Annotated in this window: 55 protein-coding genes; 28 read left to right on the top strand and 27 right to left on the bottom strand. The window is 53.5% G+C overall.

The window, feature by feature from the left end:
* Positions 1-469: 469 nt before the first annotated feature.
* On the bottom strand, positions 470-922 hold the full coding sequence (locus JHD74_RS16730; RefSeq protein WP_199063124.1) for a hypothetical protein: 453 nt from the start codon (positions 920-922) through the stop codon (positions 470-472).
* Between the two features lie 268 nt (positions 923-1,190).
* Here JHD74_RS16730 and JHD74_RS16735 point away from each other — a divergent pair, with 268 nt between their 5' ends.
* Complete coding sequence (locus tag JHD74_RS16735; RefSeq protein ID WP_199063125.1) at positions 1,191-1,610, top strand: hypothetical protein; 420 nt, start codon at positions 1,191-1,193, stop codon at positions 1,608-1,610.
* Between the two features lie 77 nt (positions 1,611-1,687).
* Here JHD74_RS16735 and JHD74_RS16740 read toward each other — a convergent pair whose 3' ends face one another.
* On the bottom strand, positions 1,688-2,182 hold the full coding sequence (locus tag JHD74_RS16740; RefSeq protein WP_024485698.1) for an Lrp/AsnC family transcriptional regulator: 495 nt from the start codon (positions 2,180-2,182) through the stop codon (positions 1,688-1,690).
* Positions 2,183-2,321: 139 nt separating this feature from the next.
* On the opposite strand from JHD74_RS16740, the gene JHD74_RS16745 reads away from it, so the two are divergent.
* Entirely contained in the window at positions 2,322-3,278 is a 957-nt protein-coding gene (locus tag JHD74_RS16745) for a DMT family transporter (RefSeq protein WP_024528509.1), read from the top strand.
* Positions 3,279-3,339: 61 nt separating this feature from the next.
* Here the strand turns inward: JHD74_RS16745 and JHD74_RS16750 are convergent, their stop codons facing one another.
* The 3 genes from JHD74_RS16750 to JHD74_RS16760 all read right to left on the bottom strand — a co-directional run bounded on the left by JHD74_RS16750 (position 3,340) and on the right by JHD74_RS16760 (position 7,164).
* Entirely contained in the window at positions 3,340-4,665 is a 1,326-nt protein-coding gene (locus JHD74_RS16750) for an MFS transporter (RefSeq protein WP_233169567.1), read from the bottom strand.
* Between the two features lie 148 nt (positions 4,666-4,813).
* Positions 4,814-6,316: a glycine betaine/L-proline transporter ProP gene (gene proP, locus JHD74_RS16755; RefSeq protein ID WP_024528512.1), complete on the bottom strand. Its 1,503-nt coding sequence runs from the start codon at positions 6,314-6,316 to the stop codon at positions 4,814-4,816.
* Between the two features lie 434 nt (positions 6,317-6,750).
* Positions 6,751-7,164: an Exc2 family lipoprotein gene (locus JHD74_RS16760; protein ID WP_074031307.1), complete on the bottom strand. Its 414-nt coding sequence runs from the start codon at positions 7,162-7,164 to the stop codon at positions 6,751-6,753.
* Between the two features lie 144 nt (positions 7,165-7,308).
* Here JHD74_RS16760 and JHD74_RS16765 point away from each other — a divergent pair, with 144 nt between their 5' ends.
* The 3 genes from JHD74_RS16765 to JHD74_RS26890 all read left to right on the top strand — a co-directional run bounded on the left by JHD74_RS16765 (position 7,309) and on the right by JHD74_RS26890 (position 8,438).
* Positions 7,309-7,614, top strand: a complete 306-nt coding sequence (locus JHD74_RS16765; protein ID WP_024528514.1) for a hypothetical protein — start codon at positions 7,309-7,311, stop codon at positions 7,612-7,614.
* A 119-nt stretch (positions 7,615-7,733) separates the two neighbouring features.
* Positions 7,734-8,237 (top strand): YlaC family protein, encoded by a 504-nt coding sequence (locus JHD74_RS16770; RefSeq protein WP_199063126.1) that lies wholly within the window; start codon positions 7,734-7,736, stop codon positions 8,235-8,237.
* 69 nt (positions 8,238-8,306) lie between these two features.
* Positions 8,307-8,438, top strand: a complete 132-nt coding sequence (locus JHD74_RS26890) for a hypothetical protein (RefSeq protein WP_021178340.1) — start codon at positions 8,307-8,309, stop codon at positions 8,436-8,438.
* A gap of 417 nt (positions 8,439-8,855) precedes the next feature.
* On the opposite strand, the gene JHD74_RS16775 is transcribed toward JHD74_RS26890, so the two are convergent.
* The 3 genes from JHD74_RS16775 to mdoC form a co-directional block, all read right to left on the bottom strand.
* Entirely contained in the window at positions 8,856-10,577 is a 1,722-nt protein-coding gene (locus JHD74_RS16775) for a potassium/proton antiporter (protein WP_199063127.1), read from the bottom strand.
* 275 nt (positions 10,578-10,852) lie between these two features.
* Complete coding sequence (locus JHD74_RS16780) at positions 10,853-11,077, bottom strand: hypothetical protein (RefSeq protein ID WP_024528518.1); 225 nt, start codon at positions 11,075-11,077, stop codon at positions 10,853-10,855.
* Positions 11,078-11,400: 323 nt separating this feature from the next.
* Positions 11,401-12,528 carry a glucans biosynthesis protein MdoC gene (mdoC, locus tag JHD74_RS16785; protein WP_199063128.1) on the bottom strand — a complete coding sequence of 376 codons (1,128 nt, stop codon included), beginning with the start codon at positions 12,526-12,528 and terminating at the stop codon, positions 11,401-11,403.
* Positions 12,529-12,781: 253 nt separating this feature from the next.
* Between mdoC and JHD74_RS16790 the strand changes: the two genes are divergently transcribed.
* The 3 genes from JHD74_RS16790 to JHD74_RS16800 all read left to right on the top strand — a co-directional run bounded on the left by JHD74_RS16790 (position 12,782) and on the right by JHD74_RS16800 (position 17,227).
* Positions 12,782-14,350, top strand: a complete 1,569-nt coding sequence (locus tag JHD74_RS16790; protein ID WP_024528520.1) for a glucan biosynthesis protein G — start codon at positions 12,782-12,784, stop codon at positions 14,348-14,350.
* Positions 14,343-16,904, top strand: coding sequence for a glucans biosynthesis glucosyltransferase MdoH (mdoH, locus tag JHD74_RS16795; protein ID WP_199063129.1), 2,562 nt, complete (start codon positions 14,343-14,345; stop codon positions 16,902-16,904). The genes JHD74_RS16790 and mdoH overlap by 8 nt, the downstream gene beginning before the upstream one ends.
* Before the next feature lie 83 nt (positions 16,905-16,987).
* The gene (locus tag JHD74_RS16800) at positions 16,988-17,227 is read left to right on the top strand and encodes a YceK/YidQ family lipoprotein (protein WP_029711076.1); all 240 of its coding nucleotides are present in this window, start codon (positions 16,988-16,990) and stop codon (positions 17,225-17,227) included.
* Positions 17,228-17,230: 3 nt separating this feature from the next.
* On the opposite strand, the gene JHD74_RS16805 is transcribed toward JHD74_RS16800, so the two are convergent.
* Together JHD74_RS16805 and JHD74_RS16810 are read right to left on the bottom strand one after the other, a co-directional pair.
* Positions 17,231-17,779: a GNAT family N-acetyltransferase gene (locus JHD74_RS16805; RefSeq protein ID WP_199063130.1), complete on the bottom strand. Its 549-nt coding sequence runs from the start codon at positions 17,777-17,779 to the stop codon at positions 17,231-17,233.
* A 98-nt stretch (positions 17,780-17,877) separates the two neighbouring features.
* Complete coding sequence (locus JHD74_RS16810; RefSeq protein WP_024485685.1) at positions 17,878-18,252, bottom strand: MysB family protein; 375 nt, start codon at positions 18,250-18,252, stop codon at positions 17,878-17,880.
* 176 nt (positions 18,253-18,428) lie between these two features.
* Here JHD74_RS16810 and leuA point away from each other — a divergent pair, with 176 nt between their 5' ends.
* A complete protein-coding gene (leuA, locus tag JHD74_RS16815; protein WP_199063131.1) occupies positions 18,429-20,096 on the top strand; it encodes a 2-isopropylmalate synthase in 1,668 nt (555 codons plus the stop codon).
* Here the strand turns inward: leuA and JHD74_RS16820 are convergent.
* Positions 20,068-20,868 carry a helix-turn-helix transcriptional regulator gene (locus tag JHD74_RS16820; protein WP_074031311.1) on the bottom strand — a complete coding sequence of 267 codons (801 nt, stop codon included), beginning with the start codon at positions 20,866-20,868 and terminating at the stop codon, positions 20,068-20,070. The two genes, leuA and JHD74_RS16820, sit on opposite strands and share 29 nt — an antisense overlap.
* A gap of 132 nt (positions 20,869-21,000) precedes the next feature.
* On the opposite strand from JHD74_RS16820, the gene JHD74_RS16825 reads away from it, so the two are divergent.
* Complete coding sequence (locus JHD74_RS16825) at positions 21,001-21,399, top strand: VOC family protein (protein WP_074031312.1); 399 nt, start codon at positions 21,001-21,003, stop codon at positions 21,397-21,399.
* 48 nt (positions 21,400-21,447) lie between these two features.
* Here JHD74_RS16825 and JHD74_RS16830 read toward each other — a convergent pair whose 3' ends face one another.
* The 4 genes from JHD74_RS16830 to JHD74_RS16845 all read right to left on the bottom strand — a co-directional run bounded on the left by JHD74_RS16830 (position 21,448) and on the right by JHD74_RS16845 (position 26,166).
* Positions 21,448-23,001, bottom strand: coding sequence for a peptide MFS transporter (locus JHD74_RS16830; RefSeq protein ID WP_024528527.1), 1,554 nt, complete (start codon positions 22,999-23,001; stop codon positions 21,448-21,450).
* A 478-nt stretch (positions 23,002-23,479) separates the two neighbouring features.
* The gene (gene mdtG / locus JHD74_RS16835) at positions 23,480-24,715 is read right to left on the bottom strand and encodes a multidrug efflux MFS transporter MdtG (RefSeq protein ID WP_199063132.1); all 1,236 of its coding nucleotides are present in this window, start codon (positions 24,713-24,715) and stop codon (positions 23,480-23,482) included.
* Positions 24,716-24,901: 186 nt separating this feature from the next.
* Positions 24,902-25,186 carry a YciI family protein gene (locus JHD74_RS16840; RefSeq protein ID WP_199063133.1) on the bottom strand — a complete coding sequence of 95 codons (285 nt, stop codon included), beginning with the start codon at positions 25,184-25,186 and terminating at the stop codon, positions 24,902-24,904.
* Between the two features lie 59 nt (positions 25,187-25,245).
* Positions 25,246-26,166, bottom strand: coding sequence for a Kdo(2)-lipid IV(A) acyltransferase (locus tag JHD74_RS16845; RefSeq protein WP_199063134.1), 921 nt, complete (start codon positions 26,164-26,166; stop codon positions 25,246-25,248).
* Between the two features lie 311 nt (positions 26,167-26,477).
* On the opposite strand from JHD74_RS16845, the gene JHD74_RS16850 reads away from it, so the two are divergent.
* Entirely contained in the window at positions 26,478-26,639 is a 162-nt protein-coding gene (locus tag JHD74_RS16850) for a histidine kinase (RefSeq protein ID WP_199063135.1), read from the top strand.
* Between the two features lie 19 nt (positions 26,640-26,658).
* Here the strand turns inward: JHD74_RS16850 and JHD74_RS16855 are convergent, their stop codons facing one another.
* Positions 26,659-27,756, bottom strand: a complete 1,098-nt coding sequence (locus tag JHD74_RS16855) for an NADH:flavin oxidoreductase/NADH oxidase (protein WP_024528531.1) — start codon at positions 27,754-27,756, stop codon at positions 26,659-26,661.
* Between the two features lie 208 nt (positions 27,757-27,964).
* On the opposite strand from JHD74_RS16855, the gene JHD74_RS16860 reads away from it, so the two are divergent.
* On the top strand, positions 27,965-29,017 hold the full coding sequence (locus JHD74_RS16860) for a rhodanese-related sulfurtransferase (protein ID WP_024528532.1): 1,053 nt from the start codon (positions 27,965-27,967) through the stop codon (positions 29,015-29,017).
* Positions 29,018-29,081: 64 nt separating this feature from the next.
* Here JHD74_RS16860 and JHD74_RS16865 read toward each other — a convergent pair whose 3' ends face one another.
* The gene (locus JHD74_RS16865) at positions 29,082-29,660 is read right to left on the bottom strand and encodes a YceI family protein (protein WP_024528533.1); all 579 of its coding nucleotides are present in this window, start codon (positions 29,658-29,660) and stop codon (positions 29,082-29,084) included.
* Positions 29,661-29,686: 26 nt separating this feature from the next.
* Entirely contained in the window at positions 29,687-30,241 is a 555-nt protein-coding gene (locus JHD74_RS16870; RefSeq protein WP_199063136.1) for a cytochrome b, read from the bottom strand.
* 428 nt (positions 30,242-30,669) lie between these two features.
* Between JHD74_RS16870 and JHD74_RS16875 the strand changes: the two genes are divergently transcribed.
* On the top strand, positions 30,670-31,728 hold the full coding sequence (locus JHD74_RS16875) for an AI-2E family transporter (protein WP_074031316.1): 1,059 nt from the start codon (positions 30,670-30,672) through the stop codon (positions 31,726-31,728).
* A 3-nt stretch (positions 31,729-31,731) separates the two neighbouring features.
* Here the strand turns inward: JHD74_RS16875 and JHD74_RS16880 are convergent, their stop codons facing one another.
* The 7 genes from JHD74_RS16880 to rne form a co-directional block, all read right to left on the bottom strand.
* Positions 31,732-32,373 carry a LuxR C-terminal-related transcriptional regulator gene (locus JHD74_RS16880; protein WP_074031317.1) on the bottom strand — a complete coding sequence of 214 codons (642 nt, stop codon included), beginning with the start codon at positions 32,371-32,373 and terminating at the stop codon, positions 31,732-31,734.
* 215 nt (positions 32,374-32,588) lie between these two features.
* Positions 32,589-33,701, bottom strand: coding sequence for an N-methyl-L-tryptophan oxidase (gene solA, locus JHD74_RS16885; RefSeq protein ID WP_199063137.1), 1,113 nt, complete (start codon positions 33,699-33,701; stop codon positions 32,589-32,591).
* Between the two features lie 145 nt (positions 33,702-33,846).
* A complete protein-coding gene (bssS, locus tag JHD74_RS16890) occupies positions 33,847-34,101 on the bottom strand; it encodes a biofilm formation regulator BssS (protein ID WP_024485935.1) in 255 nt (84 codons plus the stop codon).
* A gap of 197 nt (positions 34,102-34,298) precedes the next feature.
* On the bottom strand, positions 34,299-34,577 hold the full coding sequence (locus JHD74_RS16895; protein ID WP_199063138.1) for a hypothetical protein: 279 nt from the start codon (positions 34,575-34,577) through the stop codon (positions 34,299-34,301).
* Between the two features lie 134 nt (positions 34,578-34,711).
* Complete coding sequence (dinI, locus tag JHD74_RS16900; RefSeq protein WP_021178315.1) at positions 34,712-34,951, bottom strand: DNA damage-inducible protein I; 240 nt, start codon at positions 34,949-34,951, stop codon at positions 34,712-34,714.
* Between the two features lie 74 nt (positions 34,952-35,025).
* Positions 35,026-36,075 carry a dihydroorotase gene (gene pyrC / locus JHD74_RS16905; RefSeq protein WP_024528538.1) on the bottom strand — a complete coding sequence of 350 codons (1,050 nt, stop codon included), beginning with the start codon at positions 36,073-36,075 and terminating at the stop codon, positions 35,026-35,028.
* A 256-nt stretch (positions 36,076-36,331) separates the two neighbouring features.
* Positions 36,332-39,658, bottom strand: coding sequence for a ribonuclease E (rne, locus tag JHD74_RS16910; RefSeq protein ID WP_199063139.1), 3,327 nt, complete (start codon positions 39,656-39,658; stop codon positions 36,332-36,334).
* A 553-nt stretch (positions 39,659-40,211) separates the two neighbouring features.
* Here rne and rluC point away from each other — a divergent pair.
* Positions 40,212-41,180 (top strand): 23S rRNA pseudouridine(955/2504/2580) synthase RluC, encoded by a 969-nt coding sequence (gene rluC / locus JHD74_RS16915; protein ID WP_024485939.1) that lies wholly within the window; start codon positions 40,212-40,214, stop codon positions 41,178-41,180.
* A 2-nt stretch (positions 41,181-41,182) separates the two neighbouring features.
* Here the strand turns inward: rluC and JHD74_RS16920 are convergent, their stop codons facing one another.
* Positions 41,183-41,764, bottom strand: coding sequence for a nucleoside triphosphate pyrophosphatase (locus JHD74_RS16920; RefSeq protein WP_199063140.1), 582 nt, complete (start codon positions 41,762-41,764; stop codon positions 41,183-41,185).
* 141 nt (positions 41,765-41,905) lie between these two features.
* On the opposite strand from JHD74_RS16920, the gene yceD reads away from it, so the two are divergent.
* The 14 genes from yceD (at position 41,906) to ptsG (ending at position 54,187) form a co-directional block, all read left to right on the top strand.
* Positions 41,906-42,427, top strand: coding sequence for a 23S rRNA accumulation protein YceD (gene yceD / locus JHD74_RS16925; protein WP_024485941.1), 522 nt, complete (start codon positions 41,906-41,908; stop codon positions 42,425-42,427).
* Between the two features lie 16 nt (positions 42,428-42,443).
* Complete coding sequence (gene rpmF, locus JHD74_RS16930) at positions 42,444-42,611, top strand: 50S ribosomal protein L32 (protein ID WP_004943042.1); 168 nt, start codon at positions 42,444-42,446, stop codon at positions 42,609-42,611.
* A 12-nt stretch (positions 42,612-42,623) separates the two neighbouring features.
* Positions 42,624-43,658, top strand: coding sequence for a phosphate acyltransferase PlsX (plsX, locus tag JHD74_RS16935; protein ID WP_024528541.1), 1,035 nt, complete (start codon positions 42,624-42,626; stop codon positions 43,656-43,658).
* Positions 43,659-43,664: 6 nt separating this feature from the next.
* Positions 43,665-44,618, top strand: a complete 954-nt coding sequence (locus JHD74_RS16940) for a beta-ketoacyl-ACP synthase III (protein ID WP_024528542.1) — start codon at positions 43,665-43,667, stop codon at positions 44,616-44,618.
* Positions 44,619-44,636: 18 nt separating this feature from the next.
* On the top strand, positions 44,637-45,566 hold the full coding sequence (gene fabD / locus JHD74_RS16945; protein ID WP_199063141.1) for an ACP S-malonyltransferase: 930 nt from the start codon (positions 44,637-44,639) through the stop codon (positions 45,564-45,566).
* Positions 45,567-45,578: 12 nt separating this feature from the next.
* A complete protein-coding gene (fabG, locus tag JHD74_RS16950; RefSeq protein ID WP_199063142.1) occupies positions 45,579-46,313 on the top strand; it encodes a 3-oxoacyl-ACP reductase FabG in 735 nt (244 codons plus the stop codon).
* 154 nt (positions 46,314-46,467) lie between these two features.
* Complete coding sequence (gene acpP, locus JHD74_RS16955) at positions 46,468-46,704, top strand: acyl carrier protein (RefSeq protein ID WP_004719003.1); 237 nt, start codon at positions 46,468-46,470, stop codon at positions 46,702-46,704.
* An 81-nt stretch (positions 46,705-46,785) separates the two neighbouring features.
* Entirely contained in the window at positions 46,786-48,027 is a 1,242-nt protein-coding gene (gene fabF / locus JHD74_RS16960; protein WP_024485943.1) for a beta-ketoacyl-ACP synthase II, read from the top strand.
* Between the two features lie 124 nt (positions 48,028-48,151).
* Positions 48,152-48,949, top strand: a complete 798-nt coding sequence (pabC, locus tag JHD74_RS16965; protein WP_024528546.1) for an aminodeoxychorismate lyase — start codon at positions 48,152-48,154, stop codon at positions 48,947-48,949.
* A 13-nt stretch (positions 48,950-48,962) separates the two neighbouring features.
* Positions 48,963-49,988: an endolytic transglycosylase MltG gene (gene mltG, locus JHD74_RS16970; RefSeq protein ID WP_024528547.1), complete on the top strand. Its 1,026-nt coding sequence runs from the start codon at positions 48,963-48,965 to the stop codon at positions 49,986-49,988.
* A complete protein-coding gene (tmk, locus tag JHD74_RS16975) occupies positions 49,978-50,616 on the top strand; it encodes a dTMP kinase (protein WP_024528548.1) in 639 nt (212 codons plus the stop codon). Before mltG ends, tmk begins: the two co-directional genes overlap by 11 nt.
* Positions 50,616-51,623 carry a DNA polymerase III subunit delta' gene (holB, locus tag JHD74_RS16980; protein ID WP_074031322.1) on the top strand — a complete coding sequence of 336 codons (1,008 nt, stop codon included), beginning with the start codon at positions 50,616-50,618 and terminating at the stop codon, positions 51,621-51,623. The genes tmk and holB overlap by 1 nt, the downstream gene beginning before the upstream one ends.
* A gap of 14 nt (positions 51,624-51,637) precedes the next feature.
* On the top strand, positions 51,638-52,414 hold the full coding sequence (locus JHD74_RS16985) for a metal-dependent hydrolase (protein ID WP_074031323.1): 777 nt from the start codon (positions 51,638-51,640) through the stop codon (positions 52,412-52,414).
* A 339-nt stretch (positions 52,415-52,753) separates the two neighbouring features.
* Positions 52,754-54,187 (top strand): PTS glucose transporter subunit IIBC, encoded by a 1,434-nt coding sequence (gene ptsG, locus JHD74_RS16990; RefSeq protein WP_199063143.1) that lies wholly within the window; start codon positions 52,754-52,756, stop codon positions 54,185-54,187.
* A gap of 133 nt (positions 54,188-54,320) precedes the next feature.
* On the opposite strand, the gene JHD74_RS16995 is transcribed toward ptsG, so the two are convergent.
* Positions 54,321-54,473, bottom strand: a complete 153-nt coding sequence (locus JHD74_RS16995; RefSeq protein ID WP_021178298.1) for a type I toxin-antitoxin system Hok family toxin — start codon at positions 54,471-54,473, stop codon at positions 54,321-54,323.
* Between the last annotated feature and the right edge of the window lie 122 nt (positions 54,474-54,595).

The following is a 54,595-nucleotide window of genomic DNA, read 5'->3' on the forward strand; positions in this document are numbered from 1 at the left end:
CCCCCCCCCCCCCCCCCCCCCCCCCCCCCCCCCCCCCCCCCCCCCCCCCCCCCTTTTTAGATGTGTATAAGAGACAGTGATAATACCCCGAAAAGAGTGATTAATACCTACCTGTTGGGGTGCATTAGCGGGAAGATACCGAGGGTGTTTCGTGTTTCACGCTGGAATGACAAGGCGTATATGATTGGAAATATGCACTCTCCCATCATGGTGTGCTCACGGACGGATGATTGAGGGAGCCAGTCTAAGGCCTGTATCGCAGGCCTTAGGCCGTGGTCGAAGAAATTTTTACTTCGATCTTCTGATCTTGGCAACGCTGGGATTAATTCATCTACTGATGGCTGTACGGGGTCATCTCTCGCCCGGCCAGGAAAGTAAATATAGAATAATCAGAGCAATATGTAATAATTTTGTGCCGCCGAGAGGCGGTTTTTTTGCCGGCGCCTCCTTTCAAGCTGATAGCCGCATTTTATTTGGCGTTAATCACTCCTTTGCTGCCTGCATCATTATCCACCCAGACATCTTCCCCCTTGAGGCGGCGGTCGCCTTGAATGGTATAAGTGACGTGACCGTTCCTGAACACCAGCGCGCCATCAGATTTCTTTGCTTTGACCTGCTTACCGTTGACCAAGACATGATCCTTGGCATCGATACTGATTGTCGCTACCGTGGCACCCGTCAGTGGGAATGTGGCAACCCACTCACCGGTATATGGGCTGGCACTGGTGTCAGCAGCGGGAGCGGCTCCAAAACCGGCCTTGGCATTCTCGGCCTTGGTTTTGTGAATGTCACAGCCTTGGGCCTCGGTCACTTGGGTGCAGCCAGAACGCTCAAGCTGCTGGGCAAATTTTGCGTTGATGGCGTGGGCTGGGGCGATGCCAAGTAGGGTAAGTGTCAGCATAAGAGCTGCATTTTTTGACATTGTAGTTCCTCCTAAAATGAGCCGAGCCAATGCCACTGAAAAGGACTGGGTATTTCGGTGGCTGAGGCGTATATCTAAATCTAGCATTCGTTAGCCCTTACGCGATTCGACAAGTAGCGAGGCATTTTCTCAATCGATGGTCGAATTCAATAACGTAGCGCTATGATTTCTCTATCGTCGATTTATAAATTGAATGGATTCAGCCCGATTTTGTTGCTCGCGGCAACTGGTAAGCTACAAAACTCGGCTATTCAATCAGGAGATGACGATGGAATTTGAAATTGAGATTATTAATCCGGCGAAACACCCAGAACTAGCGGCCCAGCAGGTGGTGATCGAGTTGATCCGCGCTGGGAAAATTGACAACTCCTTTAATGGCGCCAAAGCGTTAAATACTTACCAAAATCTGGTGGAAAAATATAAAGCATTAGCTGCACAGCCCGGTGCTGTTCAGGCTAAGGACAACGCTATAGAGCCCCCTGCCTCGGAGGTTAAGATGGTTACAACACCAAGTAAACCTGCTGTGGTTGCGGCCAAAGCAAAAAGCAATGTTGCCAAGCCCTCCGCAGAGGCAAAAGCGAGAACCAAGGTATCGGCGCCAGCGGTTAAAGAGTCAACCGTTGCTGCAGAAGTCGTCGCCAAGCCAAAGAAAGCCAAACCAAATCCGACTACTGCCAAGAAAAAATAATCCTTCTATGCTCGCGCAACTTACTCAAGATTGGGCGCAGCAGCGCCCCTACGTCTTGAGTCGGTTGGATCAAACGACTATTTCGTAGAGACTATGCTGATACCTTCTGCCGGTAGCGGCAGCGCCGTTTTATAGCGCACCTGCTTGAGGGCAAAGCTGGAGCGGATGTTGGCTACGCCCGGGATCTTGGTCAGATGATCCAGAATAAAACGCTCTAGCGCGCGAATATCGGGTACCAATACCCGCAACAGATAATCGGCATCGCCCGTCATCAGGTAACACTCCATCACTTCTGGGCGCTGATCAATGGCCTGTTCAAAGTTGCTGAGTGCACCTTCAACCTGCTTTTCCAAACTCACCTGAATAAATACGTTCACATGGAGCCCAAGCACAGCCGGTTCCAGCAAGGTCACTTGCCCCCTGATGATGCCCAACTCTTCCATGGCTTTTACACGGTTGAAGCAGGGAGTTGGGGACAGATTGACCGAGCGGGCAAGCTCCGCATTGGTGATCCGCGAGTTCGTCTGCATCGAGTTCAGAATGGCGACGTCTGTGCGATCAAGCTTCTTCATATGAGAAAATTTACCCTTAAAATGTGATTTATGAGGTTAAAGTGACTCATAAAAGCCGATTGTATGAACATAATAAGAGAAAGTTTCCCCGGTTATCCAGATAAAATTAGCATATTGAATGAATGGATGAGAAACCGCTGTGGATACTGAGGGTAAATACTTAACCGGCTCGCCAAACGTGTCGAGCTACGCGCCCGATAGCGTGAAAATTAAAGGCGTCCTGCTGTTGGTTGGGGCCATTGTGATTTGGGGGGCGAACTGGCCGGTGATGAAGGCTGGGCTTTCTCATATGACGCCGATTTGGCTTTCTACTGCCCGATTTGTCAGTGGCGCGCTGTGCCTGTTTGCTCTGCAGATATTGACCAAGAAGCTGCGATTCCCGCCACGCAAGGATTGGCCGTTGGTGGTGAGCGTAGGGCTGTTGCAAATGCTGACATTTACCGTGCTCGGTGCCTTTGCCATGACCGAAGTGCCTGCTGGCCGATCCGCTATCCTAGCCTACACCACGCCGCTCTGGGTCACGCCTATCGCAGTGTTGTTTTTCCGTCAGTCGCTTTCACGTCGGCAATTGATGGGCTCGTTACTCGGTGGTGTAGGGGTCATTGTGTTGTTCAACCCGTTCACGTTTAACTGGGGCGATAAGGTTCTCATCGTAGCGAACCTGATGTTGCTTACGGCCTCTTTTGCCTGGGCTATGTGCATATTGCACCTGCGTTATCATAAAGGGGTGTGCAGCGCGTATGAGCTGGCTCCCTGGCAGATGCTGCTGGCCAGCGTGCCGTTGGCGTTGATGGCTCGGGTTTTCGAAGGGCCGTATACCGGCGATGGTTCTACATCGTTAATCGAAATACTGCTGTTTATGGGGCCGCTGGCGACCGCGTTCTGCTTTGTTGCGGTGAATGCCGCCAGCATGTGGTTGTCGAGCACCAGCATGTCGACGGCGATGCTTGGGGTGCCGGTAATAGGCTTACTGATGTCCGTTATCTTCCTGGGGGAGCAATTGACTCTCACGCTGGGTATTGGCCTGCTGGTCATCATGTCGGGTATTTTTATTGTGACGGTAAAGCCATCGGCAAGTGGCATCAAGACTCCGTAGCGTTATCAGTCTGGCCAAGTTACCTTGGCCTGCTTACATCTGTGAGTTGGGCTTGTTCTAATCATTTCTCGCCAACCTTTCTCTGCTGGGCCGAAAGGGCTACCAACATCAATCCCGTAATCAATGAGATACCAATGATTAATTTCCAGGCATCCGGGTAACCATAGCTTTGTATATACGCCCCCATCAAGATATACGTGGGCATTAAGCCAAGGCTCCGAATGGTGGTGATTATCCCGCTGATGCGCCCACGATGGCTGCGTGGAGAGTTATTGGCTAAATAAATCCCCTCCTTGGTGACGAGCAAGATCTCGCCGATGGTAAGGAAAAACCAGGCAATAAACTGCATGGCAACCAGAGGGGATAGCAGGGTAATGCCATATCCCAATGCTAACGCAAACGCGGAAATGGCCAGACTTTTAATGTCGCAGATGTTGATGGTCATTCTGATAATCAACGGTGTCATCACCACCACCAAAATGCTGGCGAAAGTCATTAACTGGCCAAACAAGACCGGCCCTTGTTGGCCAAAAATATGGCTAAGGTAGAGCGGGGTAGTCATGGTCATTTGGTTTAATGAAAACCACAGCAGCATACATAACACGCCGAATACCAGCAACCGAGGCCTTTGCTTGAACACCTGCCATACAGAAGCCTCTGTGGCTTTTTCCAGTTCGGTGTGTTCCCGATCGTTTGTTGCCCGATTGTCGGCGGGATTAGCGACATAGAATAAAACGATGACTACGCCTATCAGGCCAGCGAGACCATTGCCCCAAAAAATCCAGGCCGTGTAGTTCCAGAAAAGGTAGCCAGCCAGAACCGGACCAACCCCAGAGCCCAGATTGTAGGCAAGATAGCTTAACGACATCACCGCATTGCGATTGGCAGGGGTAGATAGATCGGCGACAAGGGCATTACTTGCCGGGAGGGCTACACCAAAAAAGAAGTAGCTGACAAAAAGCAACGCGGGTAGCAGGCTGTGCCAATCGGTAAAGAAACCACTCACGACCAAGATTATCGAACCGATGATCTCTCCCCAAATCATCATGTTCTTATGGCCGAAACTATCGGACATCTTGCCGCCGACCAGATTCCCCAAAAGATAGAATGCGGTGACTCCCATCGCCAGGCCGCCTGCCATGGTTGTTGAATAGCCTAACTTTTGCGTTAGCAGCAGTACCATGAACGGTATGATGAAATTGCCAAGACCAAGAACAAATCTGGCTAAGGCAATAAAATAGACGTCGTTTGGTAACCCTTGGTACATGGCGACGGGATTGAAAAGTCGGGCGGGCAAGGGCACCCCCTTAATCATTACTGTTGAAGTTAGGGGCGCAAAGCAATGAGGTATCCGAACCTGATAACTGCGGCCTTCCTGAAAAGTCATGGCAAGTTAGCATGTTCGAGGGGGGAAGCAAACAGAGCGAGGCGGCTGGCAAAGTCTTGACCGGCTTCATGCTGCCCCCATTGAGAGTAATAAAAAGGCCAGAGTCGTTACGCTAACGAGCTCTGGCCTGTTTGTTCACCGGGGAGAATTAATCCAGTTTTGGATGCTGGTCGATCAGCGTTTGCTTTTTCTTCTCCAAATCGGCGATTTGCTGGCTGATATCTTCGACTTTCTGCTCGATATTATCGTAAGTTTCCTGCAGCAGCTCTTTGGCTTCTGAGCGGTCAGAGGCGGCTGGAGCAGCACCGCGCAGCGGCTTGTTGGCCGTTTCTTTCATATACAGACCGGTAACCAGACCAATCGCTGCCACCACCATCAGATAATAGGCTGGCATATACAGGTTACCGGTGCTTTCGACCAGCCATGCGGCCAGCGTTGGCGTGACGCCCGCAATCAGTACCGAGATATTGAATGAAATCGCCAGCGCGCTGTAACGGATGTGGGTTGGGAACATCGCAGGCAGAATGGAGGCCATCACCCCGATAAAGGAGTTGAGCAACACGGCCAGTATCAAGAGGCCAACAAAAATCAGGCCGATAACGTTACTGTTGATCAAGATAAAGCTAGGGATGGCCAGCAACAGCAGACCGACGCTACCGCCAATGATGAAAGGTCTACGGCCAATGCGGTCGCTGGTCATGCCGACCAATGGCTGGACGAACAACATACCTAGCATGATGGCAATGATAATCAGCACGCCGTGGTCTTCGGAATAGTGCAGGTTATGCGACAGGTAGCTTGGCATGTAGGTCAGCAGCATGTAGTAGGTCACGTTGGTCGAGATCACGATACCTACGCACACCAGCAGGCTTCTCCAGTGCTTGGTGGCGATCTCTTTGAACGAAGTTTTCGGCGGGTTCTCAATTGCCGCACGGTCGTTCTGTTCCATTTTGTCCATATGCTGCTGGAATGCCGGCGTTTCTTCCAAGGCGTGGCGCAAATACAGGCCAATCACACCCAGTGGTGCTGCCAGGAAGAACGGAATACGCCAGCCCCAGTCGAGGAAGTTGGCCTCACCCACGATGCTGGAGATAAGTACCACCACACCCGCTCCTAATACGAAGCCGGCGATGGAGCCAAAGTCGAGCCAACTGCCCATAAATCCGCGTTTACGGTCTGGTGAATACTCGGCTACAAAAATGGCTGCGCCAGAATACTCCCCGCCGACGGAGAAGCCCTGTGCCAGTTTGGCCAGCAACAGCAGAATAGGGGCCCAGATGCCAATCGAGGCGTGGGACGGGATCAGGCCGATACAGAAGGTACTGATCGCCATAATAATGATGGTGATGGATAACACTTTCTGGCGGCCGAATTTATCGCCCATGGCACCGAAGAAGACGCCGCCCAAAGGACGTACCAGGAAAGGAACCGAGAAGGTGGCCAGAGCGGCAATCATCTGCACGCCGGGCGTGGCGCCAGGGAAGAACACCTGGCCTAGTGCGTAGGCGACAAAGCCGTAAACACCGAAGTCAAACCATTCCATGGCGTTGCCTAACGCGGCGGCGGTAATGGCTTTCTTTAACTTGCTGTCATCAATAATCGTGATGTCATTAATCTGTAGTGGTTTATGCTTTTTTTTTCTTAGCTTCATAAATCATCCCATGCAAAATTGATCGTAGGCGAGTTCGTCGGCCCGCTCATTTTTATTGGTCAAGATATCAGTCAGGCTAATGTCACCTCTGTTTTGCAGATCGTCCTCGTGGTTTTTTTCTGAGAGTCTCATCACAATAAATAGGGTTTTAAACAAAAAATGTCATCCTCAGGATTAGTTTTTCTTGTCATATAGCTTAGCGTTATCTGGAGTTTGAATCAAACCGAGTAAAAAATGTTATGTTTTTCAGTGGCTTTTACGGCAGGATTATCTGAGGGATGGGCCAGTTTTCATCAATAAAGGGTGTTAAAACGTGTTCAGTATGTCTCCGAACACCTGTCTACACTGTCCCCGAACAGTACAGGAATGATACAGGGTTAAGGCCCCCTCACGAATGCAAAATCAGGGGGCGGTGCTGCTAGTAGTTCGTCCGGTTAAGGCTTGCCGTCATAGCCATCCCAGTAAGTGGCGATAGCATTTTCGAGCAGGATCTCACGCTGTTTTTTCGGCGAGTCAGCCGTATAGGATTGATTAAACATCGTCGCCTTTTGCTCCGACTCAGGTAAAAAATCAGGGCTGCGGAACCCATTTACCCTTTGCTGTGCCTGTTCGCGGGTCAGCCCATCCTGGCGATCTTTTTTGCCTATCTGATAAAACTGCTCAAAGAATGGGATGGCGGCTTTCGTCGATTTTGAGATATCGGTGCGTGTATCGGGGCCGAAATGTGCCTCCGCCAACTGGAAGGTGGCATGGCGGGCGTGTCTTTCAACGCTGTTTTGTGAGGTGGTGCAAGCGCAGAGCAATAACGTGGCTAACAACGGGATCGAGCGGTAATGTTTCGATAACATGTGAAGCTCCTTGTTATAGGTATTGAAGGTTCCAGAGGATGTCCCGCTATTCTATCCCAGTAGCAACATATTGAAACCCATCTTGATAGTGCAACCCTTGCTACACTTATTACAGGCAGCGTTGCCTGGTGAGTGGAGGTGGATATGTCTGATACCGAACTGCTTCAAGTGCTTTTGCAGCGTATAGAGGCATTGGAAGCCCGTGAACAGGCACTCACTGCGGCCTCCAATGCCTACCAGGCAATCATCACCACCCTATTAGGTAATATGGATAAAACAGCGTGCGACAAGGTGATCTCAATGATCGATCAGGCACATGAAATCGCCTATGTACGAGCTGCACATCGCTGTGACGAACCGCAGAAACGTAAAATCAAGCAGGCGGATGATGTGGCACAGCGTATGTTTATGGTCGCACAGGGGCAGGGAAGGACATCACAGTCACGCTGATCCTATAACAGTTTGCGGCGAATAATGCAGGAATTGATCTACCTCAATAAACTGTCATTGTGATAGCTTGGGCTGAGATTGGTGATAGTCACGATGCGCTGAGGCATTAAGGTATAGCGATGGATACGATTAAGAACATCCTGGTTACAGAGATAGAGCAGATTAACCGGCGGGAAGGGCGTGACGGCAAGCCGCGTTTCAACAGCGAGTTTGCGCGTACCCACCGTTGGCTGTGTTTTGCCATGTTCGCTGGCTATTTTGCGGTGATCGCGGTGATGTATCCGGTGCCCTATATGGGGCTGTATTCGTTCCTGGGTTTTACTGCCTTTGTGCTGTTTATGTTTGCCATGCTGCTGATTGAAATCAAACCGGTTTACCGTTTTGAGGACATCGGCGTGCTGGATCTGCGAGTTTGTTACAATGGGGAATGGTACTTTACGCGCGCGCTGTCGCCGCATGCCATCCAGGCACTGTTGAACGAACCTACGGTGAGCCCGGTGTTGAAAACCCGTATGCAGGAAATCATCGCCAACAAGGGCGAGATTGATTTCTATGACGTTTACGATCTGGCCTATGCCAAAAGGTTATCCACCCCGTCAGCACCGCAGGCCGTGCTGAGCTGAATAGGTTGCGCGGGTGTCGATGTTGGTTATAATAGTTGTCGGTTATGAGACTATTCTTAGGAAATAGCGATGAGTGATGATATTTTTGATTTTGACATTGATGATGAATTAGCCAAAGCGGAAAAAAACGCGGCGCAGAAGGCCAGGGAAGTTCCTGAAATTCTTGAGGATGAAGAAGACTGCGAAGGCTGCAAAATCTGATTGAATTGCCAAAAAAACCGCTGCGGCGGTTTTTTTATGCCCACCCGCCAGACATTGCCTCAATCCAGCACAAAACCCCAGATCAACAGCCCAGCCACGGTAACGAGGCATAGTGCAGACACGGTCAGCAGCACTTTTCCCAGTAAATCTTTCTCTTGTTGTTTTTGCATCAGGTTACATCATCCAAGTAGTATTCGATGGACCAAATCGGCGATACCCAAATCCAGTAAGGCAACGCTAAAAGCGATGACGGTCAAGGCTGAAAAGAACTTCGCTTTGCTGCTCAAGATCTTATCCGACGGTTGATGTGCCGCAAACGGCCCACCTCAGCGTTGAGGTGGGCATTAATGACAGTCATTAAGAGTTTTCCGGGCCGGATTAGTTCCCGCAACGGCATGGTTAATGGCGTTCAACGGGTTAATCGGTAACGATCTTGACGCCTATTTTGCTGATTTGATTAGCATCCATCTCCGCGATAGTCCAGGTTAAACCATCCCATTCCACCTGATCCCCCACCACGGCTTCTCCCCCGATTAACCGGGTGACGAACTGGCCGAGCGTTTGCTGATCGTCCACGCCCTCTTGCAGATTCAGGCCGTAAACCTGAGAAATATCACTCAGGCGCGCATCGGATTGCAGAATGAAATCACCGAAGAACCGCTCATCCAGCGTAACCGTAGGTGCCTGGCTGAACAGTTTACCCAACGCAGGCAAATCGTGTTCATGGCCAATAACGCACAGGGTATCGCCTGCCAGCAAGCGGGTGCTGCCACTCGGGTGTAACAGTTCTTTGCCACGGAACAGCGCGGCAATGTGCGTTCCCGGCGGCATCTTGAGTTCGCGCAGCGCTGCGCCGACGCACCAGTTTTCAGCGCTTAGCTGATAGACAAACTGCTCCCATTGGTTTTCCTGGTGAACATCCAGCCCCACGCGCGAGATCGGAGCTAATGCTGGTGGCACCACCACCTTGGCCTTTTTGGCGGCAAAGGACAGCGAAGTACCCTGCAACAGCAGTGAAACCAACACCACAAAGAACGCGACGTTAAAGAACAGATTGGCATTGGGTAGCCCGGCCATCATCGGGAATACCGCCAGGATCACCGGCACCGCGCCGCGCAACCCCACCCAGGAGATAAACATCCGTTCGCGCAGGTTGAAGTTGCGAAACGGCAGCAGGCCGATAAACACCGAAATCGGGCGGGCAAACAGGATCATCCACAGCGAGAGCAGCAGGGCAGGGATGGCGATAGGCAACAGGTCGTGCGGGTTAAGCAACAGCCCTAGCACCAGGAACATGCCGATTTGGCTCAGCCAAGCCAGACCGTCGAAGGTTTGCACAATGCCATGGTAGTTACGGATTGGACGGTTACCCAGCAGCAGGCCGCACAGATAGACCGCCAGAATGCCGCTGCCATCCAGAGCGGTAGTCAGGGCAAAGATCAAGATGCCGCCGCTCACCGCCAGCAGCGGATACAACCCTTCCGCCAGCTTGATGTGGTTGATCAGCGTGATCAGCAACCAGCCTCCGCCCAGACCAATCACGATGCCCATACCAAACTGCTGCAAGAGATGGACGATGAACATCCAGCTCAGCGAGGTTTCGCCAGCGGAAATCATGGCAATCAGGGTGATGGTTAAAAACACCGCCATCGGATCGTTGCTGCCGGACTCAATTTCCAGCGTCGCGCTGACACGCTCGTTCAGCCCTTTGCCACCCAGCAGTGAAAACACCGCGGCCGCATCGGTCGATCCAATAATGGCACCGATCAGCAGCCCCTGGATCAAATCGAGGTTAAACAGCCAAGCGGCGGCCAGGCCCGTCAGTCCGGCGGTGATCAGTACGCCGAGGGTGGCCAGTGACAATGCTGGCCACAACGCGACACGAAAGGAGCTGACGCGGGTACGCATACCGCCGTCGAGCAGGATCACTGCCAGAGCCAGGTTACTGACCAGATAGGCGGCGGGATAGTTATCAAAGGCGATACCACCAGGGCCGTCAACACCGGCCAGCATGCCTATCGCCAGGAAGATCACCAGAATGGGAATACCCAGGCGTGAAGAGAAAGAACTGAGCAGAATACTTGCTCCCACCAACACGGCACCGATGATGAACAAGCTATTGATCGTGCTGGCATCCAAAATAATGTTCTCCTGCGAGTTGAGCTGAAAGGGGGCGCCAAAGCAAAGACACCGGGTCATAATAGCCTGTTTTTCCTGTGCAACGCCAAGGCTGATTGCCAAAAAATGATGTCATTATGGCTACTTGCCGCAAAATGTGATGAAAAGAGAGGTGAAATGTGGGTCTTGCGGCTTTTGTGCCTATTTATCAGATCATTGAGGACGGTAGCAAACAGGTTATTGATGAAAAACCATTAACCCCCCAGCAGGAGGCTTAATGGTTTGCAGGCGGGGGGTTAGTGATCGAGTGATTGCAGGGCACGCTTGATTAATTCTGCTGCCAGTTTCCTTTCGGCCTCGGAGATCCCGTCCAGGTTGAGGCTGGAAAGTTCGGTTACCAATACGCTACGATCTTTGCCGCTGATGGAGGAATCCAGTGCGGACAGCAGTCTACCCAAGATTTTCAGTAGTGTGGCGTTTTCTGCTACGGTTTCGGTTGCCGCGGTTGGTTTATCGGTCATTAAAAATCCTCTCTGTCGTGACGGAAGGGAAATGTTACCGGCGCACGCGATGGTGATGCGCCATCCCTTAGGGTTCGTGAGCCCAATCGCTACCGTAAGGCAGGGATGTGGATTTTTTCTTATGCACTGTAGTTATAACAACTCACCGCAATATGCTCCAGCACAACTTTGCATCAACGGCTCGCGATAGGTTGAGCAATAGGTGCGCTGAACACCGATCAATTATAGCTAAGCGGGCGCAGCATGCGGCGCTCCTGCGAAAGGGCCACAGTGAGGAATGTCATGTTTGCAGGGCGCTGCAAGCAACGCCTTTACAACAGAGGCTAGGCTTTGCCAGAGAACAGAAAGCGTAACAGCGGGATACGCTTGTGCAGCTCATATAACAGAAAGGCGCAGGCAAAGACGAACACCAGACCCAGCAGGAAACCCAGCAGATTATTATCGATTAGCGGAGTCATGAAGGCCCCGTATATCAGCGTCAGCGGATGGTGAACCAGATAGATAAACAGTGAAGCGTTGACCAGATAGGTAATGCGAGGCGAATGGAAATCGAGCAGCGCATGGCCAAATGCGAACACCACGTTGGCCATCAGAACCCCGAGCACGGCTTTGATCATGATTTCCAGTTCAAACCCGAAGCTGCTGTGCGCCAACAGTTTCTGGTTGAGCATGTAGGCCACGAACAGTAGCAGCGAGCCCAGTACGGCTGGCCATGAGGGCTTGAGGAACACCGCTTTCAGCCATGGATACTTGAAGGCATAGGCACCCGCAATGAAGAACGGCAGGTAGAACAGGGTTTCCATCACCACGAAGTTGAACAGCCCATTAGACAGTAAATGCGGGGCGGTGATTAAAATAATGCGATGAAACACGCAGTATATAAAGGCATACAATAAAAACCACAATGAGATATTGCTGAGATTGGTCATCTTATTTATTGGCTGCGGTGCCATCGGCGTTTTTATCGCTTTAATTTTTTTAAACAGATAAAAACAGGCGCAGGTCAATAAGCATAAGGTTAATAAAAACCACAGATGGGAGACCAACTCCCAAACCGCCACGTTTATTTTTTGATAGGGGGTAAAATCATCCCAGCCGGTTAATTTATCGGTGTAGTTCTTGAGTAAAAAAAACTGTGGCAGGGTAATCAATGGGATAGAGCTCAATAGCGGGATGGCAACCCGCTCCAGGCGTACCTTCAACCAGCGATGGCTGTCATAGCGTTCATACAGCATGTAGGAGAAGTAGCCGGAGATAATGAAGAACACCTGCATGCGAAAGGCGTGAATAAAGTCGTTCAGCACCGTCAGCGAAAACGACGGGGTCGCGCTGTTTACCGCCCACGAGTGGCTGGAGTAAATCAGAGAAAGATGAAAAGGAATGCCCAGCAGCATCAAATAGGCCCGGATCGAATCCAGGAAAAACTCGCGCTGGTTAGTGCTGTCAGTCATAGGTTACCGCTGGTGGTTGCATCTGGGGGAGTGTAAACCCGCTTAATAAGTCGGCAATGGGCTAATCGCAAACCTAAACCCTACTATAGCGACCGACATTTTTCCATAGCGTCTTGGAGCCCGGCTTGCTACGCTGCACAACTGCTTAAACTCTAAGCCGTAAACATCAACTCACGTTTATCATGTTGTCGGCGAGCTGAATAATCCATTAATATGGATTTTGAATATTTTGAGCACACGAATAGGGGGGGATGTGCTAGTAAATCTATTATCAAAAAAACCACGCGCCACGAGCGTACGTTGGTTAGGTGCTACCGTTTTGTGCACGTTGTTGAGTTCGCAGGCTTGGGCTTTTTCTATCGACGATGTGGCCAAACAGGCGCAGGATCTGGCAGGAAAAGGCTTTGAAGCCCCGAAGAGCAACCTTCCTTCCCAGTTCCGTGAACTGAAGTTCGCGGACTATCAACAGATCCAGTTCAATCACGACAAAGCCGTGTGGAGTAAGCTGAAAACCCCTTTCAAGCTTGAGTTCTACCATCAAGGGATGTACTTCGACACGCCGGTCATCATCAACGAGGTCACGGCCACCGCCGTCAAAGAGATCAAATACAGCCCGGACTTTTTCGACTTTGGTTCCGTCAAGCACGATCCCGATTCGGTGAAGAAACTCGGTTTCGCCGGGTTTAAAGTGCTCTATCCGGTCAACAGTGCGGATAAGAACGACGAAATCATGAGTATGCTGGGCGCGAGCTATTTCCGCGTAGTGGGTAAAGGGCAGGTTTATGGGCTTTCTGCTCGTGGGCTGGCTATCGATACCGCCTTGCCATCTGGCGAAGAGTTCCCGCGTTTTCGCGAGTTCTGGATCGAACGTCCCAAGCAGGGCGACAAGCATCTGGTGATTTATGCCTTGCTGGATTCTCCACGTGCTACCGGCGCTTACCGTTTTGTGGTTTACCCCGGCCGCGATACCACGGTAGATGTCCAATCCAAAGTGTTCCTGCGCGACAAAGTGGGCAAGTTGGGTATGGCACCGTTAACCAGCATGTTCCTGTTCGGGCCGAGCCAGCCTTCGCCAACGCTGAACTACCGTCCGGCGCTGCATGACTCCAACGGTCTGTCGATCCATGCCGGTAACGGCGAGTGGATCTGGCGTCCTCTGAACAATCCTAAGCACCTGTCGGTCAGCACTTACAGCATCGAAAACCCGAAAGGTTTTGGTCTGTTACAGCGTGGCCGCGATTTCCGCGATTATCAGGATCTGGACGATCGTTACGATCTGCGTCCAAGCGCCTGGGTTGAACCGCGCGGCGATTGGGGCAAGGGCAAGGTTGAGCTGGTAGAGATCCCAACCGCGGATGAAACCAACGATAACATCGTGGCGTTCTGGACGCCGGACGTATTGCCTGATGCAAAAACGCCGTTGGCATTGAACTACCGCCTGTACTTCACCCGCGACGAAGAGAAACTGCATTCACAGGATATCGGCTACGTGGGTAAAACCATGCGTTCAACCGGTGATGTGAAGCAGTCAAACCTGATCCGCGAGCCGGACGGCAGCGTGGCGTTCCTGGTTGACTTCGTCGGCCCGGCATTGAAAGCGCTGGATGCCAATACGCCGGTAGCTTCTCAGATCAGCATTGGTGACAACGGCGAAATGGTGGAAAACAGCGTTCGCTACAATCCGGTCACCAAAGGTTGGCGTTTGACGGTGCGTTTGAAAGTGAAAGACGACAAACAACCGGTAGAAATGCGTGCTGCGTTGGTCAACGGTGACAAGACCTTGACGGAAACCTGGAGCTATCAGCTACCTGCCAATGAATAAGTCTACTGAAACTGCCCAGGAATATCTTGCGGCAATGCCCCTGACCGATGAGCGGTCAGGGGTGCTCAAACAACAAGTAATGGCAGGCGATACACCGGCACTGGAGGCTTTACATCGTCAGATGGGAACCTCTGATGCCAATGTTGCGTCTCTGTCTGCAGATGACATCGCCCTGGCCTCGGTCAAGGCGCGTATAAGCCAGGCTTGGCCGGATGCCGTCGATGACGACGATTTTGATTGTGACCCGGAAGGGCGCACCATCCTGAAAGCCACGCCGCCGGTAAAACGTACTACCATGTTCCCCGAAGCCTGGCGCACCAACCCGGTGGGGCGTTTTTGGGATACTCTGCTGGGCCGTAAGACGCATAATCGTCATGCCAGCAAAGAAGAAGCCGAGGCGGAAAACCGCTGGCGTATTGTCGGTTCAATGCGCCGTTACGTGCTGTTAATCCTGATGCTGGTGCAAACCGGCATCGCCACCTGGTACATGAAAACCATCCTGCCTTATCAGGGCTGGGCGCTGATCGATCCTATCGCCATGTTGGATCAGGATCTGATGCAGTCGATGCTGCAAATATTACCTTATCTTTTGCAGACCGGTATTCTGATCCTGTTTGCCATTCTGTTCTGCTGGGTCTCAGCCGGTTTCTGGACGGCGCTGATGGGGTTCCTGCAACTGCTGATTGGCAAAGATAAATACAGCATCTCTTCGACTATCAAAGGCGACGAGCCGATCGATCCAGCGCACCGTACCGCGTTGATCATGCCGATCTGTAACGAAGACGTTGAACGGGTATTTGCCGGGTTGCGGGCAACCTACGAGTCGGTGAAGGCGACCGGTCAGCTTGAGCATTTCGATATCTATGTGCTTAGCGACAGTTACGATCCCGATATCTGCGTCGCTGAACAGAAGGCCTGGATGGAGCTGTGCCGCGATGTTGAGGGGCATGGACGTATCTTCTACCGCCGTCGCCGCCGTCGTGTGAAACGTAAAAGTGGCAACATCGACGACTTCTGCCGTCGTTGGGGCGGTGAGTACAGCTACATGGTGATCCTGGATGCGGACAGCGTGATGAGCGGCGAGTGCCTCACCGGCCTGGTGCGCTTGATGGAAGCTAACCCGAACGCCGGTATCATCCAGTCTGCGCCAAAAGCCTCGGGTATGGATACGTTGTATGCCCGTGTGCAGCAGTTCGCCACGCGCCTTTATGGCCCGCTGTTCACCGCTGGTCTGCACTTCTGGCAGTTGGGCGAATCCCATTACTGGGGTCATAACGCCATCATCCGGGTGAAACCCTTTATCGAGCACTGTGCTTTAGCGCCGTTGCCGGGCGAGGGCTCGTTTGCCGGTTCCATCCTCTCCCATGACTTTGTGGAAGCCGCATTGATGCGTCGTGCTGGCTGGGGCGTGTGGATTGCCTACGATCTGCCGGGCAGTTATGAAGAGTTACCGCCTAACCTGTTGGACGAGCTGAAACGTGACCGCCGTTGGTGTCATGGTAACCTGATGAACTTCCGCCTGTTCCTGGTAAAAGGTATGCACCCGGTACACCGTGCGGTGTTCCTGACCGGGGTAATGTCCTACCTGTCGGCACCGTTGTGGTTTATGTTCCTGGCGCTGTCCACCGCGTTGCAGATAGTGCATACGCTGGTGGAACCGCAATACTTCCTGCAACCCCGGCAGTTGTTCCCGGTGTGGCCACAGTGGAAGCCAGAACTGGCTATTGCGCTGTTCTCCACCACCATGGTACTGCTGTTTTTACCGAAGTTGCTGAGCATCGTGCTGGTCTGGGCGAAAGGCTCGAAGCAGTATGGCGGGCCGATCCGGTTGCTGATTTCCATGCTGATGGAAGTGATGTTCTCAGTGCTGTTGGCGCCGGTGCGCATGCTGTTCCATACCGTGTTTGTGGTCAGCGCGTTCCTGGGCTGGGAAGTGGTGTGGAACTCGCCGCAGCGTGATGATGATGACACCCCTTGGGGCGAAGCCTTCAAGCGTCACGGTTCGCAAATGCTGCTGGGTCTGGTTTGGGGCGGCGGTATGGCATTGCTGGATCTGAACTTCCTGTGGTGGCTGTCACCGATCGTCTTCTCGCTGATCCTGTCACCGTTTGTTTCGGCGCTGTCGAGCCGCGCTACGCTCGGCCTCAAGAGCAAGCGAGCCAAGCTGTTCCTGATCCCGGAAGAGTACGATCCGCCGCGTGAACTGGTTGCCACAGACACCTATCTGCAACTTAATCGCCAGCGTGCCTTGCGCAACGGCTTTATGCATGCGGCGGTGGACCCGTCCTACAACGCCTTGGCTGCCGCGCTGGCAACGGCTCGTCACCATCTGCGTACCATTATCGATCGGGCGCGGGAAGAGCGGGTGAACGAGGCGCTGGAAGTCGGGCCAGAGAAGTTGGCAAAAGCCAAACGCCTTGAGCTGTTAAGCGATCCTGTGGCGTTGTCACGCCTGCATCAGCGTATTTGGCTGCTGCCGCAGGGCGAAGCCTGGCGCGAGCATTATCGGCAGTTACCGCATAATGAACTGGCTCACCCCGTCGGCCAACGCTGACGGTTAGCGTTAATTACAGGGGGAATGCGCGCTGCGTGTTCCCCTTTTTCGTTGCAATCTCAAAAAAGGCTTGGTTGTTGAAAATGGCTTCACTAGTCCGTCTGGCACTGTTGGCCGCTATGACGACGGCATTATCTGGCTGCGGTAGCATTATCAGCCGCACGGTACCTGGCGCAGGCCATGGGCACCAATATTATCCAGGGGTGCAGTGGGATTTGCGTGATACTCCCTGGCGCAGCGTTATGGTGATTGATGTACCGCTCTCGCTGGTGGTGGATACCTTTATGCTGCCGTTTGATGCGCAGCACGGGCCTTACGAATAGGTTTTAGCCTCTGGTTGCGAAGACCACCAACTGATAGCTTTGGCTGTTACAGTGGAAAGAGGTCAACGCCGTCATCCCCAGCCCAGCGACATGGGCGGTCAGCGAATGCGGGTTGTCTTCATTAACAAATAGCGCGCCAACGTCAAAATCCTGCTGAGTTCGCGCTTTCACCGCGGCAAACAACTGGCGTAGCAGGCCTTTTCCCCGCCATTCGGCACTCAGGCATACCGGGCCGTATAGAAATACCCGCTGTTGATCCAACGCCTGGTCTTGAAAGCGTTGCGTGGCCAACGTGTGCAGCATGGCATCCACGACCGGCGGTCGGGGTTGGGCGTTGGTTGGCATCAGGCAGACAAACCCAGCCAACTGCTCATCCTCAATGGCGATAAGAATACCCAGGCCGTTATTGATGCTTGCCAGCTGTTTTTCGTTCATCTGCGAGACGATAAAACCCTGTTGCCGCTGCTGGGCGTTGAGGTTCTCTGGGGTGTTTTGCGCCTGTAGAGCCAGAATTGCGGGATAATCACCGGGAACCGCTTGCCTGATGAGCATGATACCTGCCTGTGTTAAGAGGAGAATGTTGCAGCATGCAATGTGTAGCCAGGGTCGTCAAGGCGAGGGTGGGCAAACCAGGCGCCCACCCAACGGGCTCAACGTTCATCCCATTCGTCGGCAGCGCTCTGGCCTTCTTCGGTATCCAGCGGCGGATCGAGCTGAAAATCCCCTTCTTCCCACTCATGCAGCGTATTTTCGTTGATCCACTCGGCGCGGATCTCAATCTCGTCGTAGTCACCGTCAAAAATGGCCTGGGCGGCTGCGCCGCTGCGCATCGTCATGCATTCGACAGACTCGCCTTCTTCTTCGAAAAACTCGGCCTGCCACATCGTGTCGCCATCCAACATGATGTATTTTTGCAGGTTAAACTGTTGAGGTACCGGCGGCTCATCATCGCCGCCTTCCGCCGTTTCGATAAACTCTTCGCGAGCGGCTTCGATCGCTTCTTCCAGCGTGGCATACAGGCTCATGCTCATCTCCTTTTTCAATCATCTTGGGGGGACACCAGCATTAATTGTTGTCGCATCGCCGCAGGATGCAAATTTTTTGTTGTCCGTTTTGCGACGATAGTTGTCCATCAGCCGGGAGACGCCTGGCTACGGGCAGGAAATAATGGCTACACCCTTTGGTCTGTAGGAGAATCAGGATGTTAGCCAACCCAGCAAGCAAGTACCGGCCATTCCCGGCCATCGATTTACCCGATCGTCAGTGGCCGGGGCGCACCCAGCAGCAGGCACCGCGCTGGTGTTCCAGCGATCTGCGTGACGGCAATCAGGCGTTGGCCGAACCGATGGATAACGCTCGCAAGCTACAGTTCTATCAACTGTTACTGGCCTGCGGGTTCAAGGAAATCGAGGTGGCATTTCCTTCCGCATCGCAAACCGACTTTGATTTCGTGCGGCACTTGATAGAGCAACAGCTGATCCCGGATGATGTCTCAATCCAGGTGCTGACGCAGTCGCGCGACGATCTGATCGACCGCACGATGGAGTCGTTACAAGGGGCTCCACGTGCCATAGTGCATCTGTATAACGCCACCGCCCCGATGTTTCGCGATATCGTTTTCAAGCAGGACAAGGCCGCTACCGTGGCGCTGGCGGTGAATGGCGCACGCCGTATTCGCCAATGGTGCGATCGGTATCCGGAAACTGATTGGTGCTTTGAGTATTCGCCAGAGACCTTCTGCTTTACCGAGCTGGAGTTTGCCCTGCAAATCTGTGAGGCGGTGGCAGACGTGTGGCAACCTGAACGCCAGCGGCCCATGATTATCAACCTGCCGGCCACCGTGGAGATGAGTACCCCGAACATTTATGCCGACCAGATCGAATGGTTCTGTCGCCACTTCAGCCAGCGGAAACAGGTGACCATCAGCGTGCATCCGCATAACGATCGTGGTACCGGTGTCGCTTGCGCCGAGTTGGCCATGCTGGCGGGGGCTGACCGAGTGGAAGGCTGCCTGTTTGGCAACGGCGAACGCACGGGCAATGTCGATTTGGTGACGTTAGCGCTCAATTTGTACACCCAGGGCATCGCGCCAGAGCTGGACTTCAGCCGGTTGAAAGAAGTGGTTGAAGTGGTGGAACAGTGCAACCAGTTACCGGTGCATCCACGCCATCCTTATGCCGGGGAGTTGGTGTTTACCGCGTTCTCGGGCTCGCATCAGGACGCCATCAAGAAAGGTTTCGCCGCCCAACAGCAGCGTGAAGATGGGTTATGGCAGGTGCCTTATCTGCCGCTCGACCCGGCAGACGTGGGATGCAGCTATGAGGCGGTGATCCGCGTTAACAGCCAGTCTGGCAAGAGCGGGGCGGCCTGGCTGCTGGAGCAGAATCATGGATTGCGCTTGCCGCGTGGCTTGCAGATTGACTTCAGCAAAGTGGTGCAACAGGCCACGGATGAAAGCGGCAAGGAAATGACGGTGGCGGAGATCTGGCGGCTGTTCCGCAACAGCTACGGATTGGTGGAACAGCCGCGTTTGCAACTGCTTAGCTATCAAACGCAAAGCCAGGGTGGGGCGGCTTACAGCTTTACGGCGCAGGTAGCTCTGGCAGGAGAACCAATGCAGCTGCAAGGTAGCGGGAACGGGCTGTTGTCCAGCGCGGTAGATACGCTCTGCCAACGCTTTGGCTTGGTGCTGGCTATCGACGACTACCATGAACATACCCTGGGCCATCAGAGCCATAGCCGGGCAGTAACCTATATCCGTTGTACGCCAGCAAAAGGGGAGGCAATTTACGGAGTTGGGATTGATGCCGACTCGGCCAGCGCCTCGCTCCAGGCTCTGTTCAACGTGGCTGGCCGCTGTTTGCCGTGATCGCAGGCTGAGCCTGGGCAAAATAGGTGCTGGGGGAAACGCCAAGCAGGCGGCGGAACATGGCGCTAAACGCGCTGGGGCTGTCATAACCCAGATCCAAAGCCACCTCCAGCACCGACCTTCCGGCAGCCAGGGCGTTGAGTGCTGCCAGCAGGCGGGCACGACGCACCCAGTCGCTAAAGCGTAGGCCAGTCTCACGTTGGAAGCGACGGGACAGCGTACGGCCACTGACGTTGATGTGCTGCGCCGCCAGTTCCAACTCCCAAGGCTGTGCCAAAGATTGCTGAATGTGCTGGCACAGGGCCAACAAGACGCCATCGCGTGGCTCGGGCAGGTGTAGAGGCAGGATCGGCAGCATACGTAACTCATCGAGGATCAGTTCCATAATGCGCTCTTCGCGTCCGCCGGGCCGATAGCCTGGCTGAATATCCATCGCGCTGATAATCAGTTCACGTAACAAGGGAGAAATCTGCACGACCTGGCACTGAGCAGGCAAATCGGCACGGGCCAGGGGATCGACGAACAGTGTGCGTGCTGCTACGTTACCGCTAAAACGCAGGTTATGTTCCACTTTGGCCGGTAACCAGACGCCACGGCCTGGGGGAACAACCCAGCTGCCTACACGCGTATTCACCTGTACTACGCCGCTAAGGCCATGGATCAGTTGGGCGCAGTTGTGGCAGTGATCAGGTTCGCTATCACCATCCTGATAGTCCTTTGAAAATGGCACGATAGACTGATTTTCTGGGAGAAAATCGACGTTAAACAGCATTGTTTCTCCTCTGGAGCCTGATGACGTGTCTGTTGCAGCATGCCATGTCTTGCCGCTACCGCAAAGCGCATTTCCTGTACGCCGTTTTGCCATGAAACAGCTTAGGCTAACTGTTTGCCAACGGGAGGAAATATGGAACTTGCCAACGCGGTATTACGCATCGCCCGGCCCACCGACCATTTGGCCGCGATTGCCAACATGTATTGCCAGGGCCTGGGGTTTGAACAACTGGGTGAGTTTGAAGATCACCAGGGGTTCGATGGCATTATGCTTGGTCATCCGCACCATGCCTATCATCTGGAGTTCACTCATCACCGCGGTGTACTGGTGGGGCGCGCACCTACGCAAGACAACCTGTTGGTATTTTATGTGCCGGAGGTTGCAAGTTGGCAGAGAGGGTGCGATCGGCTGATAGCCAGTGGCTTTAAGCGCGTGCAGGCATACAACCCTTATTGGGATGTGCATGGGCAAACGTTTGAAGATTTGGATGGCTATCGCGTGGTGTTGCAAGCACGTGCCTGGCAGACATAAAAAAAGCCAGCGAAGAACGCTGGCTTAAGGCTGAATACTCAGTATCTATCAGGCGTGCGTGACCGGTTTATCACCGCTTTTACCCTGGGTATTTTCCAGCATGCGACGGATCGGGACGATCAGCAGGATAAGCACGGCGGCACAGATCACCAGCGCAATAGAGCAGCGGGCGAACAGGGTTGGCAGCATGTCCAACTGATCCGCTTTCACGTGGCCACCGATCAAGCCGGCAGCCAGGTTGCCCAGCGCGCTGGCACAGAACCACAGGCCCATCATCTGGCCACGCATTCTGTCCGGTGCCAGCAGCGTCATGGTTGCCAGGCCAATCGGGCTCAGGCAAAGCTCACCCAGCGTCAGCATCAGGATGCTGCCCACCAGCCACATCGGTGACACGCCAGCGCCGCCATTGCCCAACACCTGTTGCGCGGCCAGCATCATCAGGCCAAAACCTGCGGCGGCAAACAGAATACCGATCACGAATTTGGTGATGCTGCTCAGGCGGATTTTGTTACGAGCCAGAGCCGGCCAGGCCCAACTGAAGATTGGCGCCAACAGGATAATGAACAATGCGTTAATCGATTGGAACCATACCGCCGGGATCTCGAAGTCGCCGATCATGCGGTTGGTGTAATCGTTAGCGAACAGGTTGAACGAGGTCGGTTTCTGTTCGAAGGCCGACCAGAAGAAGGCGGCAGAAATCAGCAGGATAAAACAGACCAGCAGACGCGCACGCTCTTTGCGGCTCAGGCCAGCAAAGAAGAACAGATAGATAAAGTACAGCGTGACCGAGGCGGCGATGACGTAAACCAGCATACTGGCAACGGCGACCGGGTTAATCACGATGATGCCTTGGGAGATCATAATCACGATTGCGGCAACGCCCACGGCTAGCGCAATCAGCCAGCCACCCACGCCATTTTTCTTGGCAATCGGGCTATTCCAGGTTGAGTCCAGGCCTACTTCGCTGTCATAGCGCTTCATGGCCGGTACGGCAAACACCCGGAAGATCACTAAAGCTACCAACATCCCGATACCACCGATGCCGAAGCCCCAGTGCCAACCGTGTGAACGGATCAGCCAGCCGGAAATCAGCGGGGCAATAAAGGAGCCCATGTTGATGCCCATGTAGAACAGCGAGAAGCCACCGTCACGGCGCGCATCGCCTTTCTTGTACAGGGTTCCAACCATCACCGAAATACAGGTTTTGAACAGGCCGGAACCGAGCACGATAAACATCAGGCCGACGAAGAACAGGTCGTTGCCCATAATAGCGGACAGGGCAATTGACAGGTGGCCCAGAGCGATCAGGATTGAACCATACCAAACGGCTTTTTGCTGGCCGAGCCAGTTATCGGCTAACCAGCCACCCGGCAGTGCCGCCAGGTACATACTGCCAGCAAAGATACCGACGATCGCCGAGGCGTTTTCGCGCGCCAACCCCATCCCGCCGTCATAAACCGTAGCGGCCATAAACAGGATCAGTAACGGACGAATGCCATAAAACGAGAAACGCTCCCACATTTCAGTGAAGAACAGGGAGCCGAGGGGATATGGATGGCCGAGGAACGTCCGGCTTTCTTTCTGATTAACAGAGGATTGCATAAAGTCTTCCCAATATAATGTGCTGCGCGCTGGCAGCAGATACTGTGGTATGTCTGTGTCTGTAAGTGAGGAAATCCCGCTGAGGCGGATTACCTGACAAAACCTCAGCCGCAGTGCCTATTAAGCTTGAAAACCCTGCAGGCTATTTTATTCACTTGGTCAGAATGTTACTTCTGGCGTGATATTATTTAACCATTTGATAACTGAATGGTGGTTTTGTCTAGTACCTGTATCCCATTTTTTAGACGAAAAGTCGACAAACATCTACTTTATTGGTTTTTATGTTGGCTGTGGCGTTATTTCCATTGACAGGTGGTTTATTGCTCTGTTTGTGATTTTTTTTGTCTAAAAACAATGTGTTAATAATATTATTCTTAGAGGTTGGGGCCGGGTTACAGCGGGAGGGTAACAATAATAAAAGTAAGTGAAATGGGGCTTGGGTAATATTTATCACAACAACTGGCGATAAATAGCGCTATTACTCTTCTTGTAACGTGTCTTCACGCATTCTCGCTGGCCGCCGTTGCAGACACCACCAGGAATAGAACGCGTTAAATAGCACCACCAGCGCCGTCATGCAGAATACCGCGCGGAATCCGTAGCTGGCAGAGACGGCTGCGCCGAGCAGTGGGCCGCTAACGTTGCCGATATCCCGGAAAGATTGGTTATAGCTGAATATTCGCCCGGCAACCTGAATGGTACAGTTGTAGATCAGTAAGGTTTGTACCGCAGGCAGCAGTGCGCCATCGGCAGCGCCGAGCAGGAAACGCAATACGCCGAGTTGCCAGGGAGTCTGGACAAAGGCCATAGGGATCAGCAACAGCACGGAAATCACCAGCATAAACACCAGAATCCGCTCCGGGCCGATCCTGTCGCCCAACTTGCCCAGCCGTGGCGCACTCATCAAGGCAGCAACGCCGGGTACCGAGGCGATCAAACCACTGACAAACGCCAGGTTGCTGATGTTGCCCGCCAGTTCACGCACGTAAAGCGTGAGGATTGGGGCAATCGAGCCAGTGGCGATCTGGATGATCATGGTGGTGACAAACAGGCTGAGGATCAGCTTGGGGCTTTTGAGCGAGGCAAAGACTTGGCGCGCATGCAACATGTCTTTTTTCTGCACCGGAGTGAACTGTTCCCGCACGCAGAACAGCGTCAGCAGGAAACAGATAAACAGCACCGTAGCGGTGATGAAGAACACGGGGCGCAGGCCATATTGGTCAGCCAGCAAACCGCCAATCAATGGGCCAATCAGGGCACCACTGACGCCGCCGGTCGATAGGGTGCCCAGTGCCCAGCCGCTGCGATGGCGCGGCACCTGGGTAGCAATCAGCGCATTGGCGTTGGGAATAAAGCCGCCGAGCAGCCCTAGCACCGCGCGCAGTGCCAGAAACTGCCAGATGTTTTGCGCCATGCCCATCAGCACCATCACAATGCCCATTCCTAGCGCAGAACGCAGCAACATCAGCTTACGCCCACGGCGATCGGCCAGGCTGCCCCAGAACGGTGAGGCAATGGCGGAGAACAGGAAGGTGATACTGAACACCAATCCGGACCACATATTCAGCGACTGATGGCCGGTAACGCCAAGAGCTTCAACGTACAGCGGCAGGAACGGCATGATCAGGCTAAAGGCCGCACCGGTCAGAAAGCAGCCTAGCCAGGTGATGAACAGGTTACGTTGCCAATTGATAGGTTCTGCTGCCGGGGCCATAGGTTTCCGTGCGGGATAGGGGAGCCTGGCGATCGCGCAAGGCAAAAAAAAGTTAGCCTGGTAAGTATGCGCTTAATAACGCAGGTTATCAATTGAGCAACCGTGTGATTTTGAGTAAAAATGAAATAAAGTTTTAAAACGGGGAATGACAATTATTCCCGCGCAGAATAACGCGGGAACGGGGGCTCAGACGCCGACCAAGGCTTCGAATCCGGCGCTGGTGGTAGTGAGGGCGACGTTTGTCACCTCATAATTGGCCACGGCGATGAAGGGATCTTCCGCCAGGATGGCATCCAGCGTGGAACGTTCCATATCTTTTACCAGGATCACGCCGCCGGTACGCGGATTCTTTCGGCCAGAGGCAATAAAGCTGCCAGCTTGAAAATAGCGCTTCAACCAGGCGATATGCCCTTCAAGATGGCTTTCTACTTCTTCAATCGGGCGGTGGTAGGTCAGGCTGACGATATACATAGAAGCTCCTGTTGCTGGAAAAGTGACAATATCATGTGGGCCATCCTGGCCCGTGGTGATTAATAGAGAGAGGGCTCACCTTCTGGGCGGGTCTTGAAGCGGCGGTGCAGCCACATATATTGATCCGGTGCCATCAGGATCTCTTTTTCTACCACTTTGTTCATAAAGGCCGCAGCCTCGACTTCGTTATCCAGCGGGAAGTTCTCCACCGCTGGCTGCATGATGAGTTCGTACCCTTTCCCTTCTGGCAGGCGGCGAGGCGTAAAGGGAATGATCGCCGGTTTCCCCATGCGCACCAACACATAGCTGCCTGTGGTGGTCGCTGCTTTTTCCACTGCAAACAGCGGAGCAAACACGCTGCTGCGCGGGCCGTAGTCATGATCCGGTGCGTACCAGATGATCTCTCCTTGTTTCAGGGCGCGGATCATCCCTTTGACGTCTTTACGATCCAGCATGGATTTGTTTGAACGCATACGGCCCCAGGTCTGTAGCCAATCCATCAGCTTGTTGTCGTGTGGACGGTAGACGCCTATCCCTGGATTGTGGATACCGAAGATGCGCGCACCTAACTCCAGAGTCAGGAAGTGCAGGCCGATCAGTAGCACCCCTTGATGATTGTCCCGTGCCTTTTGAATGTGCTCCAGACCGCTGACGCTGAACCAGCGCTCAATGCGCCAGTTGGGCCAGAACCAGGCCATGCCGGTTTCAAACAGCCCCATCCCCACGGATTCGAAGTTCTTGACTATCAACGCATCACGTTCGGCTCTTGGCATATCCGGAAAGCACAGTTCCAGGTTACGCTCGGTTATCGCTCGCCGGCGTTTGAGGAAACGCATTGAAAAGCGACCCAACCCGGTCCCCAAACGATAAATCATTGGGTATGGCAACAGGACCAGCAGGTAGAGTAAGGCAATGCCAAACCAGGTAAGCCAGTAGCGCGGATGCAGTAAAGATCGATTGAAAGAAGGAACTTGCGTCATGGGTTCTCAGCTTAGAAGCAGTCATTTAACAGTAATAACAGATAAAATGCATAGATACGTCGAGTTGCCGGTCGCCAGCAGCACTTTTGGTGACAACGGGTTGCTAGAACGACTCAGTCTATGCGATGGTTTTCTGCCGCTTATAATAGCGTATTGTGGCATTTTTCTTTTGTAACAGGAAAACTCACCGCATTAAAACACCCTTTTTTGGCCAAAATCAGGCGTGGGCGCTGGTTTTTTCGCCAAATCCAGTGAGGATCGACCTATAAATCAGACGGCGTTTTATGCGTTCATTGATTCAGGAGGTAACTATGTTTGCATCATGGTTAAGTGCTGGACTGCTGGTGATGGGGGGGCTGCTTGGTTGCCTAGGGGCATATTTGCAGTACAACCCTTTGCTGGCCGTAGCGGGAACCGGACTGCTGTCTGGGGCGATTATCTCTGGGGCTACGGAATGGTCAAGCGGGCGCTAAACACCCGCTTGAGGTCGTTTTAATGGTCTTTAAACAAACCTTTTACCCGATGCGGTTCTGAGCGCCAATACTGTGGCGGAGCCTGCACTTGGGCCCCCAGTTTTGCGGCCGCGTGCCATGGCCAACGAGGGTTATAGAGAATACCGCGCGCTAGCGCGACCATATCGGCCTGACCGGTGGCGACGATCGCTTCCGCTTGCTCTGGTTCGGTGATCAACCCCACGGCGATGGTTGGCATCCCCACTTTATGTTTGATGGTTTCGGCAAACGGCACCTGATAGTTCGGCCCCACCGGGATTTTTTGCTGTGGTGACAGGCCGCCGCTGGAAATATGAATGTAATCGCAGCCCAACTCCTTTAAAGCGCTGGCCAGTTCAACAGATTGTTGTTCGTCCCAGCCTCCTTCAACCCAGTCACTGGCGGAGATCCTCACGCCAAGCGCTTTGTTGGCCGGGAATACCGCCCGCACCTCGCTAAAAATCTCCAGCAACAATCGCATACGATTTTGCAGGCACCCACCATATTGATCGGTGCGATGATTGGCCAGTGGCGAAAGGAACTGGTGCAACAGGTAACCATGTGCCCCGTGCAGTTCGATCAGCTCGAAGCCGAGACGGTCGGCACGCCGTGCCGCTGCAACAAACTGTGCCTTCAGCTGCTCAATTTGTTCCAGGCTCATAGCCTGTGGAGTCTCATCCAGAGGGTTAAAGGGCTGGGTAGAGGCAGAGAGCGTTTGCCAACCACCCTCACTCCTGGTCAGTTGGGCACCGCCATGCCAGGGAAGGGCGCAAGAAGCTTTGCGGCCAGCATGCCCCAGTTGGATCCCCAAAGGCATGGTGGCGTGTTTTTTTACCGCCTGCACCACGTCGGCAAGTGCCTGTTCGGTATCGTCGTCCCACAGGCCCAGATCTCCCGGAGAAATACGTCCTTCCGGTGAAACCGCAGTGGCTTCCACAATCAGCAAACCTGCCCCGGAAAGGGACAGATGGCCGAGGTGCATCGTATGCCATTCGGTGGCTTTGCCGTTGTCGGCAGAGTACTGGCACATAGGGGCGATAATGATGCGGTTAGGCAACCGCAGTAGCCCCAGGGTGATCGGAGTAAACAGCTGGCTCATAATTTCCTCATGGTCCGTCAAAATTCGTTGCTACAACTTGCACTAGGCTTATCGGTATTTGCCAATAACGTCAAGCTTTGTGCGGAAATGATTGCCGCCGGGTTAATGCTGTGTTGCAGCCTATTTTCGGGTATGATGTGCGCCGCGCGCGGGCTAACGGCCCGTGGGCACTCAATCAGTCACCTCCCGAAAGACAGGAAAGTACACCATGCCAGTGTTACATAACCGAATTTCTAATGAGGAACTGAAGGCGCGTATGCTGGCCGAAACCGAGCCACGCACCACAGTTTCTTTTTATAAATATTTCACCATTGACGACCCAAAGGCATTTCGCGATAGCCTGTATATTCAGTTCGATAAACTGAAGGTGTTTGGCCGTATCTACGTGGCCAAAGAGGGCATCAATGCGCAGATCAGCGTGCCACAGAGTCATTTTGACGCGTTCAAAACCGTGCTGTTTGCTTCGCACCCGGCGCTGGATCAAGTGCGCCTGAATATTGCGCTGGAAGACGACGGCAAATCCTTCTGGGTACTGCGCCTGAAAGTGCGTGAACGTATTGTGGCCGACGGGATTGAAGATGAAACCTTCAATCCTGCCAATGTGGGTGAGTACCTGCAGGCCGATCGTGTTAACCAGATGATCGACGATCCGAATACGGTGTTTGTTGATATGCGCAACCATTATGAGTACGAGGTTGGGCACTTTGAGAAGGCGATCGAAGTGCCTTCCGACACGTTCCGCGATCAGCTACCGATGGCAGTGGAAATGCTACAGGAGCAGAAAGACAAGAATATTGTCATGTACTGTACCGGTGGGATCCGTTGTGAGAAAGCCAGCGCCTATATGCTGCATAATGGCTTCAAAAACGTCTATCACGTGGAAGGCGGTATTATCGAATATGCCCGCCAGGCGAAGGCGCAAGGGTTGCCACTGAAGTTCATCGGCAAGAACTTTGTGTTTGACGAGCGCATGGGGGAACGTATCTCAGAGGACGTGATTGCCAACTGCCATCAGTGCGGTGCGCCATGTGATACTCACACCAACTGCCTGAACGACGGCTGCCATCTGCTGTTTATCCAGTGCCCAAGCTGTGCCGAGAAGTTTGCTGGCTGTTGCAGCGAGACCTGCCGTGAAGAACTGAAACTACCGCGTGAAGAACAGCGAGCCCGCCGGGCTGGCCGCGAGAATGGCGTAAAAATCTTCAATAAGTCCAAAGGGCTGTTGCAAACCACCATGCATATCCCAGAACCGAAAGAGTAGGGTGTTGCTCATAGGATAGAAATAGGGCGCTGAAATTCAGCGCCCTTGATGTATAAAGAATGTATTACTTCTCGCGAACGCCTTCGACCGAGATGATCAGCTCAACTTCCTGGGAAGCTGGGCCGAGGTCGGTGGTGATGCCAAAGTCCTTCAGCTTGATTTTACCGTTGGCTTCGAAACCGGCGCGGTAACCGCCCCAAGGATCCTTACCTTCGCCGACCAGCTTGGCTGCCAGCGTGACTGGCTTGGTCACGCCATTCAACGTCAGGTTGCCGACTACGGCATAACCTTCACCGTCTTTTTTCACCTCGGTAGAGGTAAAGGTGGCCTGCTTGTTCTTTTCAACGTTCAAGAACTCGGCGCTGCGCAGGTGTTTGTCACGCTCGGCGTGGTTGGTGTCTACGCTGGCGGTGTTGATGGTTACGTTGACTTTATCGTTAGCCGGATCTTTTTCATCGAAGGTAAAGCCACCGTCAAAATCTTTGAAAGAACCATAAATCCAGCTGTAACCCAGGTGCTGGATGCGGAATTCGATAAAGGCGTGCTGGCCTTGTTTGTCGATTTTATAATTGGCAGCCAGGGCGGAACCGGCGTTTAACAGCAGAGCGCCCGCGGCCAGGCCTAATACAGTTTTCTTCAACATAGCAATATCTCCATAAATCCAAAGGGTTAATCGGTGCTGCGACCCAGCATCCGTTTCAAAGTAACATCACCATCAATAAAGTGATGTTTAAGCGCAGCAAGGGCGTGCAGTACCGAAAGCACGACGACGGCCCAAGCCAGATAAAGATGGACAGTCCCGGCGGTATCGGCCTGCTGTGGCAAACCGGTCACGCTGGCCGGTACGTCAAACCAGCCAAATACGCTGATTGCCTGACCGTCGGCGGTCGAGATCAGGTAGCCACTGATCAGGATGGCGAATAGCACGGTGTAAAGCGCGATATGGGCGAGTACCGCACTGATATGCGTAAGACGGCTATAACTGGCCAGGGGCTTGGGCGGCGGCGAGATAAAGCGCCAAACCACTCGTACCACCATTACGATAAACAGCAGCGTGCCAATACTTTTGTGGATCTCCGGCGCCTGGTGATACCAAACGTCGTAGTAACCCAGCGTCACCATCCATAATCCGAGGGCAAACATGCCGTAAACGGTCAGTGCCACCAGCCAGTGGATCAGCACAGAAACGTGACCAAAGCGGTCGGCGGTATTTTTCCAGAGCATCAGTTTTCCTTACAAATCTCATTTACCGACAGCAATACTTAAACTTTAAGAAATATAAATCAATAATAAATTTAACTAAGTTACTGCATAAAAATATTAATCAGTAGATTTGTTTGAGTTGTGGCGAGTTGGTCAAAGGAATCGTTGGAGAGGGCGCTTTTCTGGCAATACTGGAGAAACTCTGGCCAATTGAAATCTATCGACTTTATTCTTAATTGTCAGCTTTTGTCATTTTTCGTAAATACCACCAGAAACCTTGGCAAATAATTGAAAAACGACTAACGCCGATTATTTGTTCGCCTTATCTACCAGGATTAATTTAATTCCTTCAGCAACTTGAGGGTAATATGCCTGCGACAGCAAGGAATAATTTGCTAACATGTATTTATCGACGGCTCTGGCGGGCCTGTATCACACAAGGAAATTTCATGGGCATACCCGAGTTTAATGACCGCAAGTTACGTCTGATCATGATGCTGGCCATGCTGGTGGTGATCCTGGCTGGCATAAAGGCGGCGGCAGATATTGTGGTGCCATTCCTGCTGGCGGTGTTCTTGGCCATCGTGTTAAACCCGCTGGTGCTGCTACTGGAACGCTTTCGTGTGCCTAGAGCGCTGGGGGTGACGCTATTGGTGATTGCCATCGTCGTGCTGTTGCTGACCTTGATCGGTATGCTGGGTGCTTCATTAAATGAGTTTGCTCGCTCATTGCCGCAGTATCGGGGCGTGATGCTGGAGAAGCTGAGTGAACTGCAATACCAGGCGCAGCGCTTCAATCTGGATATTAACTTCTCGGCAGAAGCGGTGGTCAAATACGTCGATCCTGGTGCCACCATGAACCTGGTGACCCGCCTGCTGGGGCACCTTTCCGGGGCGATGACCAGCATCTTCCTGTTATTGATGACGGTAGTCTTTATGCTGTTTGAGGTGAAGGTATTGCCCTTTAAGCTGCAGCAGGCGCTGGATAATCCCACCGAAGGGATGGCCACTATCCGCCGGGCCTTGCAAGGGGTTACACACTATCTGGTGATCAAGACCGCCATCAGCCTGGCAACTGGCCTGATCGTCTGGGGCTTTCTGAGCTGGGTTGGCGTTCGTTTTGCCTTTATCTGGGGCATGATGGCGTTCATGTTCAACTATGTGCCCAATATTGGTTCGATCATTGCCGCTATTCCGCCGCTGATCCAGGCTTTGCTGTTTAACGGCTTTGCCGATGCGGCCGTGGTGGCTGCGGGCTATATTCTGATCAACCTGATCATCGGTAATATGCTGGAACCACGGATCATGGGCCGTGGGCTGGGGCTTTCTACGCTGGTGGTGTTCCTTTCCCTGATCTTCTGGGGCTGGCTGATGGGGCCCGTGGGGATGCTGCTTTCGGTCCCCTTGACCATTATCGCGCGCATCACGTTGGAAACCATGGATGGAGGACGCAAGGTGGCAATGCTCCTCGGTGATGGGCGCGAGATAAACGAAATTACGCCGAAATGAGGCTTAAACGACGGCCTGCAGTGCTAACGAAGCCGAACCCACCTGTTTAAAGGTGGTGGGTTCTGGCGGATAGAAATAGCGCAGTATGTTATACAGTGAATAAAATTCCAGCCGGTTACGCACGTTGATTTTCTCGGTGATATGGCGCTTGTGCACGTACACCGTATGGGAGCTGATCTGTAATTTCTTGGCGATGCGGTAATTCGGCATTTCGGACATCCAATAGCGCATTACCGTCAATTCTTGCGGGCTGAAAAGCGAATGAGCCTCTTGATCCTTCATTAGCTCACTGGGGATTTTACTTAGCGTTTTTAGCGCAATGGGTAACACGGCTTTGTTGAATAAAAAAGTATTGCTGGCGATGCGCAGCGGGCTTTCACTATAGGGATAAGGAGCATCAAGGTAAATATGTACCGTTGCACGCCAGGCCGCCGTGATAAACGCTGAAAGCAGTTGATTATCTGTTGTACAGCGGCAGTAGTTGGTTAGATTCACCAAAATATGGCTGGGTTTGAAACTGGCCAGTAGAGGGAGCGCGGTGTCGATGTCTGGGCAGCATTTTACTGACGCAAACACGTTGTCAGTAAAGTGGCTGGCGATCCCAATACGAGTGAAACAGCATTCGTCTACTACGAGTAGTTTCATGGTGACGTCCTTGTTGAGGATACAAAACGGGCTAGAGCCTAATTATGTAAAATAGGCCTTACCCGGCAGTAGGATCAATTCGGAAATCCAGTGGCTATAGGAAGATATTTCCGTCCATAGCCTATTTTTCAGTAATATCAGTATGTTGTCGTATTTCTATCGCTGTGGTTTTCCCCTGCCGCTGGCCAGAGCGGTGCGAACAGGGGATTGATCGGTCAGAAACGCCGCAGGCTGAAGGGGGTGATATCCAGGGATGAAGGCTTATCTTGCGCAAACAGCGCTGCTATCTCGCCCAGTACACTGGCAAACTTAAAGCCGTGGCCACTCAGGCCGGTGATCACCATCAACTGTTGGCAGTCAGGCAGGGTGTCGATGATAAAGTCTTCATCCGGGCTCATATCATAGCTACAGGCCTCACCGTGTAGACAAACGCCAAGCCCAGGCAAGAAGTGGCGCAGAAAGCCGAATACTTCGGTACCGTCGCTGGCCAGGGAACCGAACGGCTTACGCTGATCTGCTGTCTCCATCGGTTGTCCACCCTCATGTTTACCGACCTTTAAGCCGTCATTCTCCGATGGGAAACCGTAATAGTGGCAGCCGTCTTGCGCTTCAACGGTGAACGCCGGAAAGCGGTTGTTTTCGCTGTAACGGCCATCGGCCTGATACCAGGAAAACACCTTACGTACCGGTGAAATAGGAAGCTGTGGTAACAGATTTTTCACCCAGGTACCTGCGCAGACCACGGCTTTACGCCCTTGGTAGCGCCCTTCTGAAGTAACGACCTCAACCCCTTGCTCGATTGGCTCTATCGCGGTCACCGGGCAATTAAACAGTTGGGCGCAGCCCGCTTCTCTGGCCAGTCTGATATAGCTGGCGACAATCAGCTCAGAACGCAGTATTCCTGCATCCGGTTCGAACAGGCCGACATAACCCGCTGGCGCAGTGAACTCTTGCCAGCGCTGTTGGATCTGTTCGGCGCTCAGTAACTGTGTATTGAGGTTAAAGCTTTTGGCACTGCGCTGTGCCGTGGTGACAAACTCACTGTTTTGTGGCCCCAGAGTGAGTACGCCACAGGGATGAAACAGCTTGTCGCCGCTTTTCTGTTCCAATCCGTTCCACAGTGCCTGGGCACGCAGCAGAAAAGGCACATATTTTTCGCCTTCACCGTAAGCATGGCGGATGATGCGGGTATCGCCGTGGTGACTGCCCTGACGATGCGGGGGGAAAGCGCTGTCGATCATTAAGACCTTAAGGCCTGCGGTTGTCGCATAATAGCCTGCAGCAGCCCCAACCGAGCCGCTACCCACGATGATCAAGTCATATTCCACGTGCCATGTCCTTTCTTTGATGTGTCGCTGATGGCCGTTATGATAAAAGTTTGGCGGCGGTAATGCACCAGGAACCGATGCGAGCCGATACAAAAGAAAAGGCGCCGGTTAATTGCCGACGCCTTAGCGGTTGAGGGTGAATGGGTTAATGTTTTCTTCGATCAAGGTCTAAATAATCCGTAGATTCTATCTTGGCGATGCCAGCTTCTAAAATATTGATCAATTGGCGGGCAACGTCTGTGGTTAGCCAAAGAGTCCGATCCACTTGCGCTTCTTCGGCTGTTTGGTCTAGTGAAGACAGGTAATGAAGGCGAATCATCATGGCATCATAAACATCGACGGTACTGATATCCCAGCCAACAAGCGGATGTGTCTGTATTACTTCATCATTTCTGTCCATAAAGACCCCTTATCAAGTAGTGACTAGCTGGAGTTACTAACGAGGATCAATGCGTCTCATCTTCATGGTGAGCTTTTACAGTATACGCATCCGGGATCTGACGTGGGGTGTTTTCCTGCGGTTTATTGCAAATAAATATTTTTTGCGCAATTAATCGGCAAATGGTAGGGGCGCTGAATGCTGCGCCCGTTCAAATATTACTCTTCGGATGCGGGAGGAATTTGCACGTGCGCATGGCTTTCCAATTCGGCTGCCAGATGAGCGAAATGCTTTTGCATCTCAGGATCGCGGTTCTGATTTTGTGCTTCCAGTTTCAGGCTGTGGATCAGCAACTGATTGGTTTTGTCATTCAAGCCAAAAGACAAATAAGAGAAAGCGACCTCGAGCACGTTCAGCCGCCGTTTTTGATCGGCGATCAGGGCCAGCAACTCGCCAAAGGTCATCGCTTCTTCGGGTTTGTCTTTATCCGGAACCATTGTTTACACCTTTGTTGCACTATAAGTCGTCTAATCATTACAGACCACAAGTGCTGTTTGTTCCAGGGGAAAGGGCAATACGGCGGAAACAAAAAAGCCGGAGAGCGACCCCCGGCAACAACGACATTGCAGAATTATTCTGCACTGAACCAATCGTCGGCACTTTCCCAGGTTTCCTGGAGTATCTCCTCGATCAGGTCTTTATCTGTTTTGGCACCGCCCATTACGGAAAGGCCATTGGCACCGGCATAACGGATCTGGACGGTAGTGTCAGGAAACTGGCGATTGACCCGTTTACTGAATTCACCGGTCAGGGCTTCGATAGCCCCCGGCGGCAGTGGTTTGGTTTTATCTATAGTGACTTCAACACGCATAATTGCCCCCGGAACTGTATACTGGATATTTATACAGTCAAATGACGCCGGAGGCAAGAGCAGAAATAAAATATTTAGCAGTCGGTCACTGACCAGTTGATGATCTCACCCGCCAGGAAGGGCACCACAGCTTCATTACCCAGAGTTATCTCCTCTGGCTGGGCCACCGGTAGGCGTTGCAGCGTGATAAAGTCCTGGTTCACCGGCAAGCCGTAGAAGCGTGGGCCATTCAGCGAGCTGAAGGCTTCCAGATGCTCAAGCGCGTCTAATTGCTCAAACACGGTGGCGTAGGCGGGCATCGCGTTAGGGGCGTTAAATACCCCTGCACAGCCACAGCTGGTCTCTTTACGGTGTTTGGCATGAGGTGCCGAGTCGGTGCCTAGGAAGAAGCGGTCACAACCGCTGGCAACGGCGCTGCGTAACGCTTCCTGATGGATGTTACGTTTGAGGATCGGCAGGCAGAACAGGTGTGGACGGATCCCACCGACCAGCATGTGGTTGCGGTTAAACATCAGGTGCTGTGGCGTAATGGTGGCACCAAGGAAACGATTGCCTTCCTGCACGTACTGAGCGGCTTCCCGGGTGGTGATATGCTCGAATACGATTTTCAATTCCGGGAACTGGCGGCGCACCGGCTCCATCACCTGTTCGATAAAGCGAGCCTCGCGATCGAAGATATCCACGCTGGCATCGGTGACTTCTCCATGGATCAGCAGCGGCATACCGATCTTCTGCATCTGCTCAAGCAGGGGATAAATTCCGGTCACATCGCTCACGCCGTGGCTGGAGTTGGTAGTGGCATTGGCTGGATAGAGTTTGGCGGCGGTGAACACCCCTTGCTCAAACCCGTTGACCAGCTCCGCAGCAGCCAGTGAATCCGTCAAGTAGCAGGTCATCAATGGCGTGAAGTTATGTTCCGGCGGGAGGGCTGCCAGAATGCGTTCACGATAGCTACGTGCTGCGGCAACGGTGGTGATCGGTGGGGCCAGGTTCGGCATCACAATCGCCCGGCCAAACACCTGACTGGTATAGGGCAGAACCGTTTTCAGCATGTTGTCGTCACGCAAATGGATATGCCAGTCGTCAGGGCGGCGGATTTTCAGGGCTTGGGGTTGTGCGGTCATGGTGCAGAGCTCCGGCGGTCAAAAAATCTTAGTAAAAGCGAATAATTTTGGCTTATTCACGCCGGGGTGAAAGGATAAGCGGAAAACGTTCCGGATGCATCTGTTAGTTAATGGCAAATTGAAATCAGTTGGCTGCGAGAGCTTGGGTAACCGGGAAGCACTGATTATCTCAGGCCAGATCTAGGGAGGGGGCATCTTCTGGAAAGGGGTGAAAAAAACCCGCCATTTAGGCGGGTTTTGTAGGGCAGGGATTAACTTAGTCGTTAACTGGCTGCGGTTTGGTCGCTGGAGCAGTGGCCTGATTAGCCGCTGCATGGCCGCCAGCAGAACCTTTTCCGTCAAAGTTGAAGGAAGGGCGCTGCCACTCGCTGGTCTTGGTGGCTTCCGGCTGATAATCCGGCGCAGGCGCTTTGGTCATCGGGGCGGTAGCGATATGCTTGTAGAGCGCCGGTTGCGGTTGTGCAACCACTGGGGCCGCCTGCACAGGAGCTGGAGCAGCCTCTGGCTGTGCTGACACGACTTCCGGCTCTGCGGCTACAGCAGTTTCTGCAGGGGCAGCCACAACGGCTTCCACTACAACTTCTTCAACTACCGCTTCTTCAACTACAGGCTCTTGCACCAAGGATTCAGTGATAACCGGCTCAGCTTGTACTGCAGCATCTGTAACCGTCTCATCTTCAGTTGTTTCACTGACAACGGTTTCATCTACCACAACAGCGGCTGATTCGGCAGCGACGGCTTCGGTTTCAACAGGTGCAGTTTCTACCGGGGCTTCAACTACCGGTGTTGCCACCGATTCAGCCACTACCGAAGCGGTGTCAACTACGCTTGGCGCTTCGTTGACCACAGGCTGAACAGGAGCGGCTTCAACAGCCACCGGTGCAGCAGCCACGGCTACGGTTTCAATTGCCACTGGCGCTTGAGCTTCTTCGTGTTCAACGTAGACGGCTGCTTGTGCCACAGGATAGCTGACCCAAACCTTGCCTGAAGCCATCTCTGGTGAGGCAAACGCCCCGGCCAACGGCATTGGCGACTGGTTCGGATAACGCTCGTCACGATAGCGACGACGACGCTGACCACTGACGCGCAGATGGCGTGGAGAACGACGAGAGCGACGTGGCATGCCGTTTTCACCGTTACCACGGTTGTCAGCTTGCGTGTCATCTTCAGCCTGGGCCGCAATGGCCTGTGGCAACAGTTTAACGCTCTCAGCCAATACCGGAGCCTGGCGTTCTTCAACCTTGGCAACCGGTGCCTTAGGCGCTAACAGCTCTTCAGCGGCGCGATGCAGTTCTTCTTCCGCCGACAGGACGCGAACTTTCTGCGCGAGTGGACGGCGTTGACGACGTTGCGTTGGTTGCTGATGACGGTCTTCATCTTCGTCATTGCTATTGCTGGCAACAACGACTTCCGCAGTTTCCGGCACTTTGACGTCTTGTGGAGCCTGGCGTTTTTCTTCCTGACGACGGCGTTGACGCTCGGCACGTTGTTCACGGCGCTGTTGCTGATCTTCGCGCTGTGCCTTGGCCGCTTCTTCAGTCTGCACTTCGGTGTTGGCAGCCGCTGGTGCAGTCTGTTGTTGTGCGTTACGGCGGTTGTTGCGGCGCTGATCGTCACGACTTTCACGCGGTTCGCGCGGTTCGCGATTTTCGCGTGGTTCACGATCACCACGTTCACGGTTGTCACGCCCTTCGCCACGTTCTTTACGCTCGCCACGTTCACCTTTACGGCCAGAGCCTTGGCGGCGTTGACCACGACGATCCTGACGACGGTTGTCGCTGTCTTCCGTTTTCTCAGCTACGACCGGTTTAGCTTCAACCACCGCTGTTTCTTCACCGGCGAACAGTGACTTCAAGCCACCGAACAGACGGCTCAACAGGCCAGGTTTGGCCTCAGCAGTGGGGGTTGATGCAACTGCCGGTTTGGCGGCAACGGCAGGCTTGCTAACCACAGGCTCTTCTTCCTGCGGTGGAGCATCCTGTGACAGGGAGAAGGAAGCCAGAGCCGGTTGCTCGCGTTTGCGCTCGACTGGCGCATCATCCTGCGGCTGGGCCATTTCTTCTTCATGCAGCTTCGGCAGCAGGTAGCTCAGGGTCGGTGTTTCTTCACCCTTGCGTACGCGCAGCACGGAGTAATGCGGAGTTTGCATCTGATCGTTTGGCACGATGATCGCTTTCACGCCACCCTGGCGCTTCTCGATCGCGCTGACAGAATCACGTTTTTCGTTCAGCAGGTAGGAAGCAACCTGAACCGGTACGATGGCGTGAACTTCTTTGGTGTTCTCTTTCAGCGCTTCTTCTTCGATCAGGCGCAGAATAGACAGCGCCAGCGATTCGTTATCACGGATGGTGCCGGTACCGGTACAGCGCGGGCACACGTGGTGGCTGGACTCACCCAGTGACGGGCTGAGGCGCTGACGGGACATTTCCAGCAGGCCAAAGCGCGAGATACGGCCAATCTGAATGCGCGCACGATCCTGGCGGACGGCATCGCGCAGACGGTTTTCCACTTCACGCTGGTGACGAACCGGGGTCATATCGATAAAGTCGATAACGATCAGGCCACCCAGGTCGCGCAGGCGTAATTGGCGAGCAATTTCATCTGCGGCTTCCAGGTTGGTATTGAATGCGGTTTCTTCGATGTCGCCACCGCGGGTTGCACGCGCGGAGTTGATGTCGATAGCGGTCAAGGCTTCGGTGGTGTCGATCACGATGGAACCACCGGAAGGCAGACGCACTTCACGTTGGAACGCGGATTCGATCTGCGATTCGATCTGGTAATGGCTGAACAGCGGGATTTCGCCACTGTACAATTTGATCTTGCTGCTGAAATCCGGGCGGCCCAAGGCAGCGATGTGCTCTTTGGCCAGATCGAGTACCTTCGGGTTGTCGATCAGGATTTCGCCGATGTCCGGGCGCAGGTAGTCGCGGAATGCTCGCACGATAACGTTGCTTTCCTGGTGGATCAGGAATGGAGCAGGGCGGCCTTCGGCGGCTTTTTTAATCGCTTCCCAGTGCTTGAGGCGGAATGACAGATCCCATTGCAGAGCGTCGGCAGATTTGCCTACGCCAGCGGTGCGGACAATCAATCCCATGCCGTCTGGCAATTGCAGCGAGGAGAGCGCTTCTTTCAGTTCGGTACGGTCGTCACCTTCGATGCGGCGAGAAATACCACCGGCACGCGGATTGTTCGGCATCAGAACCAGATAGCTACCGGCCAGGCTGATGAAGGTGGTCAAGGCAGCGCCTTTATTACCCCGTTCTTCTTTATCAACCTGAACGATGACTTCCTGGCCTTCACGCAGCACATCTTTGATGTTTGGGCGACCATGGGAAGAGTAATTGCTTGGGAAGTATTCGCGAGCGATTTCTTTTAGCGGGAGGAAACCATGTCTTTCAGCGCCGTAATCAACGAACGCGGCCTCTAGACTAGGTTCAATACGAGTGATTTTACCTTTGTAAATATTCGCTTTTTTCTGCTCATGGCCAGGGCTTTCAATATCCAGATCGTACAGCCGCTGTCCATCTACAAGGGCAACACGCAACTCTTCCTGCTGAGTTGCGTTAATCAACATTCTTTTCATCTTAACTTACTCGTTTTTTTTACATTATCGACAAAGCTGCGGGCAAAATAACCTCATGGCCAGGTTAAAACCGAAAACCCCGTGTCTTCTCGCAAAGCCGTCAACCTCACGGTTGTCGCCTGCATAGGGGCGCATTATCTCGGTAAGCCTGTATTTCTTTGTGAAACACAGCGCTTTTGACTCAGGGAATAGCCTCTGATTTATGATGACAGATCTGATTCCATTTGCCGGCCAAGCTGCAACCCGCAGCCCGCTAATTGTTTGATTTCACATTACGTCTTACGCCATTGCTGCGTTTTTGTGCAACCAGACAAACTGTATAATTCCGCAATTCTCCTCGTTTCAAGGGGATCGGCACGGAAAGTTACAGCATTATTCCATTGCAAGCACCTTTATAGCAAGGTGACTTTTCCTTAACTATGATCGAAACCGCAAACGATCAACCTGGCTTGCTGCCTTATTGTTCGCTGGCGTTTCTTTCACAGTCTGAGAGACAGTTAAGCACATAAAAAGAGGTGGCGCTATTGACGCGCTCTATTTAGAATCCCGCCCCATGAAAACGAACATTCCCGCAGTACAATTAGTGACGATTTCTGACGACGAAGCCGGTCAGAGAATCGACAATTTCTTGCTTGCCCGCCTGAAAGGCGTGCCGAAGAGCATGATTTATCGCATCGTGCGCAAGGGCGAGGTGCGGGTCAATAAAGGCCGCATCAAGGCTGAATATAAACTGGCAGCGGGCGACGTGGTGCGCATTCCTCCGGTTCGGGTCGCCGAGCGTGAAGATGCACCGGTTTCCGCCAAGCTGGATAAAGTTGCAGCCCTGGCGGATTGTATCCTTTATGAGGACGATCACCTGCTACTGCTGAACAAACCTTCGGGAACGGCGGTGCACGGCGGTAGCGGCCTGAGTTTTGGGGTGATCGAAGGATTGCGTGCATTACGCCCGGAAGCGCGTTTTCTGGAGCTGGTGCACCGCTTGGATCGCGATACCTCCGGCGTGTTGATGGTGGCCAAGAAGCGTTCGGCGCTGCGTTCGCTGCACGAGCAGTTGCGCCTCAAGGGGATGCAGAAGGATTATATGGCGTTGGTGCGCGGCGAGTGGCAGTCGCACTGCAAAGCGGTGCAGGCACCGTTGCTGAAGAATATTTTGCAGAGCGGTGAGCGCATTGTCCGCGTCAACAGCGAAGGCAAACCTTCGGAGACCCGCTTCAAGATCGAAGAGCGCTTTGAACATGCCACGTTGGTGAAGGCCAGTCCGATCACCGGGCGTACCCACCAGATTCGCGTGCATACCTTGCATGCCGGGCATCCGATCGCCTTTGACGACCGTTATGGTGACCGGGAGTTCGATCGCCAATTGGCGGGCACCGGCCTGAAGCGCCTGTTCCTGCATGCGGCGGCGCTGCGCTTTGAACATCCTGCCACCGGCGAAACGATGCGCATCGAAGCGCCGATGGATGACGAACTACGTCATTGCCTGCAGGTATTGCGGCAAAGAACCGCCGCTGCCAAGAAATAAGCTTATACCAGCGGGTTGATCCCTTCAGCCCGCAACATCTCCAGCAATGCGATCAGCGGCAGGCCAATCAGCGCATTCGGGTCGCGGCCCTCCAGCTTTTCAAATAGCGCAATCCCCAAACCTTCACTTTTGAAGCTGCCCGCACAAAAGAGCGGTTGCTCGAGACGCACGTAGGTTTCTATCTCCACTTCGCTCAACGTACGGAAATGAACGTGGAAAGGTTCACATATCACCTGTAGGCGTTGGCTACGGCTATTATAGAGCGCCAAACCGGTATAGAAGGTCACCTGCTTGCCGCTGGCCTTGCGTAACTGCTGGCGGGCGTTCTCTTCGCTATGGGGCTTACCGGTGATTTCTCCGGCAATCACGCAGACCTGATCGGAACCGATAATCAGATAATCAGGGTAGGCTATAGCCAGCGCCTGAGCCTTGGCCGCCGCCAGGCGCAGTACCAAAGCCTCGGCACTTTCCCCAGGCAGCGGTGTTTCATCGGTTTGCGGCGCTGCACAAATAAAGGGCAGGTGCAGCTTCTCCAACAACTGCTGGCGGTAGATTGACGTTGAAGCGAGTAAGAGTCTTTGCATAATTTTTTCCACAAACCGTAGCGTAAATATGTCGGTCATCTTAAACTGTCGGCCGCTCTGGAAGCGAATATTGGTGAAAGGTGCCGTTTTAGGGCCTTTTTCTTTGACTCTATGACGTTACAAAGTTAATATGCGCGCCCTATGCAAAAGGTAAAATTACCCTTGACCATTGATGCGGTACGTACCGCTCAGAAACGCCTGGACTATGTTGGTTCCTATGCGCCTGAGCTGGTTACACGTGTTGCCGACTCCGTGGTCAGTGTGGACAGTGATGTCGAAGTGCAGTTGTCGTTTGATATTGATAACCAGCGCCTCGCGGTGATAACAGGGCATGCGGACGTCGCGGTAACGCTGATGTGTCAACGCTGTGGTGTCCCGTTTGCACATCAGGTCCACACAACATATTGTTTTAGCCCGGTCGTCAATGATGAGCAGGCTGAGGCATTACCGGAAGCGTACGAACCGATCGAAGTTGACGAGTTTGGCGAAGTCGATCTGTTGGCAATGATTGAAGATGAAATTATTCTTTCACTGCCTGTCGTTCCGGTACATGAATCTGAACACTGTGAAGTGTCCGAAGCGGACATGGTGTTTGGCAAACTGCCTCCTGAGGCGGAGAAACCAAATCCATTTGCCGTATTAGCCAGTTTAAAGCGTAAGTAATCGAGGAGTAAGGTCCATGGCCGTACAACAAAATAAACCAACCCGTTCCAAACGTGGCATGCGTCGTTCACACGATGCCCTGACCACCACCACCTTGTCTGTAGATGCGACTTCCGGTGAAACTCATCGTCGTCACCACATCACTGCCGACGGTTTCTACCGCGGTCGCAAGGTTATCGGCTAAGTCAGCGATACTTTGACTCGTCTAACCCTGGCGTTAGATGCAATGGGCGGGGATTTCGGTCCCTGCGTCACAGTGCCTGCTTCATTGCAGGCACTGGCCTCTAATTTACAGCTTCATCTCCTGTTAGTCGGCGATCCCGACGTCATCTCCCCGTTACTTGCCAAAGCCGATCCGTCTGTGCTGGAACGCTTGCAAGTCGTACCTGCCGAATCGGTTATTGCCGGTGACGCCAAGCCTTCACAAGCGATCCGGGCCAGCCGAGGTACCTCTATGCGTATTGCGCTGGAGTTGATTAAAAGCGGTGAGGCGCAGGCTTGTGTCAGTGCAGGGAATACCGGGGCGTTGATGGGGCTGGCCAAGCTGCTGATCAAACCGTTGGACGGCATTGAACGCCCGGCGTTGATGACCGTGATACCTAACCAGCAGCGCGGTAAAACCGTGGTGTTGGATCTGGGAGCCAACGTAGAGTGCGACAGCACGATGCTAGTGCAGTTCGCGGTCATGGGTGCCGTGATGGCGGAAGAGGTATTGGGTATCGCGCAGCCACGTGTGGCACTGCTCAATATCGGCGAAGAAGAAACCAAAGGGCTGGATAATATCCGCGAAGCCTCCGCCGTACTTAAAAAAACTCAGGCAATCAACTATATTGGTTATCTGGAAGGCAACGACCTGCTCACTGGCAAAACCGATGTGATGGTCTGCGACGGCTTCGTCGGCAACGTCACTCTGAAAACCATGGAAGGTGTGATAAGACTGTTCTTGTCGCTACTCAAGTCATCCTCCGAAGGGGGGAAGCAGGCGTGGTGGTTAAAATTGTTGGGTCGTTGGTTACAAAAAAGGGTGGCAAGGCGTTTTGGTCATCTGAACCCCGACCAGTATAATGGTGCATGTCTGTTAGGATTGCGGGGGACCGTGATCAAGAGCCACGGCGCCGCGAACCAAAACGCGTTTGCGGTGGCAATCGAACAGGCTGTACAGGCGGTGCAGCGGCAAGTTCCGGACCGGATTGCTGCGCGCCTTGAAGCTGTATTACCCAAGAGTGACTGATCGTTCATGTATACAAAGATTCTCGGTACGGGGAGTTACTTACCCGCACAAGTGCGCACCAACGCTGACTTAGAAAAAATGGTGGATACGTCTGACGAGTGGATCGTGACTCGCACCGGTATTCGTGAACGTCGTATCGCTGCCCCGGATGAAACCGTGGCAACCATGAGCTTCCATGCTGCGTCTCACGCGCTGGAAATGGCGGGTGTGGCTAAAGAAGATATCGGCCTGATCGTGGTGGCGACCACCACCTCAAGCCATGCGTTCCCAAGTTCTGCCTGCCAGGTGCAGCAGATGCTGGGTATTCAGGACTGCGCGGCGTTTGATATCGCGGCGGCCTGTGCTGGCTTTACCTACGCCTTGAGCGTGGCCGATCAGTACGTGAAGAACGGCGCGGTAAAACATGCGCTGGTGATCGGCTCCGATGTGTTGTCACGCACGCTCGATCCAGAGGATCGCGGCACCATCATCCTGTTTGGTGATGGTGCGGGCGCGGTAGTGCTGGGAGCGTCTGAGGAGCCGGGCATTATCTCTACCCATCTGCATGCCGATGGTCGCTACGGCAATCTGCTGGCGCTGCCGAATAAAGATCGTCAGAACCCGGATCAACCTGCTTATGTCACCATGGCGGGTAACGAAGTCTTTAAAGTGGCAGTCACCGAACTGGCACATATCGTTGATGAAACGCTGAAGGCCAACGATCTTGACCGCAGCGAACTGGATTGGCTGGTTCCGCATCAGGCCAACCTGCGCATCATCAGCGCAACGGCAAAAAAACTGGGTATGGGGATGGATAAAGTGGTGGTGACGCTCGATCGTCACGGTAACACCTCTGCCGCCTCGGTACCTGCGGCGCTCGACGAAGCCGTACGCGACGGGCGCATCCAGCGTGGTCAGCTGGTGTTGCTAGAAGCATTCGGCGGTGGCTTTACCTGGGGCTCGGCGCTGGTTCGTTTTTGATTCAACAGGAATAAAAAAATGACGCAAACTGCTTTTGTTTTTCCAGGCCAGGGGTCACAAACCGTTGGCATGTTGGCCGATTTGGCCGCACAGTTTCCCATTGTGGAACAAACTTTTAGCGACGCTTCTGCGGCTTTGGGTTACGATCTGTGGCAGTTGGTACAGACCGGCCCGGCAGAAGAGCTGAATAAAACCTGGCAGACACAGCCAGCGTTGTTGGCGGCCTCCGTTGCCATCTTCCGTGTCTGGCAACAGCAGGGCGGTAACATGCCTGTGATGATGGCCGGCCACAGCCTGGGTGAATACTCGGCGCTGGTGTGTGCCGGTGTGCTGGATTTTGCTGCGGCTATCCGTTTGGTAGAGCTGCGTGGCAAACTGATGCAGGAAGCGGTACCGGAAGGTACCGGTGCCATGTACGCCATCATCGGTCTGGATAATGACTCGATTGCCAAAGCCTGTGAGGAGTCAGCTCAAGGCCAGGTAGTTTCACCGGTGAACTTCAACTCTCCGGGGCAGGTCGTTATCGCGGGCAACAAAGAAGCGGTTGAGCGTGCAGGTGCAGCTTGCAAGGCGGCGGGAGCCAAACGTGCACTGCCGTTGCCGGTGAGCGTGCCTTCGCACTGCGCACTGATGAAGCCGGCTGCCGATAAGCTGGCTGTAGCGCTGCAAGACATCACCTTCAATGCGCCGTTAGTACCGGTAGTCAATAACGTTGATGTACGCGCAGAAATCGCGCCAGAAGCCATCCGCAGTGCGTTGGTTCGCCAACTGTACAGCCCGGTGCGCTGGACGGAAAGCGTAGAATTTATGGCGGCAGAGGGTGTGACTCTGCTGTTGGAAGTGGGCCCAGGCAAAGTGCTGACCGGCCTGACCAAACGCATTGTCGACACTTTGACGGCGGCAGCGGTTAACGATACTGCCAGCCTGTCTGCGGCGTTGGAACAGTAAAAGAGGATAACCATGAGCTTCGAAGGGAAAATTGTCCTGGTCACCGGCGCAAGCCGCGGTATTGGCCGGGCTATTGCAGAGTTGTTTGTTGCACGTGGCGCCAAGGTTATCGGCACTGCTACCAGCGAGAGCGGTGCTGAAGCCATCAGCAGCTATCTGGGTGAGAAAGGCAAAGGCTATATGCTGAACGTGGTTGATGCTCAATCTATCGACAACGTTTTGACCTCGATTCGCGCAGAATTTGGCGAAATCGACATTTTAGTGAATAATGCCGGGATTACGCGTGATAACCTGCTGATGCGAATGAAGGATGATGAGTGGCAGGATATCCTGGACACTAATCTGACTTCCGTATTCCGTCTGTCAAAAGCGGTAATGCGAGCTATGATGAAAAAGCGGTTTGGCCGTATCATCTCTATCGGTTCCGTTGTTGGCACCATGGGGAATGCAGGGCAGGCTAACTACGCGGCGGCTAAAGCCGGTCTGATTGGTTTTAGTAAGTCTTTGGCACGTGAGATCGCTTCACGTGGCATTACGGTCAACGTCGTGGCTCCTGGCTTTATTGAGACGGACATGACACGGGCGTTGACAGAAGATCAACGCGCAGGCATTTTGACTCAGGTTCCGGCTAGCCGGCTTGGGGAAGCTAAAGAAATCGCCAGCGCTGTTGCATTTTTAGCCTCTGACGAGGCCAGCTACATCACCGGTGAAACGTTACATGTCAATGGCGGCATGTATATGATTTAAAAAATGCGAAAACTATTTGCGTTATTTGAGGTAAAAACCGCAAAATAGCGTAAAATCGTGGTTTGACCAGCCGGGATTTAGTTGCATCTTTTTCAACATTTTATACACTACGAAAACCATCGCGAAAGCGAGTTTTGATAGGAAATTTAAGAGTATGAGCACTATCGAAGAACGCGTTAAGAAAATCATTGTTGAGCAACTGGGTGTTAAGCAGGAAGAAGTATTGAACAACGCTTCTTTCGTTGAAGACCTGGGCGCTGATTCTCTTGACACCGTTGAGCTGGTAATGGCTCTGGAAGAAGAATTCGACACCGAAATTCCAGACGAAGAAGCTGAGAAAATCACTACTGTGCAAGCAGCTATTGATTTCATCAACGCTAGCCAGCAGTAAGCGAACATATCTAGGCGGTCACTCGACCGCCTAAGTTTTTTCTATCCCTAGCGTCATATTTTCCCTCCTTGGAGGACAAACGTGTCTAAGCGTCGAGTAGTTGTGACCGGACTGGGCATGTTGTCTCCTGTCGGCAATACGGTAGAGTCCACATGGAATGCTCTTCTTGCCGGTCAGAGTGGCATCAGCCTGATCGACCATTTCGATACTACTGCCTATGCAACGCGCTTTGCTGGCTTGGTAAAGAATTTTAACTGTGAAGATTTCATCTCGCGCAAAGATGCGCGCAAGATGGATGCCTTCATTCAATACGGCATCGTCGCCGGCATGCAAGCCATGCAGGATGCGGGGCTGGATATCAACGAGGCGAACGCCAATCGTATTGGTGCCGCTATCGGCTCCGGTATCGGCGGCCTGGGGTTGATTGAAGAAAACCATAGCTCACTGGTTAACGGTGGCCCACGGAAAATCAGTCCGTTCTTTGTGCCTTCGACCATTGTGAACATGATTGCCGGTCACCTGACCATTATGTATGGCATGCGTGGCCCAAGTATTTCCATCGCTACTGCCTGTACCTCAGGTGTCCATAACATTGGCCATGCCGCACGTATCATTGCTTACAATGATGCCGATGTGATGCTGGCCGGTGGTGCAGAAAAAGCCAGTACCCCTCTGGGTGTCGGCGGCTTTGGGGCAGCTCGTGCGCTCTCAACCCGTAATGACAACCCACAGGCCGCAAGCCGCCCCTGGGATAAAGACCGTGATGGTTTTGTCCTGGGCGATGGTGCGGGGATGATGGTGCTGGAAGAGTACGAACACGCAAAACAACGCGGTGCGAAAATTTACGCCGAAATTGTCGGGTTTGGTATGAGCAGCGATGCCTACCACATGACATCGCCACCGGAAAACGGTGCCGGTGCCGCCTTGGCGATGGAAAACGCACTGCGTGATGCAGGTGTGACAACGTCACAGATTGGCTATATCAACGCGCATGGCACCTCGACGCCGGCCGGTGATAAAGCCGAAACCCAAGCGGTGAAATCCGTATTTGGTAGCGATGCCAACCGGGTAATGGTCAGCTCCACTAAATCGATGACCGGTCACCTGCTGGGTGCCGCTGGGGCGATTGAGTCGATCTTTACCGTGTTGGCTCTGCGCGATCAGGCGGTTCCACCTACCATCAATCTGGATAATCCGGATGAAGGTTGCGATCTGGACTTCGTACCACACGAAGCGCGTCAGACTAAAGATATGGAGTTCACGCTGTGTAACTCCTTCGGCTTCGGTGGCACCAACGGCTCGCTGATTTTCCGTCGGGTATAGTTCTAGCCAACTCAAGCTGATAAAGGCCCGGTGCACTCTGACCGGGCTTTTTTTATGGTGCCAGGCCGTCTATCGTAGTATGTGCCTGATATGCTGTCGTAGTGAAACCACAGTGAGGAAACGCATGTACTGGATAAATGGACAACAACATGACGCCCTGGCAGCCAGCGATCGCGGTTTGCAGTTTGGCGATGGCTGCTTTACCACCTCCAGGGTGGTGGATGGCAACATCGATCTCTTCCCCTGGCATCTTGAACGCATGCAGCAGGCGGCGCAGAGGTTGCTACTGCCTGCTGTGGACTGGGCTGCATTGGAACTTGAGATGCGCCATGCGGCTAGTTCTCTCCCCCATGGCGTGGTCAAAGCGATACTGACCAGAGGCAGTGGTGGACGAGGTTACAGCCCGCACGGTTGCGCTGCACCTACACGGATCGTTTCACGCAGCACCTATCCCACGCATTACCTGTCATGGCGTGAAGAAGGGATCAGCCTGGCGCTCAGCCCGGTTGCGCTGGCACGTAACCCACTGCTGGCTGGCTTGAAACACCTTAACCGCCTGGAGCAGGTGTTGATCCGCGCACATCTTGACCAGGCCGATGCCCATGAGGCGCTGGTGCTTGACACTGCGGGTATGCTGGTGGAATGCTGTGCGGCTAATTTGTTCTGGCGCAAAGGAAAAAGCGTCTTTACGCCAAATCTGGATCAGGCGGGTGTCGCTGGTGTGATGCGCCGCCGCGTGATTGAACTTCTGGCGGGCAGCGAGTATCTACTGCATTACGTCAGTGAACCGCTAGAGACGCTGGCCGATGCGGAGGAAGTGCTGATATGCAACGCGCTGATGCCGTTGCTGCCGGTGAATAGGGCACAATCATGGCGCTACCCTTCGCGCCAACTGTATGATTTTTTGCGACCACACTGTTAATGATGGCTGATTGATGAAGAGAAAAAAGCTCAAGATTGTTGTACTGCTGCTACTCCTGGTGTTGGCTTCGCTGTATTGGGGGCATCAGAGGATTGAACGCTTTGCCGATACTCCGCTGGCGATTGGGCAGGAAACCTACTTCAAACTGCCTGTAGGCACTGGCCGTGTGGCACTGGAAGGGCTGCTGGTGCGCGACAAGTTGATCCACAATGGCCGCTGGTTCCCGTGGTTACTGCGCCTGGAGCCGGAACTGGCCGAATTCAAGGCTGGCACCTACCGTTTAACCCCGGGGATGACGGTACGCCAGATGCTGAAACTGTTGGCGAGCGGCAAAGAGGCCCAGTTCAGCGCGCGCTTTATCGAAGGTTCGCGTCTGAAAGATTGGCTGCAGGTGCTGCAAGAGTCTAAATATGTCAAACATACCCTGACAGGTAAAAGCGAGGCGGAAATCGCCAAGGCGCTGGGGCTGCCGGAGGGGGGCGTGCTGGAAGGTCGTTTGTATCCAGATACCTATCTCTATACGGCAGGAACCACCGATCAGGCATTGTTAAAGCGTTCGCAGCTGCGGATGTATAAGGCATTGCAGGACGTCTGGCATGCGCGAGACACCAGCTTGCCCTACAAAACGCCGGAAGAGTTGCTGACGATGGCTTCAATCATTGAGAAAGAGACTGCGGTAGCGGAAGAGCGAACCAAGGTCGCTTCAGTGTTTATCAATCGCCTGCGTCTGGGTATGCGTTTGCAAACCGATCCTACGGTGATCTACGGCATGGGCGACAGTTATACCGGTAACATCACCCGTAAGGATCTGGAGACGGCAACGCCCTATAACACCTATGTGATCAGTGGCCTGCCGCCAACGCCGATCGCCATGCCAAGCCGTGCTTCACTGGAAGCTGCTGCCAATCCGGCTAAAACCGATTATTTGTACTTTGTTGCCGACGGTAAGGGTGGCCATACGTTCACCACCAACCTGGCCAGCCATAATGCGGCTGTACGTGCCTATCGGCAGGTACAAAAGGAAAAGAATGAAAAGTAACTTTATAGTGATTGAAGGGTTGGAAGGCGCGGGTAAAACTACCGCGCGCAATACCGTGGTCAGCGTGCTTAACGAGCAGGGTATTAACGACATTGTATTTACCCGTGAACCGGGCGGTACGCCATTGGCGGAGAAGTTGCGCGAGCTGTTTAAATGCGGCGCAGAGGGCGATTTGCCAACCATCAAGGCGGAACTGCTGATGATTTATGCCGCGCGGGTACAACTGGTTGAAACCGTGATCCAGCCAGCGTTGGCGCGGGGAACCTGGGTGGTTGGCGATCGTCACGACCTTTCCGCGCAAGCCTATCAGGGCGGGGGCCGGGGAATCGATCCACATTTGATGAGTTCGCTGCGTGATACGGTATTGGGTGACTTCCGGCCCGACCTGACCCTGTATCTCGACTTACCGCCGTCGGTGGGCCTGCAAAGAGCGCGCGCGCGCGGAGAGTTGGATCGTATAGAGCAAGAAGCGCTGCCGTTCTTTGAACGTACCCGTGCGCGCTATCTTGAACTGGCGGCGCAGGATGCGAGCATCGTTACCATAGATGCGGCACAAACGCTGGAACAGGTCACCGCCGATATTCGCCAGGTGGTCTTACAGTGGCTGCAACAGCAGGAAGTGGCGTAATGAACTGGTACCCGTGGCTTAACGCTCCCTATCGTCATTTGGTGGGGCAGTATGCGGCTGGGCGTGGCCATCACGCATTACTGCTGCATGCGGCGGTGGGCAACGGCGATGCTGAGCTACTCTATGCCCTTAGCCGTTGGCTGATCTGCCAAAAGCGCAATGGTGAAAAGAGCTGCGGTGAGTGTCACAGCTGCCGGTTGATGCTGGCAGGCAACCACCCAGACTACCACGTACTGGCCCCGGAAAAGGGCAAAAGCAGCCTGGGTATCGAACCAATCCGCCAAGTGATTGAGATCCTCTATTCCCATGCTCAGCAAGGGGGAGCTAAGGTAGTGTGGCTGTCGCAGGCAGAGCTGTTGACCGAGGCCGCCGCCAACGCCTTGCTGAAAACCCTGGAAGAGCCTCCGGCCAATACCTACTTCCTGCTAGGTTGCCGTGAGCCCTCAAGCCTGCTGGCGACGCTGCGTAGCCGCTGTTTCTACTGGCATCTGGCCAGCCCGGATGAGCAGCTTAGCCTGCAATGGCTGAACCGCCAGGGCGCGGGCAATCCGATCGATCGCCTGACCGCATTACGCTTGCATGACGGTGCTCCACTCGCTGCCGAACAGTTGCTGCAACCAAATCGCTGGCAACAGCGGGCCGCACTGTGCAACGCCTTGAGCGCTGCTCTGCCGCAGTGCGATATGTTGGCCCTGTTGCCGGCACTGAACCATGACGACGTGGCGGACCGGCTACACTGGCTGTGCGCGTTGCTGATGGATGCGATGAAATACCAGCAGGGAGCCGCGAGCTATGCTCTGAATCAGGATCAACTGCCGTTGGTCCAGCAGTTGGCCAGCCGTTTGAGCAGCGTTTCGCTCCAGAAAATCATGCAGCAGTGGCTTAACTGCCGCCATCAGTTACTCAGCGTGGTTGGCGTTAATCGCGAGCTGTTGCTGACAGAACAGTTACTAGGTTGGGAGCAGATGCTCGGCGCTACCGGTTACTCATCCCCTCATTCGTTGTAAAAGAGTTAATTATCATGTTATTAGTAGATTCTCACTGCCATCTCGACAGCCTGGATTTTGCCACCTTGCACCACAGCGTGGACGATGCCCTGGTCAAAGCCAAAGCGCAGGATGTGGGTTTTGTGCTGGCGGTTGCCACCACGTTGCCGGGTTACCAGGCGATGACTCAACTGATCGGTCAACGTAACGATGTCGCGTTCTCCTGTGGCGTTCATCCGTTGAATCTGGAGGGGGGCTACGATTATGCCGAACTGCGCAGTCTGGCAGCGGCTGAACAGGTGGTTGCCCTGGGGGAGACCGGGCTGGATTACTTCTATCAGCAAGACAATATCCCGTTGCAGCAAGAGTCGTTCCGCCAACATATTCGTATTGGCCGGGATCTCAACAAGCCGGTGATTGTGCATACGCGTGATGCGCGTGACGATACGTTGGCCATTCTGCGTGAAGAAAACGCACAGGATTGCGGCGGCGTGCTGCATTGTTTTACCGAAGATTTGCCAACGGCGAAAGCCTTGCTCGATCTGGGGTTCTATATCTCGTTCTCCGGCATTGTCACTTTCCGTAACGCCGAGCCGCTGCGCGAGGTGGCCCGCTATGTGCCATTGGATCGCATGCTGGTGGAAACCGACTCGCCATACCTGGCGCCAGTTCCCCATCGTGGTAAAGAAAACCAACCTGCCTATGTGCGTGACGTCGCGGAATACCTGGCCGTATTGAAGGGCGTTAGCCTGGAAAACCTGGCGCAAGCGACCACCAGCAACTTTTCACGTTTGTTTCACATCGAACTCTGATCCTTCGTCTAGGCTTAGCGAACCGCTGGCGATAATCTAATTCTTTTTAAGCTCGTAATTAATCCTCGAAACGGGTAATGTTCCCACCCGTTTCAGGGGAGCTGCCGGGCGAATTTTCATCTTTCTTCACAAAAAGTAGACGATTTTTGAAAAATGGCCGGTCAGATTCATCGAAACGTGACTGCCATCAAACATTGTTCAGGGTATTTATTTTACTCTGCGTAAAAATTAAAGGGGTGCTCAGACACCCTGAAAATGCAGGGGTTTTCTCTCCCCCCTCTGCAACGCGAAAATTCGCGAGAAGTAGCAAAGCACTATTACTCAGGAGCACACTCAACTATGTTCAAGAACGCATTTGCCAACCTGCAAAAAGTAGGTAAATCGCTGATGCTGCCGGTTTCCGTATTGCCTATCGCAGGTATCCTGCTGGGCGTCGGTTCCGCCAACTTTAGCTGGCTACCGCTGGTAGTCTCTCACGTGATGGCGGAAGCCGGCGGTTCCGTATTCGCCAATATGCCGTTGATCTTCGCTATCGGTGTTGCCCTGGGCTTCACTAACAACGACGGCGTTTCTGCACTGGCTGCGGTAGTGGCTTATGGCATCATGGTGAAAACCATGGCCGTGGTTGCACCGCTGGTGCTGCATTTGCCAGCCGAAGAGATTGCGGCGAAACACCTGGCGGATACCGGTGTGCTCGGGGGGATTATCTCCGGTGCCATTGCTGCCTACATGTTTAACCGTTTCTTCCGCATTCAGTTGCCAGAATACCTGGGCTTCTTTGCCGGTAAGCGTTTTGTGCCGATCATCTCTGGTCTGGCCGCTATCATTCTGGGTGTGATCCTCTCCTTCATCTGGCCGCCAATCGGTACGGCTATCCAGACCTTCTCACAATGGGCGGCTTATCAGAACCCAGTGGTCGCGTTTGGTATCTACGGTTTTGTTGAGCGTGCTCTGGTACCGTTTGGTCTGCACCACATTTGGAACGTACCTTTCCAGATGCAGATCGGCGAATACACCAATGCCGCTGGTCAAGTGTTCCACGGCGACATTCCGCGTTACATGGCGGGTGACCCAACAGCAGGTATGCTGTCTGGTGGCTTCCTGTTTAAAATGTATGGCCTGCCTGCTGCAGCGATTGCGATCTGGCACTCTGCCAAGCCGGAAAACCGTGCCAAAGTCGGCGGTATCATGATCTCCGCTGCGCTGACCTCGTTCCTGACCGGTATTACCGAGCCGATCGAGTTCGCCTTCATGTTCGTTGCGCCGATCCTGTACGTCATCCATGCGATCCTGGCCGGTCTGGCGTTCCCAATCTGTATTCTGTTGGGTATGCGTGACGGTACCAGCTTCTCACACGGTCTGATCGACTTCATCGTCCTGAGTGGCAACAGCAGCAAAATCTGGCTGTTCCCAATCGTTGGTGTCATCTACGGTCTGGTGTACTACACCATCTTCCGCGTGCTGATTGCCAAGCTGGATCTGAAAACCCCTGGCCGTGAAGACAATGCTTCCGAGCAGGTGGCTCAGGGTGGTTCTGAAATGTCTGCTGCGCTGGTTCAGGCATTCGGCGGTAAAGAGAACATCACCAACCTGGATGCCTGTATTACCCGTCTGCGCGTTAGCGTGGCCGACGTATCCAAGGTTGACCAGGCTGGTCTGAAAAAACTGGGTGCTGCCGGTGTGGTTGTGGCTGGCTCAGGCGTTCAGGCGATCTTTGGTACTAAATCCGACAACCTGAAAACCGATATGGATGAATACATCCGTAACCACTGATTCAGGTAGGGGAGTTAATGGGGAGGCTTAGGCCTCCCTTTTTTTATGGGTTGATTAACAACATGGGGAGGGGCGCTCATGGATCTCTGCTCAAACAACCAACAGGCGGGGCAAGCCCCGCCGTTGGGTTGCCTTACCTTGCGGATTCGTAAGCCATCATGGCTGCAACCTCCGTTTCTCCGCTACGAATGCGGATCTCACAGAGTCTTTTCCTGGTCATCCAGGTAAACACCAGTACGGTGATACAGAGAATAACCAGGGCCATTACGACTAACTTTTGCGGCATGATAGCCTCCTTGTCCTTGCCTTTCGGCTGTCTCTTATACACATCTGACGCTGCCGACGATGCCAACTAAAAAAGTGGGGGTGTGGGGGGGGGGGGGGGGGGGGGGGGGGGGGGGGGGGGGG

This window comes from Serratia sp. ASV30 (genome assembly GCF_016428815.1).
Taxonomy (GTDB): domain Bacteria; phylum Pseudomonadota; class Gammaproteobacteria; order Enterobacterales; family Enterobacteriaceae; genus Chania; species Chania fonticola_C.

Excerpts from the sequence above, each read along its gene's own strand:
- holB (WP_074031322.1), top strand. The coding sequence starts at position 50,616 with ATGAACTGGTACCCGTGGCTTAACGCTCCCTATCGTCATTTGGTGGGG.
- JHD74_RS16765 (WP_024528514.1), top strand. The coding sequence starts at position 7,309 with ATGTCTGATACCGAACTGCTTCAAGTGCTTTTGCAGCGTATAGAGGCA.
- JHD74_RS16880 (WP_074031317.1), bottom strand. The coding sequence starts at position 32,373 with ATGAAACTACTCGTAGTAGACGAATGCTGTTTCACTCGTATTGGGATC.
- JHD74_RS26890 (WP_021178340.1), top strand. The coding sequence starts at position 8,307 with ATGAGTGATGATATTTTTGATTTTGACATTGATGATGAATTAGCCAAA.
- pyrC (WP_024528538.1), bottom strand. The coding sequence starts at position 36,075 with ATGACCGCACAACCCCAAGCCCTGAAAATCCGCCGCCCTGACGACTGG.
- JHD74_RS16895 (WP_199063138.1), bottom strand. The coding sequence starts at position 34,577 with ATGGTTCCGGATAAAGACAAACCCGAAGAAGCGATGACCTTTGGCGAG.
- JHD74_RS16825 (WP_074031312.1), top strand. The coding sequence starts at position 21,001 with ATGGAACTTGCCAACGCGGTATTACGCATCGCCCGGCCCACCGACCAT.
- JHD74_RS16875 (WP_074031316.1), top strand. The coding sequence starts at position 30,670 with ATGGGCATACCCGAGTTTAATGACCGCAAGTTACGTCTGATCATGATG.
- rpmF (WP_004943042.1), top strand. The coding sequence starts at position 42,444 with ATGGCCGTACAACAAAATAAACCAACCCGTTCCAAACGTGGCATGCGT.
- JHD74_RS16845 (WP_199063134.1), bottom strand. The coding sequence starts at position 26,166 with ATGACGCAAGTTCCTTCTTTCAATCGATCTTTACTGCATCCGCGCTAC.
- dinI (WP_021178315.1), bottom strand. The coding sequence starts at position 34,951 with ATGCGTGTTGAAGTCACTATAGATAAAACCAAACCACTGCCGCCGGGG.
- mdoH (WP_199063129.1), top strand. The coding sequence starts at position 14,343 with ATGAATAAGTCTACTGAAACTGCCCAGGAATATCTTGCGGCAATGCCC.
- JHD74_RS16750 (WP_233169567.1), bottom strand. The coding sequence starts at position 4,665 with ATGACTTTTCAGGAAGGCCGCAGTTATCAGGTTCGGATACCTCATTGC.
- JHD74_RS16855 (WP_024528531.1), bottom strand. The coding sequence starts at position 27,756 with ATGAGCCAGCTGTTTACTCCGATCACCCTGGGGCTACTGCGGTTGCCT.
- rne (WP_199063139.1), bottom strand. The coding sequence starts at position 39,658 with ATGAAAAGAATGTTGATTAACGCAACTCAGCAGGAAGAGTTGCGTGTT.
- JHD74_RS16735 (WP_199063125.1), top strand. The coding sequence starts at position 1,191 with ATGGAATTTGAAATTGAGATTATTAATCCGGCGAAACACCCAGAACTA.
- JHD74_RS16810 (WP_024485685.1), bottom strand. The coding sequence starts at position 18,252 with ATGAGCCTGTATGCCACGCTGGAAGAAGCGATCGAAGCCGCTCGCGAA.
- acpP (WP_004719003.1), top strand. The coding sequence starts at position 46,468 with ATGAGCACTATCGAAGAACGCGTTAAGAAAATCATTGTTGAGCAACTG.
- JHD74_RS16780 (WP_024528518.1), bottom strand. The coding sequence starts at position 11,077 with ATGACCGATAAACCAACCGCGGCAACCGAAACCGTAGCAGAAAACGCC.
- JHD74_RS16940 (WP_024528542.1), top strand. The coding sequence starts at position 43,665 with ATGTATACAAAGATTCTCGGTACGGGGAGTTACTTACCCGCACAAGTG.
- JHD74_RS16865 (WP_024528533.1), bottom strand. The coding sequence starts at position 29,660 with ATGTTGAAGAAAACTGTATTAGGCCTGGCCGCGGGCGCTCTGCTGTTA.
- JHD74_RS16740 (WP_024485698.1), bottom strand. The coding sequence starts at position 2,182 with ATGAAGAAGCTTGATCGCACAGACGTCGCCATTCTGAACTCGATGCAG.
- JHD74_RS16840 (WP_199063133.1), bottom strand. The coding sequence starts at position 25,186 with ATGTATATCGTCAGCCTGACCTACCACCGCCCGATTGAAGAAGTAGAA.
- JHD74_RS16850 (WP_199063135.1), top strand. The coding sequence starts at position 26,478 with ATGTTTGCATCATGGTTAAGTGCTGGACTGCTGGTGATGGGGGGGCTG.
- ptsG (WP_199063143.1), top strand. The coding sequence starts at position 52,754 with ATGTTCAAGAACGCATTTGCCAACCTGCAAAAAGTAGGTAAATCGCTG.
- JHD74_RS16830 (WP_024528527.1), bottom strand. The coding sequence starts at position 23,001 with ATGCAATCCTCTGTTAATCAGAAAGAAAGCCGGACGTTCCTCGGCCAT.
- JHD74_RS16920 (WP_199063140.1), bottom strand. The coding sequence starts at position 41,764 with ATGCAAAGACTCTTACTCGCTTCAACGTCAATCTACCGCCAGCAGTTG.
- rluC (WP_024485939.1), top strand. The coding sequence starts at position 40,212 with ATGAAAACGAACATTCCCGCAGTACAATTAGTGACGATTTCTGACGAC.
- JHD74_RS16760 (WP_074031307.1), bottom strand. The coding sequence starts at position 7,164 with ATGTTATCGAAACATTACCGCTCGATCCCGTTGTTAGCCACGTTATTG.
- tmk (WP_024528548.1), top strand. The coding sequence starts at position 49,978 with ATGAAAAGTAACTTTATAGTGATTGAAGGGTTGGAAGGCGCGGGTAAA.
- JHD74_RS16870 (WP_199063136.1), bottom strand. The coding sequence starts at position 30,241 with ATGCTCTGGAAAAATACCGCCGACCGCTTTGGTCACGTTTCTGTGCTG.
- bssS (WP_024485935.1), bottom strand. The coding sequence starts at position 34,101 with ATGGACAGAAATGATGAAGTAATACAGACACATCCGCTTGTTGGCTGG.
- fabD (WP_199063141.1), top strand. The coding sequence starts at position 44,637 with ATGACGCAAACTGCTTTTGTTTTTCCAGGCCAGGGGTCACAAACCGTT.
- leuA (WP_199063131.1), top strand. The coding sequence starts at position 18,429 with ATGTTAGCCAACCCAGCAAGCAAGTACCGGCCATTCCCGGCCATCGAT.
- JHD74_RS16860 (WP_024528532.1), top strand. The coding sequence starts at position 27,965 with ATGCCAGTGTTACATAACCGAATTTCTAATGAGGAACTGAAGGCGCGT.
- fabG (WP_199063142.1), top strand. The coding sequence starts at position 45,579 with ATGAGCTTCGAAGGGAAAATTGTCCTGGTCACCGGCGCAAGCCGCGGT.
- JHD74_RS16985 (WP_074031323.1), top strand. The coding sequence starts at position 51,638 with ATGTTATTAGTAGATTCTCACTGCCATCTCGACAGCCTGGATTTTGCC.
- pabC (WP_024528546.1), top strand. The coding sequence starts at position 48,152 with ATGTACTGGATAAATGGACAACAACATGACGCCCTGGCAGCCAGCGAT.
- JHD74_RS16820 (WP_074031311.1), bottom strand. The coding sequence starts at position 20,868 with ATGCTGTTTAACGTCGATTTTCTCCCAGAAAATCAGTCTATCGTGCCA.
- JHD74_RS16805 (WP_199063130.1), bottom strand. The coding sequence starts at position 17,779 with ATGCTCATCAGGCAAGCGGTTCCCGGTGATTATCCCGCAATTCTGGCT.
- mdtG (WP_199063132.1), bottom strand. The coding sequence starts at position 24,715 with ATGGCCCCGGCAGCAGAACCTATCAATTGGCAACGTAACCTGTTCATC.
- JHD74_RS16995 (WP_021178298.1), bottom strand. The coding sequence starts at position 54,473 with ATGCCGCAAAAGTTAGTCGTAATGGCCCTGGTTATTCTCTGTATCACC.
- proP (WP_024528512.1), bottom strand. The coding sequence starts at position 6,316 with ATGAAGCTAAGAAAAAAAAAGCATAAACCACTACAGATTAATGACATC.
- yceD (WP_024485941.1), top strand. The coding sequence starts at position 41,906 with ATGCAAAAGGTAAAATTACCCTTGACCATTGATGCGGTACGTACCGCT.
- JHD74_RS16730 (WP_199063124.1), bottom strand. The coding sequence starts at position 922 with ATGTCAAAAAATGCAGCTCTTATGCTGACACTTACCCTACTTGGCATC.
- JHD74_RS16800 (WP_029711076.1), top strand. The coding sequence starts at position 16,988 with ATGGCTTCACTAGTCCGTCTGGCACTGTTGGCCGCTATGACGACGGCA.
- mdoC (WP_199063128.1), bottom strand. The coding sequence starts at position 12,528 with ATGACTGACAGCACTAACCAGCGCGAGTTTTTCCTGGATTCGATCCGG.
- mltG (WP_024528547.1), top strand. The coding sequence starts at position 48,963 with ATGAAGAGAAAAAAGCTCAAGATTGTTGTACTGCTGCTACTCCTGGTG.
- JHD74_RS16770 (WP_199063126.1), top strand. The coding sequence starts at position 7,734 with ATGGATACGATTAAGAACATCCTGGTTACAGAGATAGAGCAGATTAAC.